Below are 57,671 nucleotides of genomic sequence, written 5' to 3' on the forward strand. Positions count from 1 at the left end.
CACTGCACGCGACGGCGGGCACCGGGCCATTCTGCCGGATTGAGGCTGCCCCTCGTGCCCGCCGCGCGTGAGTTCCAGGCGTTCGCCAGCGACCGAGCGGCGTCGGGGTCGGTATCGGAATCGCTTTCGATGCGCGGCGAGACTCGATCCCGATGTCGATCGCGATCCCGATTCCGACCGGGTAACGACCCGCCGCCGACAGCTCTAAGAAGGTTACAGTCCCGAGCCTCTTCGGGGCTCAGGTCGGTCCGGCCGCCACCGCGGCCTCGAAGGCGTTCTCGGCACGCACGAAGCGGATTGCCCTGAACGCGAACGCCAGTATCGAGTCGCGGTAGGCGACTTCGGCGCTGCCGACCCGCCGCCCGTCTCTGAACACCGTCAGCGGGCAGGTCACGAGCGACGCGCGCAGTCTTGCCGGGTGGGCCGAGTAGACCTTCTCGCCGACGGCGCGCAGGTGGCCGTGCACGGGGTGGTCGAACTCCAGCTCGTAGCGCGGCCCGGTGAGCCGGATGGTTAGAACACCGCGCACCGGCACCTCGCGGCCGTCGAGAGAAGCGCGACCGCGGAACTCGCGCGGCGCCGAGAGCGACAACAGGCGCGTCGTGAAGGCGCGGATCGCGAACGCAAACGGCCGCGGCTCCGCATCGCCGTCGAGCCGCATCCAACCGCTCATCGTCTCTTCCAGCACAATGCCGAGCGCCATGGTCGCTCTCCTTCTAAACTGTGTACTCCAGTCCATCAATACGTTGCCGTATCTCGTTCGCCCCGAGTAGCGCCATCTTTTCGGCGGCGTATCGAGGGGCGGGACCACGAAGCCGCTCGCCAGGCTGGCCCCTCGATACGCCCCTGAGAAAACGGGGCTACTCGGGGCGAACGGAAAGCGTCGTACGGAACACGTCGTCGTAATTGTGCCCATCACTACTAAAGCGCCAGCCGGGCAGCCAGCAGGCGCGCCGCCCGGGTTGCCATCGCCATGATTGTCACCTGGGGATTCGCCCCCAGCGACGAAGGCACACTGGCGCCATCCATCACATACAAGCCGTCGACGTTCCATACCCGATGCTCGGGGTCGCACACACCACGCTCCGGAGTGGCCGCGATGCGGGCCGTGCCCAGCGGGTGATACGCGGAAATCAGAAACCGCCACGATCCCGGCTCGCTCCGCCAGAACCCCTCCAGCTCCGCCTCGTTGCGCACGACCGTACTCCCGGCCGGACCGGGCATGGCGACCTCGTGGGCGCCGGCGGCGAAATACATCCGCGCCAGCAGATCGATGCCGCGTTTGAAGAGGGCAAAATCCCTATCGTTCATCGAGTATGTGACCAGCGGCAGATCGCGGCGGAGGCCGCGGCGCACCCGCCCGCGCGCGGTGTCCTTGATCATGAAGCCGAAATACGCCGTCTGTCGATAGCGCTCGGCGAAACGCACGAAATCCTCCGCCTGAAAGGGGCTGAGCAAGCCGTGGCCCGCGAACGGGGGCGTGCCGCCCTCGAACATCAAGCCCTCGCTCTGCAGGTCGTGGACCCCAAAACCCTGCGGGATGCTCTGCCCGTGGTCGAACTCGCGATCGGGAAACCACGCCGTGACGACACCGGCCGGATGGATCGACAGATTGGCCCCCAGCCAGCGCGTGCGCACGCCGTTGTCGTGCAGGAAGCGCGGCGTCAGCAGCGTACCCGCGGCCACGACGGTTGCCCGCGCCCCGACACGAAGCTCGACTCTGCCGCCGCGAGCGTCGCGCCCGGTCGCGACAAGGCCGGTGACCGCCGTCCCGGCGCGCCGCAGCCGCTCGGCGCGCAAGCCGGTGTACAGGACGGCCCCGCTCTCCAGTGCACGCGGCACGAAACTGACATTGGTGGAGCGTTTCGCGTCGGTCGGACAACCCAACTGGCACACGCCCTGCCCGTCGCAGCCATCGGCATTGCGCAGCAGCGGGCGCGCATCTCTCAACCCGACACGTTCCGCGCCCGCGGCGATCAACGGACCGATCTGGCCAACATCGCGTGGGTCGGCGGGACCGACGCGAAGCACCTCCTCGACGAGCTCGAAGAAAGGCTGCATGTGCGCGGCGGTGAAATCCGACAGACCCTCGGCGCGCCAGTCCGCGAGGGTCGCCTCCGGGGTACGCAGGCAGGTGCCGGAGTTGATCGTGGTGGTACCGCCCACGGAGCGTCCGATCGGGAGCGGGATCAAACCTCGTCCGACGGCCACCGTAGCGCCCGCGGCGCGATAGAGTCTGGGAACCATCTCCGTGAGCTTACCGTTGAACGTGCGCCGATCGTGGTAGTCGCCCTCCTCGATCATCACGACGGCGAGTCCGCGCCCGGCCAGCTCGTACGCCGCAGCCGCACCGCCTGCGCCGGTGCCTATCACCGCAACGTCGCACTCGATGTCCTGCACCGGCTCCAGCTCCGCCGCGGCGACGATTCGGGCGCGCCAGCGCTCCGCCCCGACCGCAACCGCCGGGCACACGGCATCGCGAGCGCCCACACGCTCGAGATTACCAGCGTCCGTCAGGTATGCGGCCCGGAAGGGCAGCGCCAGCAGGCGTAACAGCGTCCCGGCGAGCGGGCGGCCGGAAAGCTGCCGCAGGAAGGCGCTGCGCTCGGCGCGCGAAGCCGAAGAGAACGAGCGGCCGTGGGTGGCCAGGTAGCGCAGTTCCAGCCACCAGAGCAGGCCCTGCACGTAACGCCGCCGCGTGGCCGCGTCGGCCGACATGGCGGCCGTTAACAGCGCGCCGACATCGGGAGCGGGCAGCCGGTCGCCGGCGGGGAAAGCCGCTTCGACAAAGCCGGCAGCGATCCGGTAGCTGTGTTCGGCGCCGGTCGTCATGCGCACATAGCGGTCCTCAACCCAACGTCACTCGACCCTCTCCACATCCACCCGCACCGCGCGGTCGGCCGGGATCGGTTGCCATGCCGTCGGCCGATACGTCAGATGCCCGTACCCGCCCGCGAATCCCAACCATTTCACATGCCCGGGCTCGATATCGGCCTGCCCGTACCACTTGCGGTGCATGAACGGCTCGAAGCCGTTGTAAACGATCACCTGGTTCGGCCGGCACGCCGGTGTGACCTTGGCCTGAATGATGCACTCGCCGACGTCGCTCACCAGCTTGACGTGATCGCCGTTGGCAACTCCGAGACTGGCGGCGTCAGCGTCGTTGATGAACACGAACGGCTCGCCACGGTGCGTGTTGAGCAGGTGGCGATTGGTCATATTCATCGAGTGAATGCTCCAGCGGTTGTGCCCGCTGGTCATCTGGAAGCGCCGCCCGCGCCCGCCGTGCGGCGGTGTCTCCTTGTGCGTCGGCAGCTCCTCGCCGGCTTCGAGGAACCACTCGTGGTCGATGTAGAACTGCGCGCGCCGGACCAGGGTTGCGTACGGCACTTTGTCCTCGGTGTGCCAGCGCAGGGGATTGTGCACCTCGTCCGGCTTGATGGTCGACGCCTGCGCCTCCCCGTGCCCCGCCAGTCCCCATCCGGTCCAGCGCACGTAGCCCTTCTCGCGCAGCGTAGCGAGCGTCGTGCCCTCAGGCAGGATGCCGTACACGGCATTGTCGCGGATGGCCTCGTCGTAGAACGTCTCTTCGTCGCTAACGGCGCCGTCGAGGGTCGCCCGCGACACCATGCCGACGAGTGAGCGCGTCGTGCCCTTACGGTCCGTGAAGTCCTTCAGGCCGCGAGCCGCCGCGCGCCGCTCCAGCGCGGCGAGGATCATGAGACCGATATCGAGCTCGTTGCGGGCCTCGCCGGGGGGCGGCACCGCGCGGTCCGTAAGCACCCAGTTCAGGTGGTGCACCGACGGCATGCTCTGGTTGATCTTCTCGTAGTGCTGCGCCGCCGGCAGGATAATGTCCGAATACATGCCCGTGGTGTTCAATCGCCAATCCACCGACACGATCATCTTCAGCTTCGGCCACAGAGTTTCGAGCAGGAGCTTCTGACCGCCGCGCTGCCGGCGCAGCATGTTGCCGCCGGACTCGAACAGGACGCGCGGCTCGACCTCCCGGTACGCCTGCGAACAGTGGGCGCCGAACCATCCCTTCTCGATCGCCTCGTTTATGTACTCGTCGAAACTGCGCTTCATCGACGGGTCCTGGTTGTCGGGATTGTTCCAGCGTTCCTTGTAGCCGTACTGATAGTACCAGAGGAACGCCGGCGGGATCATCGCGCCGAAGCCGCCGAGTTCCGGGTTCATCGCCGAAGCGAGGTTGGCGGTCATCTCCAGGGTCCGGGTCGGATCGTCCAGGTTCAACAGGCGACGCATCAACGTCCGCATCTGATGCGCTGCGCGCGCCGCCTCCTGGCCGGGGACGCCCTTTTCCGACATGAACACCATCCCGTCCCAACCGCCGGCAGCCCACGATCGCGTCCCGGTACCCTTCTTTCCCCAGTTACCGGTGAGCGCCAGCAGCAGCGCCATCGAACGTTCCATCAGGTCGCCGTGATAGTACTTACCCGAGTTCCAACCGATGAAGATCTTCGTCTTGCGCGTCGCCACCTTGCGGGCGAGCGAACGGATAGCGTCGGGATGCAACCCGCATATCTCGCCGGCCTTCTCCGGCGTGTACGCCTCGAGGCGCCGGCACAGCCGCGCGAACACCGGCTCGACCTCGACCGTGCGGCCGTCGGCGAGCATCACGCTGTACGTTCCTTCGAGTGCCGGCTCGACTCCGACGGCGGCCAGCGAGTGCCGCGGCGCCGGCGTGATCACGCCGCAGCGGGCATCGGCCCAGAAGAACTGATCGTCGCGGTCGTCGGCGGCGAGATCCGAACCGCGCAAGAAGCGGCCGGTGTCCTTGCGCACCAGCAGCGGCAGGTCGGTCTGCTCCTGCACGAACTGCCGGTTGTGCAGCCCGGCGTCTATAATCACCTTGCACATTGCCAGCGCCAGGGCGGCATCGGTTCCGATCCGCACTGGCAGATGGTAGTCGGCGTGAATGGCCGACGGGCTGTAGTCCGGGGCGATGGTGACCACCTCGCCGCCGTTGTAACGCGACTCGGCGATATAGTGGTACCAGTGGATGTTGGTGTACACGGGATTGGCGTGCCAGATGAGCGTCAGCTCGGCGAGAAACCAATCGTCCATCGACGACGTGGGATTGAAAAGCCCGAAGGTCAGATGGAAGCCGGGGCTAAAGTCCTGGAACTCGGCGTTGCCGTCGGTGGTGGGGGTGCCGAGCGCGTCGCTGAACATGCGCGCCGGGCTGGCGGCGAACTCGGGCGTCATGAGGGTGACGATCGACTCGGGGCCCTGGTCCTGCACCGCGTCGAGCATGGCGTCGGCGATCTCGTCGAGCGCCGCGTCCCACGAGATCGGTTTGAACTTGCCCTCGCCGCGTTTGCCGATCCGCTTGAGCGGCTGTGTGATGCGGTCGGGCCCGTCGAGCAGATCGCTCCAGCAGGCGCCCTTCTGGCAACCCATGGGATTCATGTCGGGCACGCCCGCCTCGACGGGGGTCATGACGCCGGCTTGCTCCTCACGAACGACCTTGCCGTCTTTGCTGTAGACGCGCCACGGGCAACCGCCGGGATAGCAGTCAACCGAGTGGCTGCCCCAGGTCACGCGATCCCACTTCCATTTCGCTCGATAGGCGTCGGCCCACTTTCCCGCGATCGATGTCATGACGAGTCTCCCTTTGCGGCTCACTTCCAGACGATGTCGGCCGGGTCGCGGGTCAGTTGCCCGAAGGCGTCCGTCCAGCGATACAGAATAAGCGCGTCCATCACCTCGGACCCCTGTCCGCGGCGTTTCTTCTCGAGTTCGGTGCGCAAGACGTCGAGTGCGCCGTGCACCGCGCCGCCGAAGAGCTTCTCGAGATAGTCGGGGGGGATGCGCTGACCGCTCTCGTCGACGCTGCCGTCGTCGCGCAGCGGCGCCGGCGCCAGCGGCGGCACGTAATAGACGTTCGGGTGGGTACCGAATTCCGGGTGCAACGGTAAGGCCACTTTCCACTTCTGCACCAGCTTGTGGACGATGCTGCCCTCGTCATCGAGGAAGCCGGTGAAGGCCGCCCGTCCCGGGCACTGGCGCACGCAAGCGGGGGCGACGCCCTGCTCGATGCGCGGGAAGCAGCCGATGCAGTGCTGGCTGACGTTACGCAACTTGTTGAAGTAGATCTTCTTGTAGGGGCAGGCGCGCCGGCACAGTTGCGCACCCTTGCACTTGTCCTCGTCACGCAGGACGAGGCCGGTATCGGCGTGCTTGAAGAGCGCGTCGTTCGGACAGGCCTCCAAACAGGCGGGTTGGGTGCAATGGTTGCAGAGGCGGGGCAGGTAGAAGAAGTACGCGTTGGGGAAGCTACCGCCGCCTTCGTCTTCGTCCCAGTTCATGCCCCAACTGGCGCTGCCCGAGGTCTTCTGCAGGTGGACGTCGCGTCCGCGGCCGCCGCGCAGCACTTCGTCGTAGTTGAAGTTCCAGCCGCCGCCCGTTTCCTCCTCCGTGGCCAGATGTCCGAGCTGCAGCTTACCGCCGGCATCGTAGCCACCGCCCATCGTCTCCCAGTCGCGCGGCGTGCCGCGCCCGGGCTGGGTGTTGACGGTCATCCACCACATCTGTTCGGTTCCCGGATCGTCTCCGGGCCACAGCACCTTGCAGGCGACCGAGCAGGTCTGGCACCCGATGCACTTGTTCAGATCGAAAGCCCAGGCCAGTTGGCGCTTGGACGGCACGACCGTTCCCATGACTCCACTCCTTCCGTCTTCCAGGTCCTTACGGTCGCGCAGACCGCGGTGGTCTTGTGTACCTGACGCGACGCACCATGCCGATGTTCTCCGTCAGCGACGCGACTGACTGCCGTCATGCGAGCCGACTTTCCGACTGCCGGCGGCGGCCGCACCCGTCAGTGGCCCCCCTCGCCAGAGAGCTCGCGCGCCAGTTCGGCCACGACCGCCTTGGCGTCTCCGAAGAGCATGAAACTCTTGTCCAGAAAGTACAGCTCGTTGTCGATGCCGGCGAAGCCTGGATTCTTCGACCGCTTGATGGCGTAAACCGCCCGTGCCTTGTCGGCGTCAATGATCGGCATGCCGTAGATCGGGCTGCCCTTGTCGGTACGGGCGGCGGGGTTGACGACGTCGTTGGCGCCGATGATCAGCGCCACGTCGCAGCGCGGCATGTCGCCGTTGATTTCGTCCATCTCGACGAGATCGTCGTAAGGGATTTCCGCCTCGGCAAGCAGGACGTTCATGTGTCCGGGCATCCGTCCGGCAACCGGGTGGATGGCGAACTTCACGGTGACGCCGCGCTTCTTCAAGTGGTCGTACAGTTCGCGCACCTTGTGTTGGGCCTGGGCGACCGCCATGCCGTAGCCCGGCACGATGACCACCAGGTCGGCCTGGGCGAGAACCTGGGCGGCGCTCTCGACCGTGTCGGCTTTGTAGGTCTTCTCCTCCCCGACCACCGCGGTACGCTGCGCCTGACCGAAGGCGCCGAAGAGCACGTTGGTGAAGGAGCGGTTCATCGCCCGGCACATGATGATGGACAGGATCAGACCGGAGGAGCCGTCGAGGGCGCCGGCGGTGATCAGCAGTTTGTTGTCGAGCACGAAGCCCATCGCGACCGCCGACAGCCCGGCGTAGGAGTTAAGGATCGAGATGACGGTGGGCATGTCGGCGCCGCCGATCGGGATAATCAGGAGCACGCCGAAGGCGAGCGAAAGGACGATGATCAGGCCGAAAGCGGTCGGCGCCCAACTCGCCAGCGGATTGATCACCAGCGCCAGGCCGAGCAACACCGCCGCCGCCAGCAGACCGATATTGACGATGTTCTGGCCCGGGTACGTCACCGGACGCTGCGGGATCCATTTCACCTCCTGCAGCTTGCCGGCAGCCATGAGCGACCCGGTGAAGGTAAGGAAGCCGAGCAGGATCTCGGCAACCAGCGCGACAACGATGAACGGCGAGAGCGCCGCGGCGTTGCCCTGCCCGTACCAGAGAAAGAACTTCCCCGTGCCGACGAGACCGGCGGCCATGCCGCCGAAGGCGTGCGAAAGCGCCGTCCGCTGCGGCACCGCGGTCAATGGGACCTGCGCCAGGGGGTAGCCGACGGCGGCGCCGACCACGAAGGCGCCAAGGATCCACCAGTAATGAGTGCCGCCCGTAACCAGGGTGCCGGCCAGCGTCCCGGCCACGGCCAGAATCATCGCCCCCACCCCGGCAAACACGCCTCTGCGGGCGGTCTCGGGGCTGCTCATCCACCTGAGCGACATGATGAACAGCCCGGTGGAGACGAGGTAGAGAAGCTGCACGAAGTCGCGCGCGTCCATCTACTTCGTCCCCTCGCGCTTCTTGAACATCTTCAGCATGCGGTCGGTGATGAGAAACCCGCTGACGATGTTCGTGGTCGAGCAGAAGATCGCGACGAGCCCGAGCACCGTGACGAAGAAGGGAGAATCGGCCCCCGCCGAGACGATGATCGCACCGACGACGGCAATGGCACTGATGGCGTTGGTGAGGCTCATCAGCGGGGTATGAAGCAAGCGGGAAACCCGCTGAATGACCATGAGACCGATGAAGGTCGCGAGCATGAAGACGAAGAGCATTGACATGAAGTCGAGCGAGCCATGCGCTCCCGAACCGCTCTCGGTGGCGGCCACCGCGGCCGCTACAATACTTTCCGCGCCGTGCATCTCTCCTCCGTTGTCTATCGGGCAAACCCCTGCATCGCGTCCCTCAACAATCCAATCACCGCCATTTCATTCCGAAGGCCGGCAAGCTCGGCCCCCGCAGCCTTCTTCTTCACCTTGTCCGGTGGTGTCGGTCAAGTGGTGCCGGCGCGAAAGGTTGGCGCCGGCGCATGCCCGCTGAGCGGCGGGCGCGCCTACCCTGCCCTCCCTCAACCGCCGATAGCGGTCATCGGGCGGCAGGGCTGGTATTGATCGCGGAAGGCGTGCTCCCACGGTTTGTTGCGGAGGGCAAGCTGGAACACGCGCCGTAGCGCATCGTCGCTGCCGGTGTCCGCCAGCGCCTCGCGCAGACTCACCTCGGCGTGATGACCGAGGCACGGCCGCAGGCGACCGTCGGACGTGAGACGCATCTTGTTGCACGTGTCGCAGAAGTGCTGCGCGGTCATCGCGCCGATGAATCCCACTACCGCGCCGCTTTCGGCCAACCGATAGTACTTCGCCGGCCCGTGCCCGAAGCGCGCGTTCGGCAGCGGCACCAGCTCCTCTCGCTGCCGCAACCGCTCCATCACTTCGCCGATCGACAGGAAGCTCTCCGGCGCCAGCACGTCGCGCGAACTCAACGGCATCAACTCGATCAGCCGCAGCGGCACCCCGAGCGACGACGCATACCGAATCAACGGCCAGATCTCCTCGTCGTTGATCCCCCGCATCAACACCGCATTCAGCTTGACGAACTCGAAGCCCGCCGCCACCGCCGCCCGAACGCCCTCCAGCACCGGGGCGACCGGCCCCCCGGTCACGCGCCGGTACACTTCCGGCCTGAGCGCATCGAGGCTGATGTTCACCGTGCGCACACCGGCCGCACGCAGCGACTCGGCCAGCGCCGCCAGCTTGAGACCGTTGGTGGACACGCCGAAGCATTCGACGCCCGGGGTAGTGGCAATCTCCCGCGCCAGCTCCACCAGGCCGCGTCGCAGCAACGGCTCCCCGCCGGTCAGACGGAACTTCCGAAACCCCAGCGACGCCGCCACGCGCACGATGCGCAGCAGGGACTGGTCCGAGAGCGCTTCCGCACCCCCCTTCCAGCCGCCGTACTGGCGGGGCCGGCAGTACAGGCAACGTTCGTCGCAGCGATCGGTGATCGAAATGCGCAGGTAGTCGATCTGCCGCCCGAAAGATTGCAGCACAAAGGGCGCGGCGGAATGCGCCGGCATCCCTCCGGCCGGGGACTCACCCTCGGAGCGCCGCTCCGATCGGCTCCGCTCTTCGACGTCGAGGCTCATGCGAGTTCCCTGCCCTGCCTACGCCGCGCGATGACCTAGCGCAAGCCGGTCCGGCTCGATGTCGACCGGCACCGCCCGCGGCACGTGCACGGGCCCGGCAATGAACACGCGATATCGCAAGTGTCCATAATCGCCGGTGAAATGCAGCCCCTTGTACGGGGTCGAAACCACTTCCATGTTCCCGCGCCAGTCCGGGAACTGATAAGGCTCCCAGGCGTGGTAGATGATCGCCGCGCCCTTGCCCACGCCCGGGGACACTTTGGCATGGACCCGAAAGCTGCCGTGGTCGTTCCACACCCGCACCGCGTCGCCGTCGCGAATGCCGCGTGCCCGCGCATCTTCCTCGGACATCCACACGATCGGGCCGCCGCGCTGCAGGCGCATCAGCACCGGAAGGGCACGATAGGTGGCGTGAATGCTCCAGCGCGTGTGCCCCCCGGTGAGACGAATCGGGTGTATCCCGCCCGGATTCGGCAACGGTTTCCAGCGCGGCAAGCGCTCGTCCCCTTCGATGAACCACGGATGGTCGAGAAAGAACTGTTGCCGTCCGGTCAGCGTCGGCCACGCAACCTTGCCCTCGACGTGAAGCCGCGACGGCGTGATAGTCCCGCCCGGCTCGACCTCGCTGCCGATACCGCTGGTCACGCCCCAGCCGCCGACCGTCGCGATCGGCACCGCGCCGCGCCGCCGCGCCTCCTCCCACCCGATCCCGCCGGTCACCGGCGAGTCGCGCAAGACTTTGTCGATCACCGCCGCGTCGTCTCCGGGCCCGTAGCGCCCATCCTGACTGAACTCGTCTTCGATACTGGCAACGGCACCGCCGACCCCGCGAGCGCGGGCGCGCCGCTGAATCTCGCTCGCCAGCAGCGAACAAATCTCCCACTCGGGTTTCGACTCGCCGAGCGGCGCCACTGCCTGGTCGCCGACGACGACGTAGGGAACGAGGCCCACCGAGTACTTGATACCGCGCTTCTCGTAGTACCCGGCCGCCGGCAAGACGAGGTCCGACTTCATGGCAGTGGTCGACAGGCGGAAGTCGATAGTCACCACCATATCGAGCTTCGGCCAGAGCACGCGTTCGACGATCTGCGGCAACGGCCAGCGGCGCAGCGGGTTGACCCCGGCGGTCACCAGCACCCGCGGGCGCTGGTCGGGGGCCGGGCGCGGCGTCATCCAACCCTTTTCGAGCGCCGCGCGGAGGTAGTCCCGCTCGGGCCGCGGCAGGGCGGGATCGACCGCATCCGCGTCCATCGGCGCATCGAGTCCGCCGTGCACGTGCAGAAACAGGTGCGACGGCGTCCACGGCAACGTTTCGACCGACGCCGCCGCGATCGCGCTCTCCATGTCGCGTGGCGGCGGAGTGTAGAAACGCAGAATCTGCCGTTGCAACCAGTTAGGTCCACTGCCGGGGATGAGCTCGTCGCCCCCGTGGAACGGCAACCACGAGGCGAAGCGCACTCCGGACCCCGGCCGGCCCTGCTGGCCGCGCAACGCCGAGAGCAGGATCAGAGAGCGTTGCAGCAGATCCGCGTGGTGCGTCTTGTTCGACCCCCAGGTGGCGTAGATCAGGATACGCGGCGACCGGCACAGACGCTCCGCAAGCCGCGCCTGCGCCCCCGGAGCGACACCCGTGATGCGATGGACATGCTCGGGCGTATACTCGGCCAGACGGGTTCGCAGCAGCGCCAGCACGGGAACGACCGCCACCGTGCCGTTAACGGTCTCCACCTGCCATCGTCCCGCCAGTGCCGGGCGGATTGCGCCGAGGTCGAGAGAGCCGCTCCACTGCCCCATCGTGCCGGGGGCCTGCGCAAGCTCGTTGGCAGCTTCGTCCCAGACGTAGAACCGGTCGCCACGGCCGCCGGCTTCGACGTCCGCTTCGCGCAGGAACTGCCCGGTATCCTCGCGGACCAGAAACGGCAGATCGGTCTGTTCGCGCACGTACTCGGCATCGATCGCCTCGCGCGCCAGGATTTCGCGCGCCAGGCCGAGGGCGAGCGCCGCGTCGGAGCCCTGGCGAGGATTGACCCAGAGCGAGGCGTGAATGGCGCTCGGCGAATAGTCAGGCGTGATGGTGACGATCTTGGCGCCGCGGTAACGGGCTTCGGTCAGGAAGTGAGCCTCGGGAATACGCGTCGACATCGGGTTGCAGTGCCAGTTGAGGATCGTGTCCGCACGCACCCAATCGTCGGCGCTACCGTCGACGAAGGTGGTACCCCAGGTCTGAAAGGCGCCCATGGCGAGGTCGCCGGTGCCGCCGAAGCCGTCGAGCAGGGTGCCGCCAAGCAGGGTGAACAGCCGCATTTCGCCGATCGAGCCCGGCGCCACGTCGACGTTGGAGGTGCCGTTGTCGTAGATGACCGTCTCGGGCGCACCGGCAGCCGACGCATCGACGATCGCGTCGGCCACCCGCGCCAGCGCGTCGTCCCAAGAGATGCGACGCCACTTGCCGGATCCGCGGGCGCCGACGCGTTCGAGCGGGTAAGTGACCCGATCCGGCGACACCATCAGGTCCGAATAGCACGCGCCCTTCTGGCAACCGCGCGGGCCGAAGTCCGGCCGCCCAGCCGCGTCACGCTCGTAAACGTCGCTCTGCTCCTCGCGCCAGACGACGCCGTCCTTGACGTAGATGTCCCAGGCACAGGCGGCGAAGCAGTTGGCGCGCAGGTGTGTGCCGCGCACGACGCGGTCCCAGCGCCAGGCGTTGCGCCAGACGTCGCCGGGGTCCCTGTATTCCGGCGACGCCGCCCGCGCCGCCGCGGCATCCCCGAACGCGCCGGTCGGAAACGCCAGTGCGCGCAGGCCGAGCATGGCACCGCCGGCGGCGCCGGCGACGAGGAACTGTCGGCGGCTGAGCGGCGCCATCATGCGGCGGCGCCGGCGCCCGGCGCCCAGCGCGCGATATCCACCCGCGTATCGCGATCGACCTGATTGGGTTCGAAATGCGCGTAGCCCCAGCGCAGATGCCCATAGTCGCCGACGAGTTGCGGGATCTTGAATGGACTCGGAGCGAGATGCTGGTGGGTCTTGCCGGTGAGGAACTGGTAAGGCTCCCAGGCATGGTAGATGTGCACCTGACCCGGCTGGATCGACCCGGACAGGCGGGCGCGCGCAACGAACTCGGCGAGATCGTTCCATACCCGCACGTAGCCGTTCTCTTCGATACCGCGGCGGCGGGCGTCCCCGGGATTGATGTAGACCAGCGGCTCGCCGCGCTGCAGGCGTAGCATCAGTCCCTGGTCGCGCCACATGGCGTGCACGCTCCACCGGGCATGGGCGCCGGTCAGCGTAAAGGGATGGTTGCCGCCGGCGGCCGGGGGCGCCTTGAAGGTCGGCAGCTCCTCGCCGACCTTCTTGAACCACGGATGATCGATGTAGAACTGCTGCCGCCCGGTGAGCGTCGGGTACGGTTCCTTCTTCTCCACCATGTTCCGCAGCGGCACCACCGGCTCGGTCAGCGAGTACTCCGAATAGATACCCGCCGTGCCGCCGGGCTGTCCCAGCGAGCGAATTCGCACGGCACCACCGTCGCGCCGCAGGTCGGCGAGCGTCACGCCCTTCGACGGCGCCGACACGCTGAGGATGAACTCGGTGACCGCCTCCTGCGCGTCCACGCCGTAGCGGCCGTAGTCCGTGAAGCGCTCGCCGAGATCGCTCAGGCCGCACGACTGGCCGCGGAACCCGCGGGTCTCGCCGACGTTGCGCTCGCGGGCCGTCTGGCCGACGCGTTCGGCGAGGCGCGCGAAGATCTCCCACTCCGGCTTCGCTTCCGCCGCCGGGGCTGCCGCGCGGTCGCCGAGGGTGACGTAGGGAACGAACGAAGCGATGTACTTGATGCCGACTTTTTCGTACCAGGCCGCGGCGGGGAGCAGAATGTCGGCATGGCGTCCGGTCTCGTTGATGCGGAAGTTGACGTCCACGATCAACTTGGCCTGCGCGAACAGCGTACTGGCTATGCGATCGCCCATGCGCGAGTGGCGCAGGACGTTGCCGAACATACAGAAGATGACCTCCGGCGGCGGCGAGCCGGGGGCGGGAGCCATCGGAAAGTGGCCCCTGGCAAGCGCCTCGGCAAGGTACGGTCCGGCGCCTTCGGGCAGCGCGGGGTCGCCGTACGCCGGGTGCGTCTCCATTTCGCCAAGCCCGCCGTGCACGGCGTGGAACAGGGTACTCGGCACGTACATCGACTCGAACTGGTGGCGCATGCCCGCCGGATCCCACCACGCGCGGGCGGCGGTAAGCGCCAGGTGGGGCAACGACAGGCGGTCCTGCATCGCCACCAGCCCCATCCCTTCGAGGGCGATAAAGGCGCCCGGCCGCCACCCGCCACCGGCTCGTCCGAGGTTGCCGGTAAGCGACGCGAGCAGAATCTGCGCGCGCTGCACCAGATCGGAGTGGAGGTTCTTGCAATTGCCCCACTGCGAGATGATGAGGGCCGAGCGGGCGCCGGCAAACTCGCGCGCAAAGCGACGAATCGTCGCGGCCGTGACGCCGGTGGTCACCGCAACGTCCTCGGGGCGCATGCCGGCGAGGCCGGCGCGCAGTCGGTCGAACACGGTCTGCACCGGGACTGTGGAGCCGTCGGCGAGCGTCGCTTTCGCGTTCACCGACAACGCCACCTGCACACCCTCCGGCTGGCGCAGCGTACGCTCCGCGCTCCCCATGCAGCCGGTGGCGAGACGAGGGGCGCCGGCCGCCTCGTCCCAAATGTAGAACTGCTCCTTGCTGCCGCCGTCGACGACATCCGACTCGCGCAGGAAGTTGCCGGTGTCGGTGCGCAACAGGAACGGTAGATCGCTCTGCTCGCGCACGTAGTCGGCGTCGAAAAGTTTCTCCTCGATAATGACCTGACAGGCCGCAAGCGCGATGGCGGCATCGGTGCCGGGCCGCACCGGCAGCCAGAGGTCCGCGTGAACGACGCTCGGGTTGTAGTCGGGAGAAATCGCCACCACGCGCGCTCCCCGGTATCGCGCCTCGTTGAGAAAGTGCGCGTCGGGAATACGCGCCACGGCCGGGTTGAACGCCCACAGGACCAGGTAGTCGGAGCGGAACCAGTCGTCCGACGTGCCGTCGGTGTGCGGCGTGCCCAGCGTGATGGTGCCGCCGACCGGCAGGTCGCCGATCTGCGCCATGGAGTCGGTGACCGGAGCGCCGATCTGGCGGAAGAACCGCATGCCGGCGACCGTGTTGGCGCCGAAGTCGACGTTGGGGCCCAGCTCGAGCACGACTCCCTCGCCGCCGCGGCGCTGCAGCGTGTCGACGAGCTGCGTGGAGATCTGCGTCAGCGCTTCGTCCCACGAGATGCGCTTCCAGCGTCCCTCGCCGCGCGCACCGACGCGCATCATCGGATAGCGCAGGCGCGAGGCGCTCTGGATCATGTCGCTGCACGAAGCGCCCTTCTGACAGCCGCGGGGATTGAAATCGGGCACCTGCGCGTTGGACGCCGCATAGGGCGAGGACTGCTCCTCGCGCCACACCAGTCCGTCGCGCACGAAGAGGTTCCACGCGCAGGAAGAGGTACAGTTGACGTTGGTGTGCGTGCCGCGCACCACCGCGTCCCAGCGCCACTTCGTGCGGTAGACGTCGCGGAAATCCCGGTAGGTCGGCAACGCCGCGGCGGTCGCGGCGCCGGCGGCCGGCGCTTGCGCCCAGGCGAGGTGGCGGAGCTGCAAGCTAACGCCGAGGCCGATACCCGCGGCGATAAAACCGCGCCGGGAAACAACGGGATCACGCATGCTGGCATCCTCCGCGCGCCGCCACCCGGAGCGGCCTCGCCCGCGCAACTAACCGTCGCTGCGCACAGGGCGCGACGTCGCGGCTGCGGACCGTCTCCGGGGGCTGGCGCATCGGTCACCTGCTCATCGGCCGAGCTCGATCAGCTCGTAGCCGAGAAAGCGCTCGGTCTGCTCGACGAGCGTCTGGAAGAAGCGCATCGGCTTCTGCTTGATCAGCCGCGCGCGGAGCTGCGGCACCCACTTGCCCGGATGCCGTTCGATGAAGTCGCGGGCGGCGCGGCGCCACGGACCCGGGTCGGCGCCTTGCCCGGAGGCCTCCGCCTCACGGTGAGCGAGGAAATGCAGGAACTCGAGCTGCGTGGCGAGATGGTCGGGCAGCTCGCGCGGCGATTCCGCGAGGGTGAGGCCGAAGTGATTGTAGAAACGCACGCACTCTTCCATGGTCTTCATGCGTGCCGAACCGTAGAGCCCGCCACACAACGGGCACGGCGGGCCACCTGCACCGACGTCGAAGAGCCGCGTGTACTCGACGGCGAGGTCGTCGTCCCCGGCGCCCGCGTCGGCCAAACCGCTCCAGTCGGCGCTCGCCATCTCCGGGTGAATTCCCACCAGCGCGTCCTGCATGGCGCGGGCCATGAGGCCGCCGCGGACCACCTCCACGAACTCGCGATCGGGATAGTCGAACGCGCGCACGACGAGCAGGTAGGCGCGGCTGCGCGCGCCGGCCCGCTGGGTTGGCGGGGAGGCGCCGGTCGTGTCCGTTCCCGCTTCGGTCACATCCGCCTCCTCATGCCACCCTCTCCAGGTCGACGGTGCCGCCGCGCGGATGATGGCTCGGCGCGCCGTAGATGACCCGGTAGTGGAGCTGGTCGTAATCGCCGGCGAGATGCAGCGGTTTCCACGGTGCGGGCACCGGCTCGCCCTGCCCCTTCCAATCCTTGTGCTGGTACGGCTCCCAGGCGTGGTAGACGAGGAGCTGCCCCGGCTGGACGCCGCGGGTCAGCTTGGCCACCGCCTGGAACTCGCCGTTGTCGTTCCACACGCGTACCCGATCGCCGTCGGCGATACCGCGCGCGCTGGCGTCGCGCGGCGAGACGAACACCGCCGGCTCGCCCCGTTGCAGTCGCAGCATCAACGGCGAGTCGCGCCAGGTGGCGTGAATCGACCAGCGCGTATGCCCGCCGGTGAGGCGCAGCGGGTAGTTGCCGCCGGCCGCGGGCGCTTCCTTGTGTACGGGCAGAGCTTCGCCGGCCTCGAGGTACCACGGGTGATCGAGGAGGAACTGCTGGCGTCCGGTGAGCGTCGGCCACACCTCTTTCTTCTCGATGAAGCGCGCATGCGGATACAGAGTACGCTTCGGATCGAAGTCGGTGGCCACGGCGTAGAGCACGTTCGGGCCGCCGTCCTGTTCGACGATCGGGAGCATGCCGCGCTCGAGCATCTCGGCCCAGCCTTTGTTGCCGGTGACCGGCGTGTTGCGCAGAATGAAGTCGAGCGCCGCTTTGGGGTCCTTCTCGTTGAACTTGCCGCCGTCGCTCCAGCCGTCGTAGATGCTGGAAAGATCGACCTCCCCGCCCATGACATCCTTGACGGTCGACACGCCCCGGGCCTGCGCGCGCTCCTGAATCTTGCGCGCAAGGAGGCCGAAGATCTCCCACTCGGGCTTCGACTCGCCGAGCGGATCGACCGCCTTTTCGCAGGCGAGCAAGAACGGCAGATAGGCCTGCGAATACTTCAGGGAGTCGCGCTCGTAGTACCCGGAGGCCGGCAGGATGACGTCGGCGTACAGGCCCGAGGTGCCGAACTTGAAATTGACGTCGACCACCATCTTGAGCTTGGGCCAGAGGTGCGCCCGGGCGATCTGCGGTGACGGCCAGCGGCGCAGCGGATTGGGTCCCGTGAACAAGAAGACGCGCGGTTCGGTGCCGGGAAGCGGGCGGACCTGGATCCAGTCCTTCTCGAGTGCCTCCTTCATGTACGCCGCGGTCGGGCGCGGCAGGGCGGGGTCGGTCCACTCGGCCTTGTCCCAGATCGTGTTGTAACCGGCGTGCGTATAAAGGAACGGCATCAAAGGAACGTCGCCGCGTTTGCGCGTCGTTTCGATCAGCAGCGACTCCATGTCGCGCCATCCCCAGCGCCCGAGCGCCATCATGACCATGGCGCGGGCCTTCTGCAGGATAGGCAGGGAGTCCATCCCTCCGGCCAGCATGTCGAAGCCCTTGACCGGCCACCAGGAGGCGACCCGCAGGCCGCCGCCCGACTTCCCCTGATTGCCGGTCAGCGCCATGAGCAGAATCTGCGAGCGCTGGAACAGGTCGCTGTGGAAGTGTTTGCAGGCGCCCCATGACGAATAGATCATCGCCCGCGGCGCCGCGGCCAGATCGCGGGCGGTCTTGCGAATCGTCCCGGCACCGACACCGGTGATCTTAGCCGCCTGCTCGGCCGTGTAGTTTGCGTCGAGATGCTCGCGGAGATGCACCAGCAGCGGACGCACCGTCACCGCGCCGCCGTCCGCCAGCTTGACCGTCCAGCGCCCGCTGAGCGCCGGCCGCACGCTGCCGAGGGCGATGCTGCGGCTGCCCTCGCCGCGGCACCCGGGCACGGGTGCGAGAGCGTCGGCCGTCTCGTCCCAGAAATAGAGCAGCGCATCGCTGCCGCCGCGCTGCACGTCGACTCCGCGCAGATAACGACCGTTGTCCTCGCGCACGAGGATCGGCAGGTCGGTCTGCTCGCGTACGTAGTCGGCATCGAAGAGGTTCTCGGCAATGATGACCTGCGCCATACCCAGCGCGAGGGCCGCATCGGTTGCGACGCGCGGATTCAGCCACGTATCCGCGTGAATAGCGGTGGCATTATAGTCGGGCGCCACCACCACCAGGCGCGCACCGCGGTAGCGCGCTTCGTGCATGAAGTGCACTTCCGGCATTCGCGTGTAGGCGGGATTGCCCACCCAGACGATGATGTAATCCGACTTGAACCAGTCGCTCGAGGTGCCCTCGACGTTGTACATGCCCCAGGTCTGCACGGCGCCGTACGGCATGTCGCCGACCCCGCCCCAGGAGTCGATCACGGTCGAGTTCAACTGGCGAAACAGCCGCATCTCCGCGGCGGTGTCGGCGCCGAAGTCGATGTTCGTCGTGCCGTGGTCGTAGACGATTGCGCCGGTGTTCTGCTCGACCGCGGCATCGATCATCGCGTCGGCGACGGTCTGCAGCGCCTCGTCCCAGGGGACACGCTTCCACTGGCCCGAGCCGCGCTCGCCGACGCGCTTGAGCGGATGCGTCACGCGCGACGGTTCGTACATCAGGTGCGTGTAGCACGCCCCTTTCTGGCAGCCGCGCGGATTGAAGTCGGGCACCCCGGGCTCGGTCTGCGCGTAGATCGCGTTCTGCTCCTCGCGCCACGCCACTCCATCTTTCACGAACACGTTCCACGAACACGCCGAGATGCAATTGGAGCGCGCGTGCGAGGTACGAGCGATCTTGTCCCAGCGCCACTTCTCGGCATACACGTCGCGCCAGTCCTTGTAGGCGGGCGGCGAACCGACCAGCGGGGCGGTAAGCGGGACGAGGCCGTCGGCCGTGGCAGCGGCGCCGCGTGGGCGCAGAACGCTGAGCCCGAGACCGACGGTAGCCGCGCCGGCGATGCCGCCGGCCAGCAGTTGACGACGAGTGAGTGAAACCGAACTCATATACGTGCGACCTCCACCCGCGTGTCGCGGTCGGTGTGGCTGGGTTGCATACAGATCACCATCGGCCGCAGGTGGAACTGCCCGCCGGCCAGCTCGACGGGATTGAGCGGGGAGGGGATGAGGTTCTGGAAGCCCTTGCCGTCCTGAAACTGGTAATTCTCCCAGGCGTGATAGACGATGAGCTGCCCGGGCCGCAGCGCCGGCGACACCTTGGCCATGACCTGGAATTCGGCGATGTCGTTCCAGACGCGGACCCGCATGCCGTCGAAGATGCCGCGCGCATCGGCATCCGCCGCCGATATGTACATCACCGGTACGCCGCGTTGCTGGCGCAGCATGAGACGGTCGTCGCGCCAGGCGGCATGGATACTCCAGCGCGTGTGTCCGCCCGACAGGACCAGCGGGTAGCGGCCGCCGGCGATCGGCGGTTGTTTGTGCGTCGGCAGCTCCTCGCCCATCTCCAGGTAGAGCTCCTGGTCGATGTAGTACTGCTGGCGGCGCGACAGCGTCGGGTAGGGGATCTTGCCGTAGACGTGTCGGGTCAGGGGAGTAATGGTGTCGTCGGGGCGGATTTCGGTCGCGTTGCCGACCGAGGCGGCGCTGTGGCCGATGTCGGTGTAGCGCGCCCAGCCGCGGTCGCGCAGTTCCTCCCAGGTGACGCCGTCGAACGTGCTCGAGGCCTCGTGGATCGCGCGGGCAACCTTGTCGTCGTCCTCCGGACCGAACGTGCCGCCCGCGGTGAACCGATCGCCGACGTCATGCAGCCGGCGCGTGTTGCCCCGGCGGTCGGTGTAGGTCGCGATGCCGCGTTCGTTGGCGCGCTTCTGGACCGTCATCGCCAGCCGGGCGAGGATCTCCCAGTCCGACTTGGCCTCGTAGTACGTGGTCATTTTCGCGCCGGCGTGGGCGAACGGCATCAGCGGCGTCACCCACTTGTGCTCGGTGCGCTCGTACCAGGCGGCCACCGGCAGGACGTAGTCGGAGTGCATGGCGGTCGAGGTCATGCGGAAGTCGAGCGTGACGATCGTCCGGAGCTTCGGCCACAGATGTTCGAGCACCAGGGGGTAACAACGGATGCGGCGCAGCGGATTGCTACCGTACACGAACATGACGCGCGGATCGTCGCCGGGCTTCGGCCAGACGTACTGCCAGCCGTTTTTCAGCGATTCGTCGAGCACCTCGCGAACCGGCCGTTTCAGGTACGGGTCCCAGTCCTGCAGGTCATCGCTCGCATTGAGCAGGCCGGCGTGCACGTACCAGAACAGCGCCCCGCAGGCGAACATACCCGACTGGTTAGCCTCGCGGCCGCGCTCGTAAATGGCCATTTCCTCGGTGAGGCCGGCCCAACGGTGCTTCTGGTGCTTGAAGAGGGCGCCGGCAATGAGCTGCAGGCGCTCGGTGAGCGGAAACAGACTCAGCGCCATCCGCTCGAGTCCGTCGTTGACCAGGAACGGGAAGCCGACGAACCCGCTACCCTTCTTGCCGTAGTTGCCGGACAGGGCAAACACGAGCGCCTGCGTCCGCTCGATGAGATTGCCGTGATAGTGCTTAGAGAAGTTGCTGGTGGTCGTCATGCTGACCGCTTTGGCGGTGCCGATGCGGCGCGCCAGGTTGCGGATCAGGCCGGGAGGGGTACCGCAGAGCTTCGTCGCCTTTTCGGGGGCGTAGTCCTTTAGCCGCTCGCGCAGCAGCGAGAAGACGGTGCGCACCGGCACCTTTGTGCCGTCGGCGAGGGTGGCCTCGAAACGGCCGTCGAGCACGGGTTGCAGGCCCGACAGTTCGAGACTCTGGCGCGGCGCCGCCACGACGCCGCGCGTCTGGTCGTAGACGAACAGCTCGTCCTCGTCGCCGCCGTCATCGAGGTCGGCCCCGCGCAGGTAACGCCGGGTGTCGTCGCGGATCAGAAACGGCAGGTCCGTCTGCTCGGTAACGAAGTCGCGATCGACAAGGCCTTCCTCGACCAGGACGTGCGCCAGGGACAGGCCAAGCGCGGCGTCGCACCCGAGTTCGACGGGCACCCAGAGGTCGGCATGGACCGCGGAGGCGCTGTAGTCGGGGCTGATGCAGACGATATTCGTGCCGTGGTAGCGCGCTTCGAGCAGGAAGTGCGCATTCGGGATCTGGGTACAGATCGGGTTGCCGCCCCAGATCAGGATGAGGTCGGAGAAGAAGTAGTCGTCGGCCGAGCGCTCGAAGACGATCTTGCCGAAGGTCTCGCCGACGCCGCGGTGGCCGTCGCCGATTTCCGTGTTCATGTCGAGCGTGGTCGAATCGAGCAGAACGCCGATCCGCTGTTGCGCCGCGGCCATGACGCCGGCCGTGTAGAGCGGCCCCAGCTCCCAGATCACCCGGTCGCTGCCCTCGCCGCTGACGGTGTCGATCACCGAGTCGGCGATCTCCGTCAGGGCCTGGTCCCAGGGAATGCGTTGCCACTTCCCGGACCCGCGTTCGCCGACGCGCTTGAGCGGGTGGCTGACCCGGGACGGATCGTACATGCGCTCGCTGAAGCAAGCGCCTTTCTGGCAGCCGCGCGGGTTGAAATCGGGGACGTCCGGGCGCACCTGCGGGTAGTCGGCCGCCTGCTCTTCGCGCCAGACGACACCGTCTTTGAGGTAGACGTTGAACGAGCAGTGGGCCTGGTACCAGCAGTTGACGAAGTGCGAGCTGCGAACGATCTTGTCCCAGGCCCAGCGCTGGCGATAGACGTCGCGCCAGTCGCCATAGACGGGGGCGGCCGCCGCGGTCGCCGCCTGCGTTGCGCCCGCGGCGGCGTCGGCCGCGGCGGGACGCAGGCGGATCATGCCGAGACCGGCCCCGGCCACGCCGGCAGCGCCCACGCGGAGGAAGTCGCGGCGGCTGATGTGCATGACGCTCAGCCTTTCGTCCACTCGATGGTCGCCGGATCGCGATCGAATCCGCCGAACATGCTCTTCCATTCGTAGGCGATCAGCAGGTCGAGCAGCTCGGACTTGCCGCCGCCGCGCACTTTGGCGACCTCCGACTTGATGGTGCCGAGCGCCTCCAGTGCCCGCGGGCCGAACAGGGAGACGAGGTACTCGTCGGGAATGCGGGGCCTGGATTCGTCGATCTCGCCGTTTTCGTCGAAGCGGGGCGGCGACATCGGCGGAACGTAGAAAACGTTCGGTTCGGTTCCGAACTCCGGATGCAGGGGAATCGCCACCCTGTACTTGTCGACCAGCTTCCAGATCGGTCCGTTCTGGTCGTCGCGGTAACCGACGAAGCGCACGCGGCCGGGGCACTGCCGGGCGCAGGCCGGCGCGACGCCCTTCTCGACGCGGGGAAAGCAGAAGATGCACTTCTGCGAGATCTTCCGCGTCTCGTTGAAATAGAGCTTCTTGTACGGACACGCCTCCATGCAGAAGCGGTAGCCGCGGCAGCGGTCCTCGTTGAGGAGAACGATGCCATCCTCTTCGCGCTTCTCGATGGCCTTGCGCGGGCAGGCTTCGAGGCAGGCCGGGTGCGTGCAGTGGTTGCAGATGCGCGGCAGGTAAAAGTAGTACGCGTTCGGGTATTCGCCGGCGCCCTGGTCCTCGTCCCAGTTCGGCCCCCAGTCCGGCTGTTCGCCCTTGATCTGGAGGTGGGCCGACGAGCCCTTACCGCCGAAGAAGACCTCTTCGTGGTTGAACTCCCAGGCGTCGCCGAAGTCGCCCCGGGTGGGGATGCGGCTCGGCCGGGCGTCGCCGGCGGTGAAACCGCCGCCCATGGTCTCCCAGTCGCGCGGCGTACCGCGGCCGGGCATGGTGTTGACGCAGTTCCACCACATGTAGTCCATGCCTTCGTCACGGGTCCACAATCGTTTGCAAGCAATGGTGCAGGTCTGACAGCCGATGCACTTGTTCAGATCCATCACCATCGCGATCTGGCGTTTCGGGCTGCTCACGGCTTCCTCCTCACCGCTGGGCGGGTTCGATGGTCAGGTCGGTCCAAACCGGCGAGAACGCTTTGATGCCGGCGCGTTCGCTGTTGGCCCCATCCCAGACCGCGATCGAGAACTGCGCGGGGGCGCCGGGTTGGACGTTGGCTACCGGCTCGGGCGAGTCGACCCGCAGATCGCGTGCGATCACGACCTGCCAGCGCCCGTCGTTCCAGGCGGCGCGGGTCCGCACGCGGTCGCGGTCGACGATACGCGTGGTTCCGAAGCCTTCGGCAACGATGTGATTGCCGGCGTCTTCGTCGGCGCGCCAGTACCAGACGTTGACCGGGGCGCCCTTGGCACCCATGAGCACCAGCGGCGCGTCGGGCACGGTGGGGAAAAGGATCGCCGCGCCATCGACGAACACATTGTTGTCGGTGATCTTGCGGCTCTCCGTGGGATCGCGCCATTCGAGGCGGAACAGGAGACGTTGACCGTCGTTGAGGGCGGCAACATCGACGCGATCGATCGCACCGATCTTCTTGTCCGCCCACGACGCCTTGATCGCCGCCGTCGGTTGCAACCCGAGCGGGGTTCCGGTCAGCCCGAGTTCCGTGCGCGGCACGTTACGCCACGCCGCACCGGCCGGGTCGAGGAGCGCATCGAGGTTGCGCTCGGAAACGAACGAGGCCTGCATCAACTCACCTCCTGCCGCCCGCGAACGACCTCACCCGCAAGGAGCCGTCCGGAGCGATACGCTTTCAGTCTCTGGATTCGAATGCGAAACCGTATTCGTATTCTTGCCGAGGTCCGCGGGGTTTTCCAACTCGGAAATGCACAACTGCGCTATCCAGATGCGACGCCGGAGTCAATACGTTTGTTGCCGATCCGGAGGAAAATTCGGGTGCCCGAATCCGCCGGGCCAGGGAGCGGACGGGAGCGCACCGGCGGCGCGGCGGCTCCCTCCCCATCTCAAGAAAGCAGGCACCGAATCGACGCTAACTCTGCACGATGTCGGCCGGGTCGCGCGTCAGGTGACCCAGGGCATCGGTCCAGCGGTACAGAATGAGCTGATCCAGAATCTCCGAGCCCTGACCGCGGCGTTTCTTGTCCAGTTCCGCCTTGAGCGCGTCGACCACGCCGTGGACTTCGGGTCCGAACAGCGACTCGAGATAGTCGGGCGGAATGCGGTCGGCGGACTCGTCGAAGCTCCCGTCCGCGCGCAGCGGCGCCGGCGACAGGGGCGGAACGTAGTACACGTTCGGCTCGGTACCCCGCTCCGGGTGGAGCGGAATCGCGACCTTCCACTTGCGGACCAGGCGGTGGACGGCCGAGCCCTCGTCATCGAGGAAGCCGATGAAAGCCGCCCGGCCGGGGCACTGCCGGACGCAGGCGGGGGCGACGCCCTGATCGATGCGTGGGAAGCAACCGATGCAATGCTGGCTGACGCCGCGTTCCTTGTTGAAGTAAATCTTCTTGTACGGGCAGGCGCGGCGGCACATCTGCGCGCCCTTGCAGGCGTCTTCGTCGCGCAGCACCAGTCCGTCCTCCGCCCGCTTGAACAGCGCATCGTGCGGGCAGGCCTCGACGCACGAGGGGTGCGTGCAGTGGTTGCAGAGGCGCGGCAGGTAGAAGAAGTACGCGTTGGGAAACTCGCCGCCGCCCTCGTCCTCGTCCCAGTTCATGCCCCAGGACTTGGCGTCACCGGTCTTGTGCAGGTGCGCCTTGCGACCGTGCCCGCCGCGCAGCACTTCGTCGTAGTTGAACTTCCAGCCGCCGCCGACTTCCTCGTCCGTCGGCAGCCGGCCGAGCGACAGCTTGCCGCTGGCATCGTACCCGCCGCCCATGGTTTCCCAGTCGCGCGGCGTGCCGCGGCCGGGCTGCGTGTTCACCGTCATCCACCACATCGGCTCGGTCCCGGGATCCTCCCCGACCCAGTGCACCTTGCACGCCACCGAGCAAGTCTGACAGCCGATGCACTTGTTCAGATCGAAAACCCACGCGAGCTGGCGTTTAGCCGTGGTCACCGTTCCCATGTTCATGTCCTCCTGCTCGTCTGGCCGAAGCCGCCGGGCTACGCCCGATCGACCCTCTCGACGTCCACCTTGACGGCACGATCCGCGGGGATCGGTTGCCACGAGAAGAGCCGGTAGGTGAGGTGTCCGTACTTGCCGACCAATCCGAGGTGCTTGATATGTCCGGCCTCGAGGTCGGACTGACTCCACCACTGTTCGTGCATGTAGGGCTCGAAGCCGTTGTAGACGATCAACTGCCCCGGGCGGCACGACGGCGTGACTTTAGCCGCTATGCGCATGTCGCCGTAGTCGTTGAACACGCGCATCAGGTCGCCGTTCTCGATGCCGAGTTGTTTGGCTTCCTCGTCGTTGATGAAGGCGAACGGCTCGCCGCGGTGGGTGTTGAGGATGACGTCGTTGGTCATGTTCATCGAGTGGATGCTCCAGCGGTTGTGACCGCTGGTCATCTGGAAGCGCCGTCCGCGGCCGCCCTGCGGCGGGGGCTCCTTGTGCACGGGCAGCTCTTCGCCGGCTTCCAGGAACCACTCGTGATCGATGTAGAACTGCGCCCGGCGCACCAGGGTGTCGTACGGAGTCTTGTCCTCGGTGTGCCAGCGCAACGGGGTGTGCACTTCGTCGGGCCTGATCGTCGATGCCTGCGAGATGCCGTGGCCCACCAGTCCCCAGCCGACGAAGCGGAGTTGTCCCTTCTCGCGCAGCTTGGCCAGCGAGGCATCCTTGGGGAGCACGCCGTAGACGGCATTATCCTTCACGGCCTCGTCGAAGCGGCTCTCCTCGTCCCGCACCGCGCCGCCCTGCGTCGCCCGGTCGAGCAGCCCTTCGAGGCTGCGGACGTTGCCGACGCGGTCGGTGAACGTGGTCATGCCGCGCGCCTTGCCGCGCTTTTCGAGGGCGGCCACCAGACGATAACCGATCTCAAGGTCGGGCAGCGCCTCGCCGACCGGCGGCGTCGCGCGGTCGCAGAGGACGAAGTTCAGGTGATGGACCGAGGGCATACTGTTGCCGAGCTTCTCGTAGTGCTGAGCGGCCGGCAGGATGTAGTCGGAGTACAAACCCGTGGTGGTCATGCGGTAGTCGCATGACACGACCATCTTCAACTTCGGCCACAGGTGTTCGAGCAGCATCTTCTGCCCACCCCGCTGGCGGCGCAGCAGGTTGCCGCCCGACTCGAACAGCACGCGTGGCTCGACCTCGCGGTAAGCCTTCGCGTACCGTTCGTCCCACCACCCGTTGTCGACGGCCTCCTGCATATACTCGTCGAACGACCGCTTCATCGACGGGTCGTGGACGTTGGGGTCGGACCAGCGCTCCTTGTAGCCGCACTGGTAGTACCAGAGGAACGCCGGCGGCATGATCGCGCCCTGCCCGCCCAGTTCGGCGGCCATTTCCGCGGCGCGGTTCTGCATCATCTCCGGCGTCATCGTCGGATCCGCGGACGCCATCATCCGCCGCATGCCGAGAATCATGGCGATGTGCCGTTGCGCCGCCTCCTGCCCCGCTCCCTGCTTGCGGCTCATGAAGGCCTGACCGTCGAAGCCCATGATCGCCCACGAGCGCGTGCCGGTGCCCTTCTTGCCCCAGTTGCCAGTGAGCCCGAGCAGCAAGGCCATGGCGCGCTCCATCAGGTCGCCGTGGTAGTACTTGCCGGAGTTCCAGCCGATGAAGATCTTGGTCCGGCGCGTCGCCACCTTGCGGGCCAGGGCGCGGATGTTGTCGGGGTGCACCTCGCAGATCTCGCCGGCCTTCTCGGGAGTGTAGTTATCGAGCTGGCGGCGCAGCCGCGCGAACACCGGCTCGACCTCGACCGTCGACCCGTCGGCGAGCATGACGCTGAAGGTCCCTTCGAGCGCCGGCTCGACGCCCTGCGTCGCCAGCGTGTGCCGCGGCGCGGTCGCCAGTGTGTTGGTCAGCTCGTCCCACCAGAAGAACTGGTCGTCGCGATCGCCTTCCATCACGTCGCAGCCGCGCAGGAAGCGATTGTTGTCCTTGCGAACCAGCAACGGCAGGTCGGTCTGCTCCTGAACGAACTGCTTCTTGTAGAGGCCGCCGTCGATGATGACCTTGCACATCGCCAACGCCAGGGCGGCGTCGGTGCCGATGCGGACCGGGAGGTGGTAGTCGGCGTGAATCGCGGACGGGGAGTAATCGGGCGCGATGGTGACGACCTCGCCGCCGTTGTACCGCGACTCGGCGACGTAGTGGTACCAGTGGATGTTGGTGTATACCGGGTTGGCGTGCCAGATCAGCGTCAGCTCGGCGAGGAACCAGTCGTCCATCGTCGAGGTCGGGTTGTACAGGCCCCAGGTAAGGTGCCAGCCCGGGCTGAAGTCCTGGAACTCGGCGTTGCCGTCGGTGGTCGGGGTGCCGAGCAGATCGCTGAACATACGGGACGGCGCCGCGCCGGGCTCGGGAGTGAGCAGCGTCAGCACCGACTCGGGGCCCTGCTCCTGGATGGCATCGAGCATGGCGTCGGCGATATCGTCCAGCGCCTCGTCCCACGAGACCTGCTTGAACTTACCCTCGCCGCGCTTACCGACCCGCTTCAGCGGGTGGGTGACCCGGTCCTGCGAATAATGGCAATGACTCCAGCAGGCCCCCTTCTGGCAGCCCATGGGGTTCATGTCTGGCACGCCGGGCTCGATCGCGTGGTGCAGGGACGACTGCTCTTCGCGCACGACCTTGCCGTCGCGCACGAAGACGCGCCACGAGCAGCCGCCGGGGTAGCAGTCCACCGAGTGACTGCCGAAGTGGACGCTGTCCCAGGTGAACTTGTGCCGGTACGCGTCGGCCCAGGTGGCCGTCGCCTTGCTCGACTTGGCCGTCGCTTTGGTCTTCGCACTCATAAGCTCTCCTCCTGCCGCGCTGACATACGGGTCCGTATGTGGGCTGGATTTTTCACATACGCCGGGGTATGTCAACACGAATGCGGCGCCGCGCGAAGAAACCGGTCAAGCCCCCCCGTGGAGGTAGGAATTCCGGATCGCGCGTGCCGTCCGGCAAGATGCGCGCGGCCGAACGGGGGACGGGCAGCCGCGACGACGCCAAGCGCGAGACGCGCGAGGCGCTGGTCCGCGCCGGTCTGGAGGAGTTCGCCGCCCGGGGGCTCGACGTCCCCAGCCTCGATGCCATCTGCGCGCGCGCCGGGTACACGCGGGGCGCGTTCTATGTCCATTTCAAGGACCGCGACGACCTCATCGTCGCGGCGATGGAGTCGGTGATCGGAACGTTCCTCGATGCGGTGGTGATGTCGAACCGCGGGGCCGACGACCTCGAGGAGACGGTGACGCGCTTTCTCGGCGCCGTGGTCGACGGCAATGCGCTCACCGGCGGCAGCGGCTCGATGCGCACCCATCGACTGCTCGACGTCTGCACGCGTTCGCCGCAGGTGCGGGCGCGGTTTCTCGAGTTGCTCCACGGCGCCCACGAGCGTCTCGTGCGCACCGCGAGCGCCGGACAGGCAGCCGGAACCGTCCGGCGCGACATTCCGGCCGAAGCGGTGGCAGGCATGCTGGGTACGCTGGCGATGGGAGTCGTCCAGCTCTACGAACTGGGAGCGCCGGTCGACGTCCCGGCCCTGCGGGCGGCGGTGCTCAAGGTGCTTGTAACTCCGGCTGCAGCCCCGGCGGCGCGGCCGGGCAAGGATGCGTTAGCGGGCGAGGTTCGCCGCCGTAGCCCACGGGTCATCCGCCCGCGCGCCCGGGCCGGCACCCGGCAAGGCGGGCCCTGAGCGACCGCGACGCCGGCACCCCCCGGCCCGCGCCCGACGATCCCGGGCGAACTCGATGCCGGAGGAGTCGTCGCAAGTCCAATCTCCTCTACTATCGGCCGCACCGCCCGATCTACAGCGCGTCGGTCCCGCGCTCGCCGGTGCGGATGCGGACGATGTCATCCACCGAAGACACGAAAATCTTGCCGTCGCCGATGCGCCCGGTGCGCGCGGCGCTTTCGATCACCGCCGCACATGCCGCCGCCTTGTCGTCGGCTACCAGCAACTCGATCTTGATCTTCGGCAGGAAGTCCACGACGTACTCCGCGCCGCGGTAGACCTCCGAGTGTCCCTTCTGTCGGCCAAAGCCCTTGACCTCGGAAACGGTCATCCCCTGCAAGCCCTCTCGAGTGAGCGCTTCCTTCACCTCGTCGAGCTTGAACGGCTTGATGATGGCCTCGATCTTCTTCATGAGCGCTCCTTGCGTCCGGGCAATTCATCCGCCGCACTGCGGCCGGCGCTAGAACGCCAGCAGCAACTCGGTGGCGACGATGTTCTGTCCGTTCACGAACGACTTCTCGTACTGGTAGATTTCCTTATTCGCTTCGTCGTGGCGGTACTCGGTGCGCCAGAGCAGACTGTCGAGCAGTCGCACGGTCACCGTCGGCGCCGTGATTTCCCATGCCGTGATCCCGCCCGTAACCGCCGGGTTCACGCTCATACCCCGCGTGTTTTGCGAGTCGACGAACACCTCGGCCCGCAGCGCCAGATCGATGCGCTCCGTTGCCTGCCAGATCGTGTAGCCCGCAAATCCCCACCAGTCGGCGCTGTCCTCGTTGTTCGGCCCGAGCAGCCGCGACTGGCTGCCGTAGTCGCCTTCCAGCACGAACGTCAGCGTGTCGAGCGGCCTTGCGGTCACAACCCCCGTAACCATCCCCAACTTCGAAGCCGACGACGGCGCATTGTAGGAGTTGCCCGGCGGATTGGCCGTCTGCTCCGGCCCGTATATCCCGGCGAAGTAGAGCGACAGGAAGTCCGCCGGGTTGATACCCAACCCACCGAGAAAACTGATGCCCGAGTTGTTGTCGACCGGGTTGTCCCAGCCGTTCACCAGAGCCGCGTCGACGGTCACGTACTCGCCGACGGGCATGCTCGCCAGGAGGCCGGTATGCGTAAACGGCACCGCATACCCGAACAGCATCGCATTCGTCAGGTTCGGGTTGAAGTTCGTCCAGGTCTTGAACACCTCGTAGCCGAGCAAGGTCACGAACTTTCCGCCCTTGAGGGTAATGCCGTCGCCCACCGGTATCTTGTACGTCAGGTACGCATCGCGCAGGTCGAAGGAGTCGGCGCTCTCGGCGCCCCCCGGCGGCGGCGACGAGTTGCTCCAATACGTCACCGACCCCAGCGTTTGCGCGGTCTTGCCGAAGTCCATACTGACGAAGAACCCCCAGGCCGAGTCCTCCTTCTGGCGCAGCAGAAACAGCGCGGCATCGTTCAGCATGAAGTTGTTGGCGTCGGTGTCGACGGGAATGCCGGTGTTGGTACGCCAGGCAGGCTTGTTGAAGTTGTACAGGTAGTCGAGGGCCACGAGCGCGTGGAACTCCACCCCGAGCTTTTCGGCGATGGTCGCCTCCGCCGCCTTGACCTGAGCCTCGATCGCCTCGATGCGCTGCCCCACCGTCTTGGAGTCGCTCGCTTCGGCAGCGGCCTGGGCATTGACCTGCTTCTCAAGGGCGTTCACCCGCGCCTCCAGAGCCCGCATTTCCCGATCCGCCACGGTCTTGCCCTGCCCCCACACGCTCGTCGGCACCGCCGCGACAGTCAGGGCCGCCGCCACCGCCACCCACCTGAGTACGATCCTCTCGCTCATGGCATCTCCGCTCCTTTTTCGCCCTAGTGTGCGCCCCAGCAGTCGTCGCTCGGCGCCGGCATTGCCTGCCGGAGCAACGGCAATGCCAGCACGAACCCACACCGGTGCGGCGCGATGCGGCGGTCGCAGCGCGGGGAGGATCGACGACCTGCCCAAAGGAGCTGCCGAACAAAGAGGCGCCTGCCGCAAATGCAGGCAGCAGTTGGCGCCCGCTCGACTTACATCCGATGCTTGAAGGTCTGTCCGTCGCGCATGACCAGGACGACGCGGTCGGCGTCCTGCAGCACGCCGATATCGTCGAGGGGTTGGCCGTCGACGACGATGAGGTCCGCACGCTTGCCGGCCTCGACGGTGCCGATTTCGTCCGCGAGACCGAACAGCTCGGCGTTCGTACGCGTCGCCGACAGAATCGCCGCGTGGGCGCCGAGGACCTCCGCCTTGAGTCCGAGCTCCATGCTCTTGAACGGCTGCATGGCCGCCAGCACGTCCGAGCCGGAGCAGATCTTCAATCCGGCGGCCCGGGCCACTTCGAGAGAAGCCAGACCGCGCTCCTTGGCCTTGTCGATCTTCGCGATCATTGGCGCGGGGACGCCCTCGGCTTCGCCGTGGGCGCTGATCAGGAAATAAGTCGTCAGCGTCGGCACGAAATACGCCCCGGCCGCACGCATGCACGCTGCCGACTCTTCGTCGATGAAGTTACCGTGCTCGATACTGCGCACGCCGGCCGCCACGGCATTCATGATGCCCTGCGGAGTATAGACGTGGGCGAGGGCGATCTTGCCAACGGTACGCGCCTCGTAGCACGCGGCAGCCATCTCCTCGATGGTGAACTGGGTATGCTCGATCTCGTCCGTCGGCGACATGCAGCCGCCGCCGGCCATGAGTTTGATGCCGTGCGCACCCGTACGCAGGATGTCGCGAGCCGCGTGGCGCATGGCGTCGGGCGAGTCGCAGATGCGCGGCGTCGCAACCAGCCCGTGAATGCCGCGCAGCGGCTCCTCGACCATCGACGGATCGCGCCAGTCGCCGTGTCCCCCCGTCTGCGTCAGGCACCCGCCGACGAACAGGATGCGGGGACCCTTCACGTAACCGCGCTCGGTTGCCTGGGCGAAACCCCAGTCGAGGCCGAAGGCGTCACGCACCGTCGTGAACCCCGCCTGCAACGTCTGCTCGAGCACCTCTTTGACGCGCAGAGCCACGGTGGCAACCGAATCGCGGCGGGCCTTGTACGGATCGATCTCGATGATGGCGGCGTGGATGTGCGCGTCGGTAAGCCCGGGCATCAGCGTCCGGCCTCCGCAGTCGATCACGCTCGCTCCGGTCGGCAGCGGCGGCTGGGCACCGCGGGCCACCGCGGCGATGCGCTCCCCGTCGACGATCACGGTCGACCGGGGAGCGGGATCGGCTCCTGTGCAATCGATCAAAGTGCAGTCATGGAATACGGTGGTGGCCATCGAACCCTCCCGGCTCCGACTCGCGTCCGCCGCCGGAATTGACCGCGCGGCCACGGCACTGTTACGTTCGGCCCGCGGGCTGTCAACTTATGGTCGCTGCCGGCATGGATGCTCCCAGCTCGATCGGCCGCTATCTGATCGATCGGCTCTCCGCCCTCGGGGTGCGTCATGTGTTCGGGGTCCCCGGCGATTACGTGCTTGGCTTCTTCGCGGAGCTGGCGGGCAGCTCGCTGACGGTCGTCAACACCTGCGACGAGCAGGGTGCCGGGTTCGCCGCCGACGCCTATGCGCGCGTCAACGGCATCGGGGCTGTGTGCGTCACGTACTGCGTCGGCGGCCTGAAAATCGCCAACACCACCGCGCAGGCCTTCGCGGAGAAGTCGCCCGTGGTCGTTATCAGCGGCGCACCGGGCACCGCCGAGCGCGCCAGGAACCCCCTGCTGCACCACAAGGTACGCGACTTCGACACGCAATTCAGGGTCTTCGAGCAGCTCACCTGTGCCGCTACCGTACTGAACGACCCGCAATCGGCGCGGCGCGAGATCGAGCGCGTGCTCGGCGCCACGGTGAGGCATAAACGGCCCTGCTACATCGAGCTGCCGCGGGACATGGTGCGCGCGCCGGCGCCGCCGGTGTCGGCAGCGGCAAGCGCTCCCGAAGCCAGCGACCCCGATCGCCTGCGCGAGGCGCTGGACGAGGCGGTCGAGATGATCGAGAACGCGCGCCAGCCGGTCATCGTAGCCGGCGTCGAGCTGCACCGTTTCGGCCTGCAAGACATGCTCGTGCGGCTCGTCGACGCCACCGGCATTCCGGTGACCGCGACTCTGCTCAGCAAGTCGGTGATCGCCGAGGCGCATCCGGCTTATCTTGGGGTCTATGAAGGCGCGATTGCCCACGACGACGTGCGAGCATATGTCGAGTCGAGCGACTGCCTCGTGCTGCTCGGTGCACCGCTCAGCGATATCGACCTCGGTATCTTCACGGCCCGTCTCGAGCCGGCCAGGTCGATTGCCGTTACCAGCGAAAAGACGTCGATCCGCTTTCATACCTACGAGCAGATCCGGCTCGAGGATTTCGTGCGCGGTCTGCTCGCCGCCGGTCTTGCCAGACGTTCGGCAACGAACATCCCGCGGCCGGCGCCACCGGCGGCTTTCGTCGCCACCCCCGGCCGGCCGGTAACGGTCGAGCGCCTCTTTCAGCGACTCAACGCGTTTCTCGCCGACGACACGGTGGTGATCGCGGATCCCGGCGACGCCTTGCTGGCGGGTGCCGATCTGTTCATCCACGGCCGCACCGAGTTTCTTTCGCCCGCCTATTACACGTCCCTCGGCTTCGCAGTGCCGGCGAGCATCGGCGTCCAGCTCGCCAATCCGTCGCTGCGGCCGTTGGTCTTGGTCGGCGACGGGGCCTTTCAGATGACCGGGCTCGAACTGTCGACCAGCCTCCGATACGGCCTTAACCCGATCGTCGTCGTTCTGAATAACGGCGGCTACGGTACCGAGCGGCCGATGCAGGACGGTACGTTCAACGACATCCTGCCGTGGCGCTTCGATCGCATCCCCGAGGTGCTCGGTGCCGGCGTGGGCTTCGCCGTGCGCACGGAAGACGAGTTGGATGTCGCCCTCGAGCGCGCTCGGGCAACGACGGACACCTGCGCAATTCTCGATGTCCGGCTCGATCCCGACGACGTCTCGGCCGCGCTGCGCCGCCTGACCGCGTCGCTCGCCCGCCGCGTCCGCCACCCGTGACACCGACCTCGCACTGCCGCCCGCGCGCGGAGCGCGCGTGCGTACACTGCTCAACGCGCGCGGAGCGCGCGTTACACCTGAGGCTGCCGGCACGCGCAAGATGCGCGCATGCACACACTGCCGAACGCGCGGCGCGCGCGTTCCACCGCTTGCGGCCGGCACCCGCTTGCGCCAAAATCCGGGAGTGAACGAGCGCGAACAGATCGTCGAGGCGCTGCGCTTGCTGACCGAGCGGTGCCCGCGACTGGTCGAGCTCTGCTACTGGGCGGGAACTTCGGCAATTGCCGTGGAAGAGCTGAATCACCGCCGATCCTTCGATCTCGATTTTCATACCTGCTCGGCGCTGGAGGATGTGAGGCCAATCCTCGCAGAGATCCAGACCGCGTTTCGCGGCAAGGTCGCCGTCGTTCAGGCGCCCGATCGCTTCGGATCCGGCTTCCGCATCGTGCTCGCCTTGCCGGTTGGAGTGGACATCACCCTGGAGGTGCTGTCGAACTTCGAAGACGTTTCCCCGGACGAGATCGTTGCCAGCCGTACGGTCCCTGCCGTCAAACGCGTCACCCTCCGCCGCTACCTGGCGGACAAGATCCAGTGCGTGGCCGAAAGGGTCGAGGCGCGCGATCTGTTCGACATCGGGGCGGCATTGCAGGCACACCCCGAACTGGAGCCCTTCGTACGGGCGGTACTTCGGCGCCAGGATGCCCTCCTCCTGGCCGAAAGGCTCCTGTCGTGGAGCGACACGGACATCGAGAAGGACCTTGCGGCGTATCCTGACGTCCCCGCACGGGCGGCCGCTGCCACCCGCGACCTGCTGCTCCGCTGGCTCAAAGAACAACCGCAGCGGAGGAATATGTCGTGAAGCGCACCTTCAGCTTCGCCACCAGCATGGGCTCAGTTTCGACGCGCCTTCCGGATGGCAGGACTGTGACCCTACCCGTGGTGCATGGCATCATGAAGCACCCGACGCCCGCGGCGCTGCCCGCACTGCTCGTCAACCCCGATGCCGCGCGCAAGTACACGGTAGAGGCCCTGCGTCACGCCGCGTGGCCGGTGTTGCGCCTGTTCCCCCCCGAGTGGCTGCGCGAGTGCCTCGACGACGCACGGCTGCAAGGACCGCGAAGAAAGGCCGTCCTGTTCTTGCTGCGCTGACGCCCGCGGAGCGCGCGTTTCAGGGGCTGCCGGTCGGGATGCGCGGTTGTCATTGCCGGCGTTCGGCGATAAGTCCCGACCGTCCAGATCTGCGCCGCACGACTGGAGACGAGCGCCAACCATGCCGACCAGGTACCGCATCTGTCCGCTGTGCGAGGCCACCTGCGGGCTCGCACTCACCGTCGAAGGGCGCGGCGTAACCGCCGTGCGGGGCGACGACGCCGACGTGTTCAGCCACGGCTTCGTCTGCCCCAAGGGCGCCGCCCTGGCCGACCTCGACACCGATCCCGACCGCCTGCGCGAACCGCTCGTCCGCCGCGACGGCGTCCACGTGCCGGTATCGTGGGAAGACGCCTTCGCCGAGGTCGAACGTCGCCTGACGCCGATCGTGGCCGCGCACGGCACCAACGCCGTCGGCGCCTACGTCGGCAATCCCAACGCCCACAACCTCGCCCTGCTCACCTACGGACAGGTCTTCCTCCGGGCCCTGCGCACCCCCAACATTTTCAGTGCCAGCACCGTCGATCAGATTCCGAAGCAGCTCGCCTGCGGACTCATGTTCGGCAGCTTTCTCAGTGTCCCCGTGCCCGATATCGACCGCACCGATCTGCTGGTCATCCTGGGCGCCAATCCGGTCGACTCCAACGGTAGCCTGTGGACGGTACCCGACTTTCCGGGCCGACTCCGCGCGCTCAGGCAGCGCGGCGGCCGCTGCGTCGTCGTCGATCCGCGACGTACCCGCACCGCCGAGGCCGCCGGCGAACACGTCGCCATTCGTCCGGGTACCGACGCGCTGTTCCTGTTCGCCATCGTCAACACGCTGTTCGCCGAAGGCCTCGTGCGCCCGGGCTCGCTCGCCGACCTCGCCACCGGCAGCGACGCCGTGCGCACCGCCGCCGCCCCGTTCACCCCGGCAGCGGTGGCCGCGGCCTGCGGCATCTCAGCGGACACAACGCAACACCTCGCTCGGGACCTCGCCGCCGCCGAACGAGCTGTGGTCTACGGCCGTATCGGCACCTGCGCGCAGACCTTCGGCACGCTGGCGAGCTGGCTCGTGGACGTCATCAACATCCTCACCGGGCACCTCGATCGCCCGGGCGGCGCCATGTTCCCGCTCGCCCCGGCGTTTGCCGCCAACGCCGAGGGCGCATCCGGGAGCGGCCGCGGCGTCCGCATCGGTCGGCGCCACTCGCGGGTGCGCCGGGCACACGAGGTCATGGGCGAACTCCCGACCGCCTGCCTCGCGGAAGAAATCGAAACTCCGGGCGAGGGGCAGATTCGGGCCCTCTTTACCGTCGCCGGCAACCCTGTACTGAGCACGCCGAACGGCGCCCGTCTGGCGCGCGCCCTCGACCGGCTCGAATTGATGGTGAGCGTCGATATCTACCTCAACGAAACGACGCGCCACGCGGACATCGTACTGCCGGGATTATCGCCGCTCGAAACCGGTCATTACGATGTCGTTTTCCCGCAGCTCGCTTACCGCAACGCCGCGCGCTACTCCCCGCCGGTGTTTGCTCCGCCGTCTGGCCGGCCCACCGAATGGGAGATCCTCCTGCGCCTCGCCGGTATTGTCATGGGTCAGGGTGCCGGGGCCGATTTGCGGAGCCTCGATGACTTTGTGATCGGCGCTCAGGTGCAACGCGCCGTCGACAACCCCCACTCGCCCGTGCACGCCCGCGATGCAGGGGACATTTTCGCCGCCCTTGCACCCCGGGTCGGCCCGGAACGGCTCGTCGACCTCGCCTTGCGTACAGGACCCTACGGCGACGCCTTTGGGGCGCGTCCAGGCGGCCTTTCGCTGGCTCGGCTGGAGGCCGAGCCGCACGGCGTCGACCTCGGCCCGCTCGCGCCGCGCCTGCCGGACCTGTTGCGCACCCCCTCGGGAAAGATCGAACTCGCCCCGCGGGCGATCATGGGCGACGTCGCGCGGTTGCGGGCCGCGCTGAGCGACGGCGGCGGCGAACGACCATTTCGCCTCGTCGGACGCCGGCACCTGCGCTCGAACAACTCCTGGATGCACAATCTGCCGAGCCTGAGCGGCGGGCGTGACCGGTGCACCCTGCAAGTGAATCCGGCCGACGCCGGCCGTCTCGGACTCAGCGACGGCAGCCGGGCGCGGATTACGTCGCGCGCCGGGAGCGTCGAGGCAGCCGTCGAAGTGACTGCGGCCATCATGCCCGGCGTGGTCAGTCTGCCGCACGGTTGGGGCCATCACCTCGACGGCACACGCCTGCGTCTGGCCGCCGTGCGCCCCGGAGTGAACAGCAACCTGCTCACCGACGAAGAGGCGCTCGATCCGATCTCCGGCAACGCCGTGCTCAACGGCATTCCGGTCAGCGTCGAGGCGGCGGCGCGGTAGTCCGGTGCGGAATCGCGGCGCACACGCAGAGCGAAGCGCGGGGTCGGCACTCGGAGCGGCGCCGAGCGGCGTCGTGACGGCCCCCGTGGTCTACGTTGCGCTGGCGAAGGCGGCGCTGAACCTCGCCGTCACACTCAACGACAACTACTTCCGCGACGAGTTTTACTACCTGGCCTGCGCCAGACGGCTGGCCTGGGGATATGTCGATCATCCGCCGCTCTCGATCGCCCTTCTCGCCACAAGCCGGACGCTGCTCGGCGACGGACTGGTGGCCATTCGGCTGCCGGCGATACTTGCCGGAGGCCTGGCCGTGATTCTGGTCGGGATCCTGACCCGCGCGATGGGCGGCGGGCGCACGGCCCAATGGGTCGCCGCACTCGCCTTCGCCGTGATGGGTACGTCGCTGGTGTTTCCCAGCTACTTCTCGATGAACGTCTTCGATCAGGTGTTCTGGCTGCTCGCTGCGCTGATCGCGGCAGTCATTCTCGGCGGTGGCGAGGCGCGATTGTGGCTGCTCTTCGGCGTCGTCGTCGGCTTCGGTCTGCTGAACAAGCTCAGCATCGGCTTTTTCGTCTTCGGCTTGATGGTTGGACTCGCCCTGTCGCCAAGGAGGCGTCAGTTGCTGAGCCCATGGTTGTGGGCCGGTGGCATCACGGCGGCTGCGCTGCTGACTCCGCATCTCGTCTGGCAGGTCTCCAACGGCTTCCCGACCGCAGAGTTCATCCGCAATGCCCAGACTCTGAAGATCGTCGCGCAGCCGCCGCTTGCCTTCCTTGGCGCTCAGGTACTCCAGGCCAATCCGGCCACCCTGCCGCTCTGGCTCGGCGGCCTCGCCGCGCTTCTGCTGATGCCGTCGCTGCGCCCGTACCGGCCACTGGGGATCGCCTTCGTCGCCGTACTCGCCTTGTTCCTGTTCCAGCAGGCGAAGCCCTATTACCTCGCCCCCGCCTATCCGCCGTTGCTCGCCGCCGGCGCCATCGCGCTCGAACGCTGGCAGGCTCGACGACCCAGGGCGTTGATGGCGCCGGCAGCCGGCGTCGTCCTCGTCGCGGGCGGTGCGGTGATCGCGCTGGCGAGTCTACCCATCCTGTCCCCGGCGGCCTACGAGCGCTTCGTCGACGCGATCGGCCTCGAGGTCCCGCAAGAGGAACGTCACGATCTCGGCCAGTTGCCGCAAATTCTCGCCGACCGTCACGGCTGGGAGAACCTCGCGATCAGCGTCGCCCGCGTGTACTCGGCGCTGCCACCGGAGGAGCGCTCGCGGGCCGTGATTCTCGCGGCCAACTATGGGCAAGCCGGCGCCCTGGAGTTCTACGCGCCGCGCTACGGGTTGCCGCCGGCGATCAGCGGCCATAACAACTACTGGCTCTGGGGGCCGGGGCCGGCGACGGAAGAGGTCATCGTCACCATCGGGCTGCCGGCCCAAGATCTGCAGCCATACTGCCGCTCCGTCGAGCAGGCAGGCATCGTGGTTTCTCCGCACGCCGTGCCCCGGGAGAACAACCTGCCGGTGCTGGTCTGCCGAGGTTTGCGCATGCCGCCAACGCGGCTCTGGCCGTTCTTGAAGAGATACGTCTGAGTTCGCCGCTGGCCGTTCACGCCCGCGTCGCCGCCGATAATGCGAACACGCGATCCGCATTGGCACGCAGGATCGCGCGGCGTGCCTCCGGCCGCTTCTCCGTCACAATGAGGACCTTCGCCAGCGTGGCGGCCAGCGGGTAGAAGGGCCAATCGCTGCCGAACAGCAGCCGCTCGGTACCGACCTGCGCAATGATCCGATCGAGTTGCGTGACACCCTGCCCGGTGATCTCCAGCCAGACGTTGGGATAGGTTCGCGACAGCTCCATGGCGTCGGCGACGTCGCGGGCGCCGGCATGTCCCATGACAAACTGAACGCGCGGAAACGCCCGCACGGCACCCACGTAGCGCCGGATGAGGGCGTACTTGCGCATGAACGTCGGTTCGATGCCGGATCGGCCGCCATGGAAGATGACGACGAGACCCAGTCGTTCGCACTCGGCATAGATCGGCATCATGTCCGGATCGTCAGGGAAGACGCGCTGCATCTCGGGATGGACCTTGAGGCCCTGCACCCCCTGAGCTGCCGCAGCCCGCAGGCGCTCGCGCCAACGTCCGTCCGACGGGTGCACCGAGGCAAACGGGGTCAGCCGGTTTCCGGCGTGGGCCGCACGGATCGCCGCCAGCCAACGCTCGGTCAGATCGTCGCCAAACGGCAGGCCGACCGCAATCGGCAGGATGTTCACGCGCTCGCAGCCGATCGCGTCCATTTCCGCCAGCAGGTTCGGGATCGTGTGGGTTGCCGCGGCGTTACTGCCGAACAGGATCTGACCGCGGGCTTCGCGTTCGAGATCGTCGTGCATCTCCGGCGTAAAGGCACTGTTGATATAGACGTCGAGGTCGAGGCGACACCCGGGGTCGTGGCGGTCGCAATCGAGCATATACTCGATGCGTGGGGTGCGCCTCATCAGGTCGATGTCCGGCGCGAACAGAAAGTTCATGCCGAGGTGGACGTGGAAGTCGACGAACCGCGGCAGGCCCGTCACCTTGAGTTGCAGCAGCCCGTCGGAGTTGACCTCGAAATAAGGCAGGCTGGCAAGGCCGCGATAACCCTGCACGGTCAGGGGCCCGTAGGGGCCTTGCCCGGACGCGGCCGCCTCCGCCTCGATCTGCCGGTCCAAGGACACCGCATCTTCCGGCGTGTAGTCGCCGGAGCGGCCACACCCGGCAAACGCCGCCGCAGCCGCCCCGGCGAGCACTCGCAAACACTGGCGACGGTCGATTTCATTCATCTTCTTGCTCATACGGCCCCCGTCCGTCCCCCGGTTCGGCGGTCCGACACCTGCCGCCACGTCATTCCGGCGGATTAGGGTTTACCCCAATACGACTAAGGGTTTTTCCTATCTTGTTAAGACCCGGCAATTCAAACTATTTTTCTGTCAGTTCTCAAATGTCTGGCGTTTGGAGCTTCCGGCCCGCTTGAGGACGCCTCCCCCGCGCCACGGTCGAGGCCTCCAGAGAGGGGGGCACTTACGGGGTCTGCGCCGCAAGGCGCAGACCCCGTGCCGCGTTTGCGTCCCTCGCACGCTTGCAACCCTGCCTTTCGAGTGCGACATAGGCGAGACGCGTTGCCGGTGGGAGGATGCAGGCCGGAGAACGCCATCGGACCGCAACCGACGCATGGCCAAAAGATTCACGACGGAGGCGGCCGCCGCCGAGGGACCGAACCGTTGGTTCTTCGATCTGTGGTCGCTGATTTACGATCTGCCGATCGTGCAGTGGGCCGCGTACCGGCCGGTCCACGACGCGGTGGTCAGCTCTTTGCGCCGTGGCCGCATACGACAGGTCCTCGACATCGGCTGTGGAACCGGACAACTCGCCACGCGTTTGCAGGAAGATCTGCCGGGGGTGCGGGTCGTCGGTTGCGATTTCTCGGCGGGTATGTTGGCGCGCGCCGCCGCCCGTAGTGGTCGCGTGCGCTGGGTGCGCGGCGACGCGGGGCGTCTGCCGTTCGACGACGGGAGCTTCGACGCCGTCGTATCGACAGAGGCATTCCACTGGTTCCCGAATCAGCCCGCCGCGCTACGGGAGTTCCACCGGGTCCTGCGGCCCGGCGGTCGCCTGCTGCTCGCGCTGGTGAACACCCCGTCGACGACGATAAGCCACGCGGTGCGGGTAGCGTCTCGACTGCTCGGCGAACCGTTCTACTGGCCCAGCACCGCGCAGATGCGGCGCCGGGTGGAATCCGCCGGCTTTCGCGTCGCTGGCCAGCGGCGGGTGTTCCGCCTGGCGGGTACGCTCATCTTCCCGCCGGTATTGACCGACGCTGTCCGCCCCGGCCGCCGGCGGCAGTAGGGGCGTCCCGCAGCGATGGCCGCCGCAGGTCCCCCGGCGCCGCGGCAGATCGCTGCGCTGATCGTTTCGGGTTTCCTCGGTTCGGGGAAGACGACCCTCGTCCGTGCTCTGCTCGGCGATGCGCGTCGGCGCGGACTGCGAATGGCCGTCGTGTCGAACGAGTTCGGCGATCTCGGAATCGACGGCGCGCTGCTCGGCGACAGCCCCGCCGCCTTCGTCGAGCTCGAGGGCGGGTGCGTGTGTTGCCAGTTGTCCAACGAGCTGCGGGATACGCTCGAAATGCTGCGCCGCGAGGTCAATCCCGAGCAGATCGTCGTCGAGACCTCGGGAGTGGCCCTCCCCGGCCAAACGCAGGTCACCTTCTGGCGCGAGCCGATTAACGCATGGGTCGGCGACGACGTCGCCCTGGTCGTCGTCAACGCCGAACAGGTGTTCCACGACCGCGACCTCGAAGGCACGTTTGTCGATCAGGTCACCTCCGCGGATCTGTTGCTGCTCAACAAGATCGATTTGATACCGCCCGATGCACTGGGTACCGTCGAAGCCCGGCTGCGCGCCATCGAACCCGAGACACCGATCCTGCACGCACAATACGGCGACGTCGATCCGGCGGTGTTGTTCCCGCCGGACGTGGACGGTCTTCGTGCGCAACGCCGTGGGGCCGCGGATTTCTCCCCTCGTCACGGGCACGAGCGCTTCACGAGCCGCGAGGTCGCCGTCGAGGACGGCATCGACCCGGCGGTCCTGCTCGACCGTTTGCGGTCGCTCGGTGCTTTGCGGCTGAAGGGCTTCGTTTCGACACGTGCGGGAGTGCGACTGGTTCAGGGCGTGGCCAACCGGATCGAGATCGGGTCACCGCCCGGTCCGGTGCGACCCGATCTGCTCGGTCGCGTCGTGTTGATCGAGCGCGTCAGGGAGTAGGGATCGATGGAGCGACCGATTCGCGCCCGGTGCGCGGGGCGTTGTTGCGTCGAAGTCGAGGGGTGCTGCCGGTGACCGTGGTGACGCGGACGCTGGTCCTTTATCTGGTCAGCCGTTTCTGCACCGCTGCCGCCCTGACCATGTTCAGGGCGGCAGTGGCATGGCACGTCTTCGCGCTCACCGGCTCGGCGTTCCACCTTGGACTCATCGGTCTGGTGCAGTTCGTCCCGGCCCTGGGGCTGAACCTTGTCGGCGGCGCGTTCGCCGACACCTATGATCGCCGTCGCATCATGGTGCGGGCTCAGCTTGTGCCGTTGCTGGCGGGTGGAACGCTATTTGCGGCCACCCGAGCCGGCGTGGTCGACCTACCGATACTCTACGGGCTGATCTTCCTCGTCGCCGTAGCCGCTGCGTTCGACAACCCGGCGCGGGCGGCGCTGCTGCCGACGCTGGTGCCCCGGGAGGCGTTTCCGCGCGTCGTGACCATCGCATCGACGGTGCAGGCTTCGGCCTTCGCGACCGGACCGGCCGTCGGGGGGTTCGTGATCGCCGGGGCTGGAATTGCAACCACGTACGCGGTGTATGCGAGTCTCATCGGGCTGTCGCTGCTGGGACTGACCTTTCTGCGACCGCCGCCGTCGCAGACCCCGAGAGCGAGCTTGAGTCTGGCGGCGGTTCGCGAGGGTTTGGCCTTCGTGCGCGGCAACCACGTCGTCCTCGCTTGCATGACGTTGGACATGTTCGCCGTGATCTTCGGCGGCGCCACGGCATTGCTGCCGATTTATGCGAACGAGATCCTCGGCGTCGGCGCGCGCGGCTACGGCATTCTGAGCGCCGCGCTCGAAGCCGGGGCCTTGCTCACGTCGGTCGTGCTGCTGTGGTTACCGCCCATCCGACGGGCGGGGCGGGCGCTGCTGATTGCGGTCGGCGGGTTCGGATTGGCAACGATCGTCTTCGGTCTCTCGCGTTCGTTCCCGCTGTCGGTGCTGGCCTACATGGCGGTCGGGGTTGCCGATCAGGTTAGCGTGGTGATGCGCGGCACGATCATTCAGCTCGCGACCCCGGATGTCCTGCGCGGTCGGGTGAGCGCGGTCAACTTCATCTTTATCGGGGCATCGAACCAGCTCGGCGCCGTCGAGTCGGGCTTTGTGGCTGCCCTGACGACGGCGACGTTCTCGGTAGTCAGCGGCGGCTTCGGCTGCCTCGTCGTTCTCGGTCTCGTGGCGCTAAAGATGCCGGGGCTGCGGCATTATCGTATCGAGGCCATGCCGCCGTCGTAGCCGCGGGGTCAGTCAATCAGCCTCGAACTCTCCGCCAACCCGGACCTCTCTCCGACTGCACGGGCGTCGTGGCGATCGGGAACTGGAGCAGGCGGCACTCGATGGCGCCGTTGTACAGGACCGTGCGGCGCGTCGCCCGCAGTCCGATGCGCTTGGCGAGCTCCGGGCTACCGGTAAGAACGTATCCCGTCCAACCCGGGAAGCGGCGACGGAGCACGTCGCCGATCTCGGCATAGAGGGCTGCAAGGGCCGCCGATGCCCCGAGACGCTCGCCGTACGGAGGGTTGATCACCAGAACGCCGCCGCCGGCGCGCGTGCCGGACAGAGGCGTGCAGTCGGCCAGGGCACGTTTCTCGATGTGAACTCGCCCGCGCAGTCCCGCGCGCTCGACGTTGGCCAGGGCGGCACGAACCGCGGCGGGATGCACGTCGTAGCCGCGGATGTCGGGAAGGCGAAGGGGATCGCGAACCTCTCGCTGCCGCGCCTCGTTCAGCAGCCGCTCCCAGACATCGTGCCGGTGGGCGCGCCACCCGAGGAAGCCGAAGCGCTCGCGCCGCAGTCCCGGCGCCACATCGGCGGCAATCAGACCCGCTTCGATCGGGAGTGTGCCGGAGCCGCACATCGGGTCGATCAACGGCGCGCCCGTGGCAGCGAGCCGCGGCCAGTCAGCCAGCAGCAGCACACCTGCGGCCAGGGTTTCCTTCAGCGGAGCGGCAACGCCCCGCACACGGTACGTGCGCCGGTGCAGACTGTCGCCGGAGAGATCGATGCTGACAACCGCACGGGCACGCTGTACGTAGACGTTGACGCGCACATCGGGCCGGGTGACATCGACCGACGGGCGCTGTCCGGTTCGCTCCCGCAGTTGATCGACGATCGCGTCCTTGGTCTTCAGGGCGAGATAGTGGGTGTTGGCAGCACCGGCGTCCGCCGCCGCGCAGTCCACTGCCAGCGTCTGCCGGGGGCCGAGGTGTTCGCTCCAGTGCACCGTGCGCACGCCCAGGTACAACTCGGTCGGCGTCGCTGCCGGTACGGCGGCGACCGGCAGGAGGACCCGGTTGACGACGCGCGACCACAGACACGCTCGATACGCGACTTCCAGCGGCCCGGAGAACGCCACCCCGGCCCGCACCGCGGTGACGTCTTCCGCGCCGAGCGCCCCGAGCTCGATTGCCGCGACCGGCTCCAACCCCCTGCTGGTGGTGGCGAAGAAATCGTGGCGCGCGGCGGGCATGAGCCGTACATAGCGCCACGATGCCAGCGGCGCGATGCGTGCGGGGTGTGGGCCCCGGCGGCAAGCGCAACGGGCCACACCGATCCTTCTCGGCGTTGGGGGGAGGGTACCTTGACAAGCCGCTTTGCCGTTGGCTTAGGAAAGGCGGGATTCGGGCATCGGCGCTCGCGGCCCAGTCGGCATGCCGACACCCCGAAAGGAGGGGTACGATGAGCGGAGTGAGGCGCGTCGCACGGTATGCGGGATTGACTCTCGGCGTACTCGGGCTGTTAACCGCCGGGACCGCACCTGCAGGCGCGGTCCCGATCGACAAGGAAGGCAGCATCAACGTCGGTGTGCGCAGCTACGCAAACGCGCGCATCGGCACCACGGACACGCACTGGTCGACGTTCAGGTACCCAAGCACGGGGCAGGTCTACTGGCGCAATCGAACCTTTCCGCAGTCGCCCGCCGGCCATCTACGCCAGAACCGCTATTTTCTGGAAGCCGAGCTCGACCACAACCTCGCAGACCTCGTCAAGCGCGGCGTTGGACCGCTGTCGCTGCTCGGCCTGCTGCCGTTCAAGGTTTCCGGTCTCAAGTACCACCTCACCTACCGCGGCGAGTGGGAGACGCTGTACGATTGGGGTCCGAAGGAGTACAGCACCGCCGAGGCCCTCAAAGCCCCGTTCCCGAACGGCATGTTCTACAACCCGGCGACCGGCGCGGTGATCGACGTTCCGTTCTGGCGCCAGCGTCTGCGCTCGCTCGCTTCGCAGCGCAACCGGCTCTTCCAGTGGTACGTTGAAGGTAGCGTCGGCCCGCTCTTCGCACGCTTTGGCCGGCAGATCATCTCATGGGGCGAGACCGACGGCTTCCGTCTGCTCGACAACATCAATCCCCTCGACTCGAGCTTCGGCGGCTTTCTGATACCGCTCGACGAAAGACGCGTGCCGCTCGACATGCTGCGCGTTCAGTACCGGCTGCCGCGCCTCGGGCCGGTCTCCGAGGCATTCCTCGAGCTGTATGGCGCCATCGACGACAAGGTGGCCTTCGTTCCGGGAACCCCTGCCGGATCGCCGTGGGCCCTGCCCAACCTCAGCGAACCGAGTCCGAACAGCCAGTCGTTCTTCATTGCTCCGTCGCAGACGTTCGAGAACATCCGCGGGGGCGGTCGCCTGGTCTTCAATTACCTCGATGCGACGTTCAGCCTGGCTCACTACTACACTTTCTTCGACACTCCGGCGTTGCAGGTGTTCATCAAACCCGGTTTCCCGATCGCCAACCCCACCGATTCCCTCTCGCCGCAGTCCGCGTACCCCGGGGGCTACTCGGCACAGACGTTTGCGACCGCCCCACACGTACAGGTCACGGGTGCCAGCACGACGTTCGCAGTCGAGAAGCTCTATTCGATCGTTCGCTCCGAGGCGGCCTTCTTCAACAACGAGCCCCGATTCTCCCAGTTCGCCATCGATCCCTACATGTTCGGTTTCTATTTCCCGAATCCACAGACGGGCAAGCTCGAGGACTGCGGCGGCGGACGCCGTTGCTATCCCGTACGAGCGCAACACTTTGGCGCCGGCGTTAACCCGACCGGCGGGCGCCGCACTGGAAGTTCGTTCAACTACGTGCTGGGACTAGACGTCAACCAGTACATCCGCTGGCTCAATCCGAACCAGACCTTCTTCATCTCCACGCAGTTCTTTTGGAAACACCTGTTCGACGTGGTACCGCGAACCAATTTGCCGGGGCGCATCCCGCTGCAGGGCGAGGTCCTGCCGGTTCCGGCCGCCTTCACGGCGGTCAACAACTTCCAGTTGCGCCAGTTCTACGCCACGGAACCGGACTACATCCACCAGCCAACCGACACGTTTCTGCACACGCTCTTCATCGGCACGGCTTATCGCGGCGGCACGATAAACCCGGGCCTCACCATGTTCTACGACTGGGGCGGGGCGCTGGTGTTCCAACCGCAGGTTGTCCTGACCCGGGACCCGTTCCGCTTCATCATGGACTACAGCATCCTCACGGCGCACACCTTGAAAGGCGGCAGCGGCGTGAGCCTGCTGAGCGACCGATCCAACATTCAGTTCAGACTGGAATACGTGATCTGAACGGGTCGGAAGCGACAGCGCTGGGGAGTTGAGGTAAGGGGTCGCATCGGGAGTCAGACGGAACCCACTATCGCCGATCTGCGGGCGCAACCGCCGGCGCCATCCCTCACCCCGATGCCGGCGACCGCACGGTCACCACCGGCACGGAACTGTGGCGCACCACCTTCTCGGCGACACTGCCGACCAGCAGGTGCGCGAGGCCGGTGCGACCGTGAGTGCCCATGACCACGAGACCGCATTCCAACTCCGTCGCCACGCGATCGATTTCGACGTAGGTGTCCCCGTCGCGCACGTGCTGCACCACCTGCAGGCCGGCGAGGTTAGCGGCGACAAACCCGGTAAGTTGCTCGCGGGCCCGATCGCGAATGAAGGTGACGCGCTCGTTGCGATAGGTCTCGTCGCCGTATGCCTCGACCAGCGGCGACGTGTCCACAACCGTCACTGCGTCGATCGCCGCGCCAAACTGCCGCGCCAGAGCCGCCGCAAACCGAGCCGCCGCGACCGAACACTCCGAGAAGTCGGTCGGAACCAGAATGCGCTTGATCGCTTTCATGACGACGCTGATACAGGGTCGACCACGGCGAGGGCAAGGGCCCGAGACCATCGAGAGCGGTCGCGCGCCCCGGAATCGAAGTAGCGGTGGAGAAAGCTCACGCCCATGCCCCAGCGTAAACGATCCCCATCTGGCCTCCAACGTAGGTCAACCAGATCCAGTCGTTGGCGTTATCGATGCGAGTGCCGCGAATGTCGGTCACGCCAATGATGAAGTCGGAGAGGACGAACGACGCCGCACCCAGAGCGGTGAGCCAGAACACACCGCCCACGCTGACCGCCAGTACAAAAGCGAAAGAGGCCATCACGGCAATCAGCGACCCGTAGAGTAACGCTCCCACGTTGACAGCGACCGCGCGCTCGGGGTTGCGGATCATCGACCACCAGCCGATTACCGTAATCCCTACGTAGACAATCAGCGCGGTAATCAGCGCGTCGCCGCGAAACGTCGCGCCACTCACGCCAATCGCCCGCAAGTAGCCGGTAATGTAGAAAAGATGGCCGATACCGAAAGCGGCCATCCCGCCGACCAGCCGGTTCGGCACCGGCACCAGACGCGCCATAACGAAATCGCCGAGCGAACCGAACACCATGCCCAGCAGGATCCACGAAGCGTACGCGTAGTGGACCGTACCGGGCCCACCGCCGCCGGCGCGCACCAACAGCGCCGCGAGCACCAGCGACAGGCTCAACGTCATACGAATCGGGCGCGCCACCCGACCGTTGGTTCGCACCTCCGGCGCGTCCCGCCAGGGCCCGAAGATTCCAACCGCGAATAAGGTCACTTGTGCCAGCCAGAGGGTGAGGATCATTGGTTGGGTTCCTTTTGGGTCTTGGGGCTTGAACTCCGACAACTCCGGGGGGAAGTCAATGTCACCCCCACGGGAAAAACCGTGTCCGCCGCACCGTCTTAGTCTCACCAAGCACCACTCTGACATCCACTACCTTGCTTGCGGACGGTCGTGCCATACGATTGACAGGCTGGGCCGAGGCTGTCACGCATGACTCGACCCGGCCCCCCTGTGCTACTAGTTCGCGAGTTCGTCTCACGGTGCGAGGAATTTCGGAATGCGGATTTCGGATTGCGGACGACGGATTCATGAGTTCCGCAATCCGCATTCCGCAATCCGCAATGGGTTGCGGGCGAAGCCCGCGCTGAGAGGAGAATGACGACTACCATGACTTACGAAACGCTCACGATCGAAAGCGATGGACCGGTTACGCATGTCTGGCTCAACCGACCCGAGCGCCGCAACGCACTCAACGGCCTCGCCCTCGAGGAAATTGCCGCCGCGTTCAACGCGCTCACCACGCGCTTCGACGCTCAGGTCGTCGTGCTCGGCGGGCGCGGCGCGTCATTCTGTGCGGGCGCCGATCGCAAGGATCCGCCGGCGGCACGAATGGCGCGCGGCTCCGGCGCCGGCCCGCGGGAGCGCCGCCACGCCGCCCAGCTCGGCCGCCGCGCGCTCGAAGCCATCGAGCGCTGCGAGGCAATCACCATCGCCCGCATCCACGGTCACGCCGTCGGCGGCGGCCTGGCTCTCGCCCTCGCCTGCGACCTGCGCATCGCCACCGCAACGGCTGTGTTTCACGTCCCCGAGGTCGACCTCGGCGTTCCGCTGTCCTGGGGGGCCGTGCCGCGCCTCGCGGCTGCCGTCGGCACCGCCCGTGCCAAGGAAATGATCCTGCTCTGCGAACGCTTCGAAGCGGCCGCCGCCGAGCGTTACGGGCTCTTGAATCGCGTCGTCGCCGAAGAGGAGATCGATGCCGTCGTCGGCGACTGGGCGCGACGCCTCGCCGAGAAGCCACCGTGGGCCGTGCACATGACGAAGACGCAGTTCCGCGCCTACGCGCAGGCGGTACCCCTCGGCGACGTCACCGAGGCCGACGGCGATCTGCTCGCCGCCGCAACCTTCGAGGATCCGTCGAGGTTTATGAGCGCCATCAAGCGCTGAGCTTGTAGTCCACAACCACCTTCACCTGGTCGGTGGGGTGCCCGAGCGAGCGAATCGCCGCGGGAAGATCGTCGAGTCCGATCCGATGAGTGACGAACTGGCGGGCGTCGAGGTCGCCGCTCGCCAACGCCGCGAGGGTCTCCTCGACCTCCGCGCGCACGGTACCGATCGGGAAGACGAGATCGACTTCCTTCAAGCACAGCGCCAGCGGCTGGATTTGAATGGCATCGGGCGTGATACCGGCGAGCACAACCACGCCGCCTTGCCCGGCCATCTGAATGGCGTCGGTCATCACGTCGGCGCGCCCGGTCGCCTCCAAGACGATCTCCGGCGGTCCACCCAGCGCTGCGAACACCGCCGCCGGTACGTCAGGCTCGCGAGTAGCGTCGATGACCGCGTCGGCACCAAGGGTGCGGGCACGAGCCGCGCGCGCCGCGACCGGCTCGGTAGCGACGATGCGGGCCGCCCCCAGGCGGCGCGCCCACCAGATCATCGACAGACCGATCTGCCCGGCGCCAAGAATCGCCACGCGCTGCCCGGCACGCAGCCTGCCGCGGCGCACGAAGTGCAGGCCGTTACCCATCGGTTCGGCAATCACGGCACTGGCGCTGGGCAGGCGGGCCGGCACAGGCACGCAGGCATCTGCCGGAATCACCATTGCTTCGCCGTAGCCCCCCCGAAGTTCGCTCATGCCGAGCCCCTCGCCGAGCGGGATTGCACGGTCCCCAACCTGCCAGCCGTCCACGCCCTCGCCCACGGCCTCGACCTCCGCCACAACTTCGTGGCCGAGAATGGTCCCCGGGCTGCAGATCTGAGCGAGGAACTTGTCCGAGCCGCACACGCCACAGGCGTGGACGAGCAAACGCAATTCGCCCCGCCCGGGTACAGGCACGTCGATCTCGCGCAACGCGAACTCGGTGGGTCCGACCAGTACCTGTGCGCGACACCTCATGAGTGACCTCTCCTCCAGGCGCCCGCCGCACCGCACTGAGGCGGACGCGCCAGCGGGTCCGCAGCCGTCAGCCGAGAACCGTGCCGGTGCCGATTCCGGTCTGCAGGACGAACTGGGCGGCAGCGATCTTCACATCCCCCCAGCGCACGCGTTTGATCCTCACGGCGCCGCCGCCGGCACCGACCAGTATACCGTCGTCGGCCCCCCCCCCGAATGCTCCGGGCTCGGGGGTCTCCCCGGGCACGGGACAGGCGTCGTAAAGCCGCAATTTCTGGCCGCGGAACATGGTGAAAGCCCCCGGCTGCGGATCGCAGCCACGGATAAGGTTGTAGACGTCTCGCAGCGGACGGTGCCAGTCGACGAGGGCGTGTTCGTCGCGACAGAGCGGGTCGTAACTATCGAGCGCCTGGTCTTGCACGAGCCGCGGGGCCCTGCCCGCCGCGATCAGCTCGACGGATTCCAGGACAGCGTCGACGCCGAGCGGGAACAGGGTATCGTAATAGAGGGACCCGGCGGTATCGTCCGGACGGATCGGCGCCGGCTTCTGCAATAGCACCGGCCCGGTGTCGATCCCCGGGTCCACCCAGAAGACTGACACGCCGGCCTCGGTTTCTCCCTTGATTATCTGCCAGTTTACCGCGCTGCCGCCTCGGTAACGCGGCAACAGCGAGGGATGGAAGCAGATACTGCCGAGCCGCGGCACTTCGAAGACACTCGGCGGCACGATCTGCGTCACATACGCCAGCACTCCAAGGTCTGCCCGCAGCGGTTCGATCTCGCTGCGCACTTCCGGCCGTTTGAGAGACGCGTGTTGGCGCACAGGGATGCCCAGTCCGCCGGCACGGACCTTGACTGGATCCGGTTTGCCGGCCGGGCCGTCGGGTGGACAGTAAACCGCCAGCACCTCGTGGCCATTCGCCCGCAGTCCGTCCAGAACCCTCTCCGCAAACGCGGCCTGCCCGATCAGCACAATACGCATGAAAGCGCGAAGACCTCCGATGGATGGACGTGTCCCTCATACGGAGGCCTTTCCGGCTTTGCAACCCATACCGAGCGGTGCCCTCCCACGAAGGGGGTGGCTCGCGACGGGTCTCCAACGGCGTTTGACTTACCGCGGCGAAGGCTCTAGCTAAAACATCTTTCGAGAAGTTCGGAGGACCGATGGTCAGGCGCGAGAAGAGCAACTACGTAATTCAGTCTGTCTCCCATGCTCTTGACGTCCTCGAGCAGTTCACAGGAGAGCCGGACGAACTCGGGGTAACCGAGCTCAGCAAGCGTCTCAAGCTGCACAAGAACAATGTCTTTCGCCTGCTAGCAACGCTCGAAGCGCGCGGGTACATCGAACAGAACAAGGTGACCGAGAATTACCGGCTGGGGGTTCGCTGCCTGCGCCTGGGGCAGCGTTTCGTGCAGCAGATGGGCCTGCTGCGCCAGGCGCGTCCGGTCATGCAGCAGGTCGCCAGGACCAGCGGCGAGACGGTGTCCATTGCCGTGTTGCGGGGCGGGGGTGTGGTACCGTTGGACGCCGTTGACGGCGCGCAGGCCGTGCGTCTGGTGTCCCGCATCGGCGACTTCATGCCGCTCCACTGCACGGCGGCTGGCAAGTTGCACCTGGCGTTCGGCGACGAAGAGCTACGGGCCTCGCTGCCCGAATCTCTCCACAAGTACACGGAGCGGACGATCACGGACCACGCCCATCTCGGCAAGCAAGTAGAAAAGATTACCGAGGCGGGATTCGCCGCCGACATGGGTGAGTTCATCGAAGACGTGCGCTCCGTTGCCGTGCCGGTTCGCGATTACACGCGCGCCGTGGTCGGGAGTCTGTCGGTGGCCGGTCCGGCTTACCGTCTGACCGCCGAGCGGATCGACAAGGAAGTCGTTCCGCTGATGCTCAAGGCCGGCCGGGAGCTATCGACTCGCCTCGGGTTCGAAGCCGAATAGAAACTGCAATTGCGGTCGCAGGCAGTGTAGTTCGGGCCCGCCGATCGGCGCGTCGACCCCACCTTGACCGTCTCGAAGACCGCATGGTACCAACTTTCGATTCGCAATATCCCCCCTCAGGAGGCTCGCCGTGAAAATTTTGGTAACGGTCAAACGGGTCCCAGACCCGAACGCGACCATCAAGGTCAAGCCGGACGGCAGCGGTATCGTGACCGACAATCTGAAGTACGTCGTCAACCCCTTCGACGAGATCGCCATCGAAGAAGCCTTGCGAATCAAGGAGAAGGGCGGTGGCGCCGAGGTCGTCCTTGCCAGCATCGGTGCGAAGGAATCGGCCGAGCAACTGCGTACGGGTCTGGCCATGGGTGCAGACCGCGCCATTCTGGTGCTCGCGGACCAGCCACTGGACTCCCTCGGAACCGCGCGCATTTTCGAGAAGCTCGCGAAAGACGAGCAAGCCGATCTGGTGCTAATGGGCAAGCAAGCGATCGACGACGACTGCAATCAGACCGGACAGATGCTGGCCGCACTGCTCGGCTGGCCGCAGGCAACCTTCGCATCGAAGGCCGAGGCCCTCGACTCCGACGCCGAGAAGCAGGGTCTGCCCGGTGTCGTCTTGAGCGGGAAGTCGGCGAAGGTGCTGCGAGAAGTCGACGGAGGGCTGGAGACCCTGGAGATCGGTCTTCCGGCGGTAGTGACCGTCGACCTGCGGCTCAACACGCCCCGTTACGCCTCCTTGCCGGGGATCATGAAGGCACGCAAGAAGGAGCTGAAGGAAGTGCCGGTGGCCAGTCTCGGCCTCGACGTGGCACCCAGGGTCAAGATTCACAAGCTAGCCCCTCCGCCGGCGCGGCAGGCCGGTCGCAAGGTCGCATCGGTGGAAGAGCTGGTGCAGGTCCTTCACACCGAAGCCAAAGTCATCTGAATCGGGAGATACCCATGGCGAAAGTTCTCGTATTCGTCGAACACCACAACAAGAAGTTCAGTAAAGCAGCGCTCGTCGCACTGACCGCGGGCAAGGACCTCGCAGCGAAGACCGGTGGGGATTGTTGCGCAGCGGTCTTCGGCAACGGCGTCGAGGCGCTGGGAGCGGAACTGGCCGAGTACGGCGCCAACAAGGTCTACGCCGTCGAGGACGGGGCGCTCGATCACTACGTCGCCGATGCCCATGCGGCGGCACTGGCGCAGCTCGCAAAGGACAAAGGCATCGACACGATCATTGCCACCGCCACGGCGGTGGGCAAGGATCTGCTTCCTCGCGTAGCAGCGCTGCTGGGCGCCGGCATGGCCAGCGACGTCACGGCGTTTCACGCCGACGGAACGATGGAGCGCCCGATGTGGGCTGGAAACGTCATGGCGACGGTATCGATCGAAGGGCCGATCAAGGTGGTCAGCGTCCGCGCAACGTCATTCGAGGCCCCTGCAAAGAACGGTAAAGGCGAGGTGGAGAAGGTCGCCGTAGCGATCGATGCGGGCGCGAAGGGGATGAAGTTTGCCGGCTTCAGCGAAACGAAGTCGGATCGCCCCGTCCTGACCGAGGCACGCATTGTCGTCTCCGGCGGTCGCGCCTTGAAGTCTGCCGAGAACTTCAAGACGGTGCTAGAACCGCTGGTCGACACCATGGGTGCGGCAATGGGCGCCAGCCGCGCCGCGGTCGATGCGGGCTTCGTGCCGAACGACCTGCAGGTAGGTCAGACCGGCAAGGTTGTCGCGCCACAGCTCTACATCGCGGTGGGCATCTCCGGTGCCATCCAGCATTTGGCCGGGATGAAGGACTCGAAAGTCATCGTCGCCATCAACAAGGACGAAGAGGCCCCCATCTTCCAGGTTGCCGACTACGGCCTTGTTGCCGATCTGTTCAAGGCCGTCCCGGAAATGAAGACCGAAATCGAGAAGTTGAAACACTAACGACGGCGGCGTCTGCGCCGCCGTCGCCGTCGGATCCCCCGGGCTTCGCGGACACGCCCCGCAACTCCAGACCTGAGCCGAGATCGGCAGGGGCGTGTCCGAACACCCCCTGCCGAGGGCCGCGCGCCGTGTGGTCAGCGCATGTTCTCGGCCACCAGCTCCATGACGTCGAGCGCCTGAACCTTCTCTTCCAGGTTCTTGGATTTGATGCCGTCGTCCACCATGGTCATGCAGAAGGGGCAGGCCACGGCGATGACGTCCGGTTTGGTCTCGAGCGCCTGTTCGACACGCTGAAAGTTGACCCGTTTGGTGGGTTCCTCTTCCATCCACATGCGGCCGCCGCCGGCGCCGCAGCACATGCCGAACTTCCGACTGCGCTCCATCTCGCGCAGAATCACCCCGGGGATCCTGGCGAGGATATCGCGGGGAGCATCGAAGACGCCGTTGTAGCGGCCGAGGTAGCAGGAGTCGTGGTAGGTAATCGCCTTGCTGCCATTGGTCTTGAAGTCGATCTTGCCCGCGGCAATGAGTTGCATGACGAACTCGACGCCGTGGACCACCTCGTAGTTGCCGCCGAATTGCGGGTACTCGTTCTTGAGCGTGTTGAAGCAGTGCGGGCAGTTGGTGATGATCTTCCTCACCTTGTAACCGTTCAGCACCTCGACCAGCATCTGCGCCATCGTCTGGAAGAGGTACTCGTTGCCAATGCGGCGGGCACTCTCGCCGTTGCACAGTTCCTCGACGCCGAGAATTGCGAAGTCGACCCCGGCGCGCTTGAGCACCTTTGCAAACGCCTGTGTGGTTCGCTTGGCGCGGTCGTCGAATGCACCGGCGCAACCGACATAGAACAAGTACTCCGCTTCGGGTTTGTCGGCCATCGTCGGAATGTCCAGACCTTCGGCCCAGGCGGCCCGCTGGGAGGCATCGACGCCCCACGGGTTGCTCTGCGTCTCCATCTGCTTGAAGGTCCGCGTGAGCTCGGTCGGGAAGCGCGACTCCTCCTGGACGAGATGCCGCCGCATGTCGACGATCTTGTCGACGTACTCGATCAGCACCGGGCAGGCTTCTTCACAGGCGCGGCAGGTCGTGCAGGCCCAGAGAACTTCGTCGTGGATAAGACGCTCGCCGACGACGTTCTCGCCGACCGTGACCGGCTCCGCACCGTCGCCTCCGGCCGGCTTCGCGGCAATGACCTCGGATTGGCGTTCGTACAGATAGTCGCGAAGATTGAGCATGAGCTGTCGCGGCGCCAGATCCTTACCGCTCATGGTCGCGGGGCAATGGGACGAGCAGCGGCCACACTCGGTGCACGAGTACATGTCGAGCACCTGCTTCCAGGTGAACTGGTTGATGTAAGAGGTACCGAATCGCGTCGCGTTCTCGAGGTCCTGCTTGCTGAGCGCCCCGGTCGGCTGCGTCTTCAGAAAGAACACGTTCGGCAGGGAGGTGATGATGTGGAAGTGTTTCGACAGCGGCAGCACGTTCATGAAGACGAGGATGACGCAGTTGTGGAGCCACCACCCGGCGTTGCTCATCAATTCGGCCAGGCCGACGCCCCCCAACGCCAGCAGTGCAAGGCCAACCGCGTGACTGATCGGTTGCCATGGTGTCTCGGCCTGAACCTCAGGATTAGCCGCTTCCACCACAGCACGGCCCCCGTCGTACAGCAGACCGCCGATCATGATCGAGCCGATGAAACACAGGATCACGTAAGCTTCCCAGTGCGACTGGCCGGCGAGCCGATCCTCGGCCGGCCTGAACCCATAGAGACGCTTCGGGTGCGAGACGCCCCAGCGGTACAGCAATACGGCGATCGCACCCAGGACCAGCACTTCCATGATGTCCTTCAGCAGCAGGTACGGACCGCCAAGGAGGTATGGAGAGAACAGGGGCACGTAGAAGTGCGGGAAGAAGGCGCGACCGAACATGGTTACGACCTGGATGGCGAGGATCGTAAAACCCCAGAACACGAAGAAGTGGAGCCAGCCGGCGGTTTGCTCGCTAATGCGCGTATCGGGCCGGGGTTCGCGTTGGACGAACTTCTTCTGACCGAAGGCGTACGTCAGCACGGCCTTGATGCGACGCGGGATGTCGTCGAAACGATCGACGGGTTCGACTTTGGTGAGCACCATGAAACGCCCGTAAAGCGTCCGCGCCAGCATCCCCAGCGCGCTCACCAGCAACAGCGCGAATATGACAGCAGTCCACATCACTGGACCTCCTTGACGAGCGGCCTCCGGAGCAGCGAGAACTACGGTAATCCCCCCGCCGTTTCAAGGTGGACGGAGGCAAGATGGGTGCCCTTATGCCTGCGAGAAGTCTGGCTTTTCTGCAGTGGAGGCCGACCGGCAGCGAGAGATCTCAGGCATCCCGATCGAGGTAGGTGTACTCGTGCAGCCCTTGTTCGTAGTGCCGGCGCAGTCGGGCCGAGTCTTCGAGACTGATCTGTCCGGCCCGCATGGCGACCTCGATGGTACGCCGTACCTTCTCGATGAGCGTACCCTTGTCGTACTGCACGTACCGCAGGACGTCGGTCACGGCATCGCCTTCGACGACGTGCTCCACCTCGTAGCGGCCATCGCGCCCGAGCCGCACATGAACGGCGTCGGTATCGCCGAAGAGGTTGTGCAGATCGCCGAGGATCTCCTGATACGCGCCGACGAGGAAGACGCCGATCAGGTAAGGTTCGCCGTTAAAGGGATGGAGTTCGAGGACGTCTTTGACGTCGCGCTGGTCGATGAAGCGGTCGATCTTGCCGTCGCTGTCGCAGGTCAGGTCCGCGAACACCCCGCGGCGAGTCGGGCGCTCGTTGAGGCGATGGATCGGCATGACTGGGAACAACTGCTTTACCGCCCAGTGGTCCGGCGCCGACTGAAAGACCGAGAAGTTGCCGTAGTAGGTATCCGCCAGACCCTTCTCCAGGGGCTCGAGGTCGTCGGGCACGTACGGCAACTCCCGAACGATGCGGAGGATCTTCTCGCAGCAATCCCAGAACAAGCGCTCGACACGGGCGCGAGCTCGCAGGTCGAGATATCCGAGCGAGAACAGGGTCGACGCTTGCTCCTTGATCTGCAGCGCGTCGTGATAAGCCTCCTGAACGTTTTTCTGGGACACCGTCGTCCAGATTTCGTGCAGGTCCTTGAGCACCTTGTGATCGTCTTCGCCCACCGGATCCGGCGGCCGGCCGGAAACCATCTCGTTGACCCCGAGCACATCGAAGATCAGCACCGAGTGGTGCGCGACCATAGCCCTCCCCGATTCGGTGACGATGTCGGGGTGTGGCACGTTCTCCTTGTCGCAGGCCTCCTGTACGGCCGCGACCACGTCGTTGGCGTACTCCTGTACGGAGTAGTTCATCGAGGAATGGAAGTTCGTCTGCGAGCCGTCGTAATCGACACCGAGGCCGCCACCGACATCGATGAACT

General features: G+C 66.6%; 41 protein-coding genes (1 of these 41 running past the window's edge). 14 read left to right on the forward strand and 27 right to left on the reverse strand.

The window, feature by feature from the left end:
* Positions 1 to 238 precede the first annotated feature (238 nt).
* The 16 genes from L6Q96_15870 to L6Q96_15945 form a co-directional block, all read right to left on the reverse strand.
* Positions 239 to 703, reverse strand: a complete 465-nt coding sequence (locus L6Q96_15870; GenBank protein MCK6556034.1) for a hypothetical protein — start codon at positions 701 to 703, stop codon at positions 239 to 241.
* A gap of 218 nt (positions 704 to 921) precedes the next feature.
* A complete protein-coding gene (locus L6Q96_15875; protein ID MCK6556035.1) occupies positions 922 to 2,832 on the reverse strand; it encodes a GMC family oxidoreductase in 1,911 nt (636 codons plus the stop codon).
* A 27-nt stretch (positions 2,833 to 2,859) separates the two neighbouring features.
* Positions 2,860 to 5,628: a molybdopterin-dependent oxidoreductase gene (locus L6Q96_15880; GenBank protein ID MCK6556036.1), complete on the reverse strand. Its 2,769-nt coding sequence runs from the start codon at positions 5,626 to 5,628 to the stop codon at positions 2,860 to 2,862.
* A gap of 20 nt (positions 5,629 to 5,648) precedes the next feature.
* Positions 5,649 to 6,686, reverse strand: a complete 1,038-nt coding sequence (locus L6Q96_15885) for a respiratory nitrate reductase subunit beta (GenBank protein ID MCK6556037.1) — start codon at positions 6,684 to 6,686, stop codon at positions 5,649 to 5,651.
* 158 nt (positions 6,687 to 6,844) lie between these two features.
* A complete protein-coding gene (locus tag L6Q96_15890) occupies positions 6,845 to 8,266 on the reverse strand; it encodes an NAD(P)(+) transhydrogenase (Re/Si-specific) subunit beta (GenBank protein ID MCK6556038.1) in 1,422 nt (473 codons plus the stop codon).
* A complete protein-coding gene (locus tag L6Q96_15895; protein ID MCK6556039.1) occupies positions 8,267 to 8,548 on the reverse strand; it encodes an NAD(P) transhydrogenase subunit alpha in 282 nt (93 codons plus the stop codon).
* A 287-nt stretch (positions 8,549 to 8,835) separates the two neighbouring features.
* A complete protein-coding gene (moaA, locus tag L6Q96_15900; GenBank protein MCK6556040.1) occupies positions 8,836 to 9,909 on the reverse strand; it encodes a GTP 3',8-cyclase MoaA in 1,074 nt (357 codons plus the stop codon).
* Positions 9,910 to 9,927: 18 nt separating this feature from the next.
* On the reverse strand, positions 9,928 to 12,777 hold the full coding sequence (locus L6Q96_15905; protein MCK6556041.1) for a molybdopterin-dependent oxidoreductase: 2,850 nt from the start codon (positions 12,775 to 12,777) through the stop codon (positions 9,928 to 9,930).
* Positions 12,774 to 15,644, reverse strand: a complete 2,871-nt coding sequence (locus L6Q96_15910) for a molybdopterin-dependent oxidoreductase (GenBank protein MCK6556042.1) — start codon at positions 15,642 to 15,644, stop codon at positions 12,774 to 12,776. Before L6Q96_15910 ends, L6Q96_15905 begins: the two co-directional genes overlap by 4 nt.
* Positions 15,645 to 15,767: 123 nt before the next feature.
* Positions 15,768 to 16,421, reverse strand: coding sequence for a molecular chaperone TorD family protein (locus L6Q96_15915; protein ID MCK6556043.1), 654 nt, complete (start codon positions 16,419 to 16,421; stop codon positions 15,768 to 15,770).
* A 10-nt stretch (positions 16,422 to 16,431) separates the two neighbouring features.
* Entirely contained in the window at positions 16,432 to 19,335 is a 2,904-nt protein-coding gene (locus tag L6Q96_15920; protein MCK6556044.1) for a molybdopterin-dependent oxidoreductase, read from the reverse strand.
* The gene (locus L6Q96_15925) at positions 19,332 to 22,202 is read right to left on the reverse strand and encodes a molybdopterin-dependent oxidoreductase (GenBank protein MCK6556045.1); all 2,871 of its coding nucleotides are present in this window, start codon (positions 22,200 to 22,202) and stop codon (positions 19,332 to 19,334) included. The genes L6Q96_15920 and L6Q96_15925 overlap by 4 nt, the downstream gene beginning before the upstream one ends.
* 5 nt (positions 22,203 to 22,207) lie before the next feature.
* Positions 22,208 to 23,236, reverse strand: coding sequence for a respiratory nitrate reductase subunit beta (locus L6Q96_15930; GenBank protein ID MCK6556046.1), 1,029 nt, complete (start codon positions 23,234 to 23,236; stop codon positions 22,208 to 22,210).
* Positions 23,237 to 23,246: 10 nt separating this feature from the next.
* Positions 23,247 to 23,906, reverse strand: coding sequence for an ethylbenzene dehydrogenase-related protein (locus L6Q96_15935; protein MCK6556047.1), 660 nt, complete (start codon positions 23,904 to 23,906; stop codon positions 23,247 to 23,249).
* 301 nt (positions 23,907 to 24,207) lie between these two features.
* Positions 24,208 to 25,251, reverse strand: coding sequence for a respiratory nitrate reductase subunit beta (locus L6Q96_15940; protein ID MCK6556048.1), 1,044 nt, complete (start codon positions 25,249 to 25,251; stop codon positions 24,208 to 24,210).
* 32 nt (positions 25,252 to 25,283) lie between these two features.
* The gene (locus L6Q96_15945) at positions 25,284 to 28,088 is read right to left on the reverse strand and encodes a molybdopterin-dependent oxidoreductase (protein MCK6556049.1); all 2,805 of its coding nucleotides are present in this window, start codon (positions 28,086 to 28,088) and stop codon (positions 25,284 to 25,286) included.
* A gap of 143 nt (positions 28,089 to 28,231) precedes the next feature.
* Here L6Q96_15945 and L6Q96_15950 point away from each other — a divergent pair, with 143 nt between their 5' ends.
* A complete protein-coding gene (locus tag L6Q96_15950) occupies positions 28,232 to 28,972 on the forward strand; it encodes a TetR/AcrR family transcriptional regulator (protein MCK6556050.1) in 741 nt (246 codons plus the stop codon).
* Positions 28,973 to 29,084: 112 nt separating this feature from the next.
* On the opposite strand, the gene L6Q96_15955 is transcribed toward L6Q96_15950, so the two are convergent.
* The 3 genes from L6Q96_15955 to L6Q96_15965 form a co-directional block, all read right to left on the reverse strand.
* Positions 29,085 to 29,423 (reverse strand): P-II family nitrogen regulator, encoded by a 339-nt coding sequence (locus tag L6Q96_15955; protein ID MCK6556051.1) that lies wholly within the window; start codon positions 29,421 to 29,423, stop codon positions 29,085 to 29,087.
* A gap of 48 nt (positions 29,424 to 29,471) precedes the next feature.
* A complete protein-coding gene (locus tag L6Q96_15960) occupies positions 29,472 to 30,824 on the reverse strand; it encodes a porin (GenBank protein MCK6556052.1) in 1,353 nt (450 codons plus the stop codon).
* A 218-nt stretch (positions 30,825 to 31,042) separates the two neighbouring features.
* A complete protein-coding gene (locus tag L6Q96_15965; protein ID MCK6556053.1) occupies positions 31,043 to 32,278 on the reverse strand; it encodes an amidohydrolase family protein in 1,236 nt (411 codons plus the stop codon).
* Positions 32,279 to 32,382: 104 nt separating this feature from the next.
* Between L6Q96_15965 and L6Q96_15970 the strand changes: the two genes are divergently transcribed.
* The 5 genes from L6Q96_15970 to L6Q96_15990 all read left to right on the forward strand — a co-directional run bounded on the left by L6Q96_15970 (position 32,383) and on the right by L6Q96_15990 (position 39,116).
* On the forward strand, positions 32,383 to 34,026 hold the full coding sequence (locus L6Q96_15970; GenBank protein MCK6556054.1) for a thiamine pyrophosphate-dependent enzyme: 1,644 nt from the start codon (positions 32,383 to 32,385) through the stop codon (positions 34,024 to 34,026).
* Positions 34,027 to 34,063: 37 nt separating this feature from the next.
* Complete coding sequence (locus L6Q96_15975) at positions 34,064 to 34,885, forward strand: nucleotidyl transferase AbiEii/AbiGii toxin family protein (GenBank protein ID MCK6556055.1); 822 nt, start codon at positions 34,064 to 34,066, stop codon at positions 34,883 to 34,885.
* Entirely contained in the window at positions 34,882 to 35,175 is a 294-nt protein-coding gene (locus L6Q96_15980; GenBank protein MCK6556056.1) for a hypothetical protein, read from the forward strand. Before L6Q96_15975 ends, L6Q96_15980 begins: the two co-directional genes overlap by 4 nt.
* Before the next feature lie 121 nt (positions 35,176 to 35,296).
* Positions 35,297 to 37,537, forward strand: coding sequence for a molybdopterin oxidoreductase family protein (locus tag L6Q96_15985; GenBank protein ID MCK6556057.1), 2,241 nt, complete (start codon positions 35,297 to 35,299; stop codon positions 37,535 to 37,537).
* Positions 37,538 to 37,610: 73 nt separating this feature from the next.
* Entirely contained in the window at positions 37,611 to 39,116 is a 1,506-nt protein-coding gene (locus tag L6Q96_15990) for a glycosyltransferase family 39 protein (protein ID MCK6556058.1), read from the forward strand.
* A 16-nt stretch (positions 39,117 to 39,132) separates the two neighbouring features.
* Here L6Q96_15990 and L6Q96_15995 read toward each other — a convergent pair whose 3' ends face one another.
* A complete protein-coding gene (locus tag L6Q96_15995; GenBank protein ID MCK6556059.1) occupies positions 39,133 to 40,359 on the reverse strand; it encodes an amidohydrolase family protein in 1,227 nt (408 codons plus the stop codon).
* A 376-nt stretch (positions 40,360 to 40,735) separates the two neighbouring features.
* Between L6Q96_15995 and L6Q96_16000 the strand changes: the two genes are divergently transcribed.
* Genes L6Q96_16000 through L6Q96_16010 form a run of 3 tightly spaced genes read left to right on the forward strand, consistent with a single transcriptional unit; the run spans position 40,736 to position 43,611 of the window.
* Positions 40,736 to 41,410 carry a methyltransferase domain-containing protein gene (locus L6Q96_16000; protein ID MCK6556060.1) on the forward strand — a complete coding sequence of 225 codons (675 nt, stop codon included), beginning with the start codon at positions 40,736 to 40,738 and terminating at the stop codon, positions 41,408 to 41,410.
* A gap of 15 nt (positions 41,411 to 41,425) precedes the next feature.
* Positions 41,426 to 42,331, forward strand: a complete 906-nt coding sequence (locus L6Q96_16005; protein MCK6556061.1) for a GTP-binding protein — start codon at positions 41,426 to 41,428, stop codon at positions 42,329 to 42,331.
* 44 nt (positions 42,332 to 42,375) lie between these two features.
* On the forward strand, positions 42,376 to 43,611 hold the full coding sequence (locus tag L6Q96_16010) for an MFS transporter (protein ID MCK6556062.1): 1,236 nt from the start codon (positions 42,376 to 42,378) through the stop codon (positions 43,609 to 43,611).
* 16 nt (positions 43,612 to 43,627) lie between these two features.
* Here the strand turns inward: L6Q96_16010 and L6Q96_16015 are convergent, their stop codons facing one another.
* Positions 43,628 to 44,845 (reverse strand): THUMP domain-containing protein, encoded by a 1,218-nt coding sequence (locus L6Q96_16015; protein MCK6556063.1) that lies wholly within the window; start codon positions 44,843 to 44,845, stop codon positions 43,628 to 43,630.
* Positions 44,846 to 45,054: 209 nt separating this feature from the next.
* Between L6Q96_16015 and L6Q96_16020 the strand changes: the two genes are divergently transcribed.
* Entirely contained in the window at positions 45,055 to 46,938 is a 1,884-nt protein-coding gene (locus L6Q96_16020; GenBank protein ID MCK6556064.1) for a hypothetical protein, read from the forward strand.
* A gap of 106 nt (positions 46,939 to 47,044) precedes the next feature.
* On the opposite strand, the gene L6Q96_16025 is transcribed toward L6Q96_16020, so the two are convergent.
* Entirely contained in the window at positions 47,045 to 47,491 is a 447-nt protein-coding gene (locus L6Q96_16025) for a universal stress protein (GenBank protein ID MCK6556065.1), read from the reverse strand.
* A gap of 97 nt (positions 47,492 to 47,588) precedes the next feature.
* Positions 47,589 to 48,302, reverse strand: a complete 714-nt coding sequence (locus L6Q96_16030) for a lysoplasmalogenase (protein ID MCK6556066.1) — start codon at positions 48,300 to 48,302, stop codon at positions 47,589 to 47,591.
* 354 nt (positions 48,303 to 48,656) lie between these two features.
* Between L6Q96_16030 and L6Q96_16035 the strand changes: the two genes are divergently transcribed.
* Positions 48,657 to 49,445, forward strand: coding sequence for an enoyl-CoA hydratase/isomerase family protein (locus L6Q96_16035; protein MCK6556067.1), 789 nt, complete (start codon positions 48,657 to 48,659; stop codon positions 49,443 to 49,445).
* Here L6Q96_16035 and L6Q96_16040 read toward each other — a convergent pair.
* Both L6Q96_16040 and L6Q96_16045 read right to left on the reverse strand, forming a co-directional pair.
* Entirely contained in the window at positions 49,435 to 50,397 is a 963-nt protein-coding gene (locus L6Q96_16040; protein ID MCK6556068.1) for a zinc-binding dehydrogenase, read from the reverse strand. The genes L6Q96_16035 and L6Q96_16040 overlap by 11 nt on opposite strands.
* A 67-nt stretch (positions 50,398 to 50,464) precedes the next feature.
* Positions 50,465 to 51,376, reverse strand: a complete 912-nt coding sequence (locus L6Q96_16045; GenBank protein ID MCK6556069.1) for a methionyl-tRNA formyltransferase — start codon at positions 51,374 to 51,376, stop codon at positions 50,465 to 50,467.
* A gap of 182 nt (positions 51,377 to 51,558) precedes the next feature.
* Between L6Q96_16045 and L6Q96_16050 the strand changes: the two genes are divergently transcribed.
* From L6Q96_16050 to L6Q96_16060, 3 genes are all read left to right on the forward strand, one after another.
* On the forward strand, positions 51,559 to 52,338 hold the full coding sequence (locus tag L6Q96_16050) for an IclR family transcriptional regulator (GenBank protein ID MCK6556070.1): 780 nt from the start codon (positions 51,559 to 51,561) through the stop codon (positions 52,336 to 52,338).
* Between the two features lie 130 nt (positions 52,339 to 52,468).
* Complete coding sequence (locus L6Q96_16055; protein MCK6556071.1) at positions 52,469 to 53,263, forward strand: electron transfer flavoprotein subunit beta/FixA family protein; 795 nt, start codon at positions 52,469 to 52,471, stop codon at positions 53,261 to 53,263.
* Between the two features lie 14 nt (positions 53,264 to 53,277).
* Positions 53,278 to 54,246, forward strand: a complete 969-nt coding sequence (locus tag L6Q96_16060) for an electron transfer flavoprotein subunit alpha/FixB family protein (GenBank protein ID MCK6556072.1) — start codon at positions 53,278 to 53,280, stop codon at positions 54,244 to 54,246.
* Between the two features lie 134 nt (positions 54,247 to 54,380).
* Here the strand turns inward: L6Q96_16060 and L6Q96_16065 are convergent, their stop codons facing one another.
* Together L6Q96_16065 and speA are read right to left on the reverse strand one after the other, a co-directional pair.
* Positions 54,381 to 56,456: a (Fe-S)-binding protein gene (locus L6Q96_16065; GenBank protein MCK6556073.1), complete on the reverse strand. Its 2,076-nt coding sequence runs from the start codon at positions 56,454 to 56,456 to the stop codon at positions 54,381 to 54,383.
* Between the two features lie 151 nt (positions 56,457 to 56,607).
* A protein-coding gene (speA, locus tag L6Q96_16070; GenBank protein ID MCK6556074.1) for a biosynthetic arginine decarboxylase crosses the window boundary here: on the reverse strand, positions 56,608 to 57,671 show its 3' portion. The gene runs 838 nt beyond the window's last position; only the last 1,064 of its 1,902 coding nucleotides appear in the window; its start codon lies beyond the right edge, outside the window; its stop codon occupies positions 56,608 to 56,610.

This window comes from Candidatus Binatia bacterium, assembly GCA_023150935.1.
Lineage (GTDB): Bacteria > Desulfobacterota > Binatia > HRBIN30 > HRBIN30 > JAKLJW01.

Bases quoted from the DNA above. Each gene is read 5' to 3' on its own strand.
- L6Q96_15870 (MCK6556034.1), bottom strand. From the start codon at position 703: ATGGCGCTCGGCATTGTGCTGGAAGAGACGATGAGCGGTTGGATGCGG.
- L6Q96_15875 (MCK6556035.1), bottom strand. From the start codon at position 2,832: ATGACGACCGGCGCCGAACACAGCTACCGGATCGCTGCCGGCTTTGTC.
- L6Q96_15880 (MCK6556036.1), bottom strand. From the start codon at position 5,628: ATGACATCGATCGCGGGAAAGTGGGCCGACGCCTATCGAGCGAAATGG.
- L6Q96_15885 (MCK6556037.1), bottom strand. From the start codon at position 6,686: ATGGGAACGGTCGTGCCGTCCAAGCGCCAACTGGCCTGGGCTTTCGAT.
- L6Q96_15890 (MCK6556038.1), bottom strand. From the start codon at position 8,266: ATGGACGCGCGCGACTTCGTGCAGCTTCTCTACCTCGTCTCCACCGGG.
- L6Q96_15895 (MCK6556039.1), bottom strand. From the start codon at position 8,548: ATGTCAATGCTCTTCGTCTTCATGCTCGCGACCTTCATCGGTCTCATG.
- moaA (MCK6556040.1), bottom strand. From the start codon at position 9,909: ATGAGCCTCGACGTCGAAGAGCGGAGCCGATCGGAGCGGCGCTCCGAG.
- L6Q96_15905 (MCK6556041.1), bottom strand. From the start codon at position 12,777: ATGATGGCGCCGCTCAGCCGCCGACAGTTCCTCGTCGCCGGCGCCGCC.
- L6Q96_15910 (MCK6556042.1), bottom strand. From the start codon at position 15,644: ATGCGTGATCCCGTTGTTTCCCGGCGCGGTTTTATCGCCGCGGGTATC.
- L6Q96_15920 (MCK6556044.1), bottom strand. From the start codon at position 19,335: ATGAGTTCGGTTTCACTCACTCGTCGTCAACTGCTGGCCGGCGGCATC.
- L6Q96_15925 (MCK6556045.1), bottom strand. From the start codon at position 22,202: ATGCACATCAGCCGCCGCGACTTCCTCCGCGTGGGCGCTGCCGGCGTG.
- L6Q96_15935 (MCK6556047.1), bottom strand. From the start codon at position 23,906: ATGCAGGCCTCGTTCGTTTCCGAGCGCAACCTCGATGCGCTCCTCGAC.
- L6Q96_15940 (MCK6556048.1), bottom strand. From the start codon at position 25,251: ATGAACATGGGAACGGTGACCACGGCTAAACGCCAGCTCGCGTGGGTT.
- L6Q96_15945 (MCK6556049.1), bottom strand. From the start codon at position 28,088: ATGAGTGCGAAGACCAAAGCGACGGCCAAGTCGAGCAAGGCGACGGCC.
- L6Q96_15955 (MCK6556051.1), bottom strand. From the start codon at position 29,423: ATGAAGAAGATCGAGGCCATCATCAAGCCGTTCAAGCTCGACGAGGTG.
- L6Q96_15960 (MCK6556052.1), bottom strand. From the start codon at position 30,824: ATGAGCGAGAGGATCGTACTCAGGTGGGTGGCGGTGGCGGCGGCCCTG.
- L6Q96_15965 (MCK6556053.1), bottom strand. From the start codon at position 32,278: ATGGCCACCACCGTATTCCATGACTGCACTTTGATCGATTGCACAGGA.
- L6Q96_15970 (MCK6556054.1), top strand. From the start codon at position 32,383: ATGGATGCTCCCAGCTCGATCGGCCGCTATCTGATCGATCGGCTCTCC.
- L6Q96_15985 (MCK6556057.1), top strand. From the start codon at position 35,297: ATGCCGACCAGGTACCGCATCTGTCCGCTGTGCGAGGCCACCTGCGGG.
- L6Q96_15995 (MCK6556059.1), bottom strand. From the start codon at position 40,359: ATGAGCAAGAAGATGAATGAAATCGACCGTCGCCAGTGTTTGCGAGTG.
- L6Q96_16000 (MCK6556060.1), top strand. From the start codon at position 40,736: ATGGCCAAAAGATTCACGACGGAGGCGGCCGCCGCCGAGGGACCGAAC.
- L6Q96_16005 (MCK6556061.1), top strand. From the start codon at position 41,426: ATGGCCGCCGCAGGTCCCCCGGCGCCGCGGCAGATCGCTGCGCTGATC.
- L6Q96_16015 (MCK6556063.1), bottom strand. From the start codon at position 44,845: ATGCCCGCCGCGCGCCACGATTTCTTCGCCACCACCAGCAGGGGGTTG.
- L6Q96_16020 (MCK6556064.1), top strand. From the start codon at position 45,055: ATGAGCGGAGTGAGGCGCGTCGCACGGTATGCGGGATTGACTCTCGGC.
- L6Q96_16025 (MCK6556065.1), bottom strand. From the start codon at position 47,491: ATGAAAGCGATCAAGCGCATTCTGGTTCCGACCGACTTCTCGGAGTGT.
- L6Q96_16030 (MCK6556066.1), bottom strand. From the start codon at position 48,302: ATGATCCTCACCCTCTGGCTGGCACAAGTGACCTTATTCGCGGTTGGA.
- L6Q96_16035 (MCK6556067.1), top strand. From the start codon at position 48,657: ATGACGACTACCATGACTTACGAAACGCTCACGATCGAAAGCGATGGA.
- L6Q96_16040 (MCK6556068.1), bottom strand. From the start codon at position 50,397: ATGAGGTGTCGCGCACAGGTACTGGTCGGACCCACCGAGTTCGCGTTG.
- L6Q96_16045 (MCK6556069.1), bottom strand. From the start codon at position 51,376: ATGCGTATTGTGCTGATCGGGCAGGCCGCGTTTGCGGAGAGGGTTCTG.
- L6Q96_16050 (MCK6556070.1), top strand. From the start codon at position 51,559: ATGGTCAGGCGCGAGAAGAGCAACTACGTAATTCAGTCTGTCTCCCAT.
- L6Q96_16060 (MCK6556072.1), top strand. From the start codon at position 53,278: ATGGCGAAAGTTCTCGTATTCGTCGAACACCACAACAAGAAGTTCAGT.
- L6Q96_16065 (MCK6556073.1), bottom strand. From the start codon at position 56,456: ATGTGGACTGCTGTCATATTCGCGCTGTTGCTGGTGAGCGCGCTGGGG.